The 56,846-nt window shown below is 69.2% G+C and carries 52 protein-coding genes and 1 pseudogene (1 of these 53 running past the window's edge); 40 read left to right on the forward strand and 13 right to left on the reverse strand.

Annotated features, from left to right (window positions below; all coding sequences use genetic code 11):
* Positions 1–802 (forward strand): annotated as a pseudogene (locus ACK5NO_RS11850) (IS256 family transposase); the annotation flags it as partial.
* Between the two features lie 12 nt (positions 803–814).
* On the opposite strand, the gene ACK5NO_RS11855 reads toward ACK5NO_RS11850, so the two are convergent.
* The gene (locus ACK5NO_RS11855) at positions 815–4,396 is read right to left on the reverse strand and encodes a TM0106 family RecB-like putative nuclease (RefSeq protein ID WP_416812887.1); all 3,582 of its coding nucleotides are present in this window, start codon (positions 4,394–4,396) and stop codon (positions 815–817) included.
* Positions 4,397–4,548: 152 nt separating this feature from the next.
* Between ACK5NO_RS11855 and ACK5NO_RS11860 the strand changes: the two genes are divergently transcribed.
* From ACK5NO_RS11860 to ACK5NO_RS11875, 4 genes are all read left to right on the forward strand, one after another.
* On the forward strand, positions 4,549–4,974 hold the full coding sequence (locus ACK5NO_RS11860) for an excisionase family DNA-binding protein (RefSeq protein WP_416812888.1): 426 nt from the start codon (positions 4,549–4,551) through the stop codon (positions 4,972–4,974).
* Positions 4,975–5,115: 141 nt separating this feature from the next.
* Complete coding sequence (locus ACK5NO_RS11865; protein ID WP_416812889.1) at positions 5,116–5,586, forward strand: hypothetical protein; 471 nt, start codon at positions 5,116–5,118, stop codon at positions 5,584–5,586.
* A gap of 327 nt (positions 5,587–5,913) precedes the next feature.
* Positions 5,914–6,084 (forward strand): hypothetical protein, encoded by a 171-nt coding sequence (locus tag ACK5NO_RS11870; protein ID WP_416812890.1) that lies wholly within the window; start codon positions 5,914–5,916, stop codon positions 6,082–6,084.
* Between the two features lie 69 nt (positions 6,085–6,153).
* Positions 6,154–6,294: a hypothetical protein gene (locus ACK5NO_RS11875; RefSeq protein WP_416812891.1), complete on the forward strand. Its 141-nt coding sequence runs from the start codon at positions 6,154–6,156 to the stop codon at positions 6,292–6,294.
* 117 nt (positions 6,295–6,411) lie between these two features.
* On the opposite strand, the gene ACK5NO_RS11880 is transcribed toward ACK5NO_RS11875, so the two are convergent.
* Positions 6,412–6,690 (reverse strand): hypothetical protein, encoded by a 279-nt coding sequence (locus ACK5NO_RS11880; RefSeq protein ID WP_416812892.1) that lies wholly within the window; start codon positions 6,688–6,690, stop codon positions 6,412–6,414.
* Between the two features lie 209 nt (positions 6,691–6,899).
* Between ACK5NO_RS11880 and ACK5NO_RS11885 the strand changes: the two genes are divergently transcribed.
* On the forward strand, positions 6,900–7,373 hold the full coding sequence (locus tag ACK5NO_RS11885) for a GNAT family N-acetyltransferase (protein WP_416812893.1): 474 nt from the start codon (positions 6,900–6,902) through the stop codon (positions 7,371–7,373).
* Here the strand turns inward: ACK5NO_RS11885 and ACK5NO_RS11890 are convergent.
* Both ACK5NO_RS11890 and ACK5NO_RS11895 read right to left on the reverse strand, forming a co-directional pair.
* Entirely contained in the window at positions 7,370–10,357 is a 2,988-nt protein-coding gene (locus tag ACK5NO_RS11890) for an AAA family ATPase (RefSeq protein ID WP_416812894.1), read from the reverse strand. The genes ACK5NO_RS11885 and ACK5NO_RS11890 overlap by 4 nt on opposite strands.
* Positions 10,354–11,541 (reverse strand): exonuclease SbcCD subunit D, encoded by a 1,188-nt coding sequence (locus ACK5NO_RS11895; RefSeq protein WP_416812895.1) that lies wholly within the window; start codon positions 11,539–11,541, stop codon positions 10,354–10,356. The genes ACK5NO_RS11890 and ACK5NO_RS11895 overlap by 4 nt, the downstream gene beginning before the upstream one ends.
* Positions 11,542–11,662: 121 nt before the next feature.
* On the opposite strand from ACK5NO_RS11895, the gene ACK5NO_RS11900 reads away from it, so the two are divergent.
* The 3 genes from ACK5NO_RS11900 to ACK5NO_RS11910 all read left to right on the forward strand — a co-directional run bounded on the left by ACK5NO_RS11900 (position 11,663) and on the right by ACK5NO_RS11910 (position 13,355).
* Positions 11,663–12,214, forward strand: a complete 552-nt coding sequence (locus tag ACK5NO_RS11900) for an NYN domain-containing protein (protein ID WP_416812896.1) — start codon at positions 11,663–11,665, stop codon at positions 12,212–12,214.
* A gap of 175 nt (positions 12,215–12,389) precedes the next feature.
* On the forward strand, positions 12,390–12,851 hold the full coding sequence (locus ACK5NO_RS11905) for a hypothetical protein (protein ID WP_416812897.1): 462 nt from the start codon (positions 12,390–12,392) through the stop codon (positions 12,849–12,851).
* A 9-nt stretch (positions 12,852–12,860) separates the two neighbouring features.
* On the forward strand, positions 12,861–13,355 hold the full coding sequence (locus ACK5NO_RS11910; protein WP_416812898.1) for an aminoacyl-tRNA deacylase: 495 nt from the start codon (positions 12,861–12,863) through the stop codon (positions 13,353–13,355).
* A 231-nt stretch (positions 13,356–13,586) separates the two neighbouring features.
* Here the strand turns inward: ACK5NO_RS11910 and ACK5NO_RS11915 are convergent, their stop codons facing one another.
* Positions 13,587–14,186 carry a dienelactone hydrolase family protein gene (locus ACK5NO_RS11915; protein WP_416812899.1) on the reverse strand — a complete coding sequence of 200 codons (600 nt, stop codon included), beginning with the start codon at positions 14,184–14,186 and terminating at the stop codon, positions 13,587–13,589.
* Between the two features lie 94 nt (positions 14,187–14,280).
* Between ACK5NO_RS11915 and ACK5NO_RS11920 the strand changes: the two genes are divergently transcribed.
* The 6 genes from ACK5NO_RS11920 to ACK5NO_RS11945 all read left to right on the forward strand — a co-directional run bounded on the left by ACK5NO_RS11920 (position 14,281) and on the right by ACK5NO_RS11945 (position 20,360).
* Positions 14,281–16,626: a hypothetical protein gene (locus ACK5NO_RS11920; RefSeq protein WP_416812900.1), complete on the forward strand. Its 2,346-nt coding sequence runs from the start codon at positions 14,281–14,283 to the stop codon at positions 16,624–16,626.
* A 9-nt stretch (positions 16,627–16,635) separates the two neighbouring features.
* On the forward strand, positions 16,636–17,460 hold the full coding sequence (locus ACK5NO_RS11925) for a patatin-like phospholipase family protein (protein WP_416812901.1): 825 nt from the start codon (positions 16,636–16,638) through the stop codon (positions 17,458–17,460).
* Positions 17,457–18,614 (forward strand): 1-acyl-sn-glycerol-3-phosphate acyltransferase, encoded by a 1,158-nt coding sequence (locus ACK5NO_RS11930; RefSeq protein ID WP_416812902.1) that lies wholly within the window; start codon positions 17,457–17,459, stop codon positions 18,612–18,614. The genes ACK5NO_RS11925 and ACK5NO_RS11930 overlap by 4 nt, the downstream gene beginning before the upstream one ends.
* A 4-nt stretch (positions 18,615–18,618) precedes the next feature.
* Positions 18,619–19,092 (forward strand): methyltransferase family protein, encoded by a 474-nt coding sequence (locus tag ACK5NO_RS11935; RefSeq protein ID WP_416812903.1) that lies wholly within the window; start codon positions 18,619–18,621, stop codon positions 19,090–19,092.
* 44 nt (positions 19,093–19,136) lie between these two features.
* Complete coding sequence (locus ACK5NO_RS11940; RefSeq protein ID WP_416812904.1) at positions 19,137–19,490, forward strand: hypothetical protein; 354 nt, start codon at positions 19,137–19,139, stop codon at positions 19,488–19,490.
* A gap of 231 nt (positions 19,491–19,721) precedes the next feature.
* Positions 19,722–20,360: a hypothetical protein gene (locus tag ACK5NO_RS11945; protein WP_416812905.1), complete on the forward strand. Its 639-nt coding sequence runs from the start codon at positions 19,722–19,724 to the stop codon at positions 20,358–20,360.
* On the opposite strand, the gene ACK5NO_RS11950 is transcribed toward ACK5NO_RS11945, so the two are convergent.
* The 4 genes from ACK5NO_RS11950 to ACK5NO_RS11965 all read right to left on the reverse strand — a co-directional run bounded on the left by ACK5NO_RS11950 (position 20,357) and on the right by ACK5NO_RS11965 (position 25,744).
* A complete protein-coding gene (locus ACK5NO_RS11950) occupies positions 20,357–22,231 on the reverse strand; it encodes an MFS transporter (protein WP_416812906.1) in 1,875 nt (624 codons plus the stop codon). The two genes, ACK5NO_RS11945 and ACK5NO_RS11950, sit on opposite strands and share 4 nt — an antisense overlap.
* Positions 22,232–22,390: 159 nt before the next feature.
* Entirely contained in the window at positions 22,391–23,638 is a 1,248-nt protein-coding gene (locus ACK5NO_RS11955) for a PQQ-dependent sugar dehydrogenase (RefSeq protein WP_416812907.1), read from the reverse strand.
* A complete protein-coding gene (locus ACK5NO_RS11960) occupies positions 23,631–24,017 on the reverse strand; it encodes a VOC family protein (RefSeq protein ID WP_416812908.1) in 387 nt (128 codons plus the stop codon). Before ACK5NO_RS11960 ends, ACK5NO_RS11955 begins: the two co-directional genes overlap by 8 nt.
* Positions 24,018–24,103: 86 nt before the next feature.
* A complete protein-coding gene (locus ACK5NO_RS11965; RefSeq protein ID WP_416812909.1) occupies positions 24,104–25,744 on the reverse strand; it encodes a DUF885 domain-containing protein in 1,641 nt (546 codons plus the stop codon).
* Positions 25,745–26,016: 272 nt separating this feature from the next.
* On the opposite strand from ACK5NO_RS11965, the gene ileS reads away from it, so the two are divergent.
* The 3 genes from ileS (at position 26,017) to ACK5NO_RS11980 (ending at position 31,217) form a co-directional block, all read left to right on the forward strand.
* Complete coding sequence (gene ileS, locus ACK5NO_RS11970) at positions 26,017–29,229, forward strand: isoleucine--tRNA ligase (protein ID WP_416812910.1); 3,213 nt, start codon at positions 26,017–26,019, stop codon at positions 29,227–29,229.
* A gap of 26 nt (positions 29,230–29,255) precedes the next feature.
* The gene (locus ACK5NO_RS11975; RefSeq protein ID WP_416812911.1) at positions 29,256–30,122 is read left to right on the forward strand and encodes a sulfurtransferase; all 867 of its coding nucleotides are present in this window, start codon (positions 29,256–29,258) and stop codon (positions 30,120–30,122) included.
* 228 nt (positions 30,123–30,350) lie between these two features.
* A complete protein-coding gene (locus ACK5NO_RS11980) occupies positions 30,351–31,217 on the forward strand; it encodes an alpha/beta hydrolase family protein (protein ID WP_416812912.1) in 867 nt (288 codons plus the stop codon).
* A gap of 138 nt (positions 31,218–31,355) precedes the next feature.
* Here ACK5NO_RS11980 and ACK5NO_RS11985 read toward each other — a convergent pair whose 3' ends face one another.
* Positions 31,356–32,303, reverse strand: coding sequence for a DUF559 domain-containing protein (locus tag ACK5NO_RS11985; RefSeq protein ID WP_416812913.1), 948 nt, complete (start codon positions 32,301–32,303; stop codon positions 31,356–31,358).
* 289 nt (positions 32,304–32,592) lie between these two features.
* Between ACK5NO_RS11985 and ACK5NO_RS11990 the strand changes: the two genes are divergently transcribed.
* The 4 genes from ACK5NO_RS11990 (at position 32,593) to ACK5NO_RS12005 (ending at position 36,647) form a co-directional block, all read left to right on the forward strand.
* The gene (locus ACK5NO_RS11990) at positions 32,593–34,032 is read left to right on the forward strand and encodes a bifunctional folylpolyglutamate synthase/dihydrofolate synthase (RefSeq protein WP_416812914.1); all 1,440 of its coding nucleotides are present in this window, start codon (positions 32,593–32,595) and stop codon (positions 34,030–34,032) included.
* A gap of 319 nt (positions 34,033–34,351) precedes the next feature.
* Positions 34,352–35,758, forward strand: a complete 1,407-nt coding sequence (locus ACK5NO_RS11995) for a bifunctional folylpolyglutamate synthase/dihydrofolate synthase (RefSeq protein ID WP_416812915.1) — start codon at positions 34,352–34,354, stop codon at positions 35,756–35,758.
* Positions 35,755–36,168, forward strand: coding sequence for a DUF4233 domain-containing protein (locus ACK5NO_RS12000; RefSeq protein ID WP_416812916.1), 414 nt, complete (start codon positions 35,755–35,757; stop codon positions 36,166–36,168). Before ACK5NO_RS11995 ends, ACK5NO_RS12000 begins: the two co-directional genes overlap by 4 nt.
* Positions 36,169–36,170: 2 nt before the next feature.
* Complete coding sequence (locus ACK5NO_RS12005; RefSeq protein ID WP_416812917.1) at positions 36,171–36,647, forward strand: hypothetical protein; 477 nt, start codon at positions 36,171–36,173, stop codon at positions 36,645–36,647.
* A 19-nt stretch (positions 36,648–36,666) separates the two neighbouring features.
* Here ACK5NO_RS12005 and ACK5NO_RS12010 read toward each other — a convergent pair whose 3' ends face one another.
* Positions 36,667–37,179: an adenine phosphoribosyltransferase gene (locus ACK5NO_RS12010; RefSeq protein WP_416812918.1), complete on the reverse strand. Its 513-nt coding sequence runs from the start codon at positions 37,177–37,179 to the stop codon at positions 36,667–36,669.
* 68 nt (positions 37,180–37,247) lie between these two features.
* Here ACK5NO_RS12010 and ndk point away from each other — a divergent pair, with 68 nt between their 5' ends.
* The 3 genes from ndk (at position 37,248) to smc (ending at position 41,929) form a co-directional block, all read left to right on the forward strand.
* A complete protein-coding gene (ndk, locus tag ACK5NO_RS12015) occupies positions 37,248–37,673 on the forward strand; it encodes a nucleoside-diphosphate kinase (protein ID WP_416812919.1) in 426 nt (141 codons plus the stop codon).
* Positions 37,670–38,287: a TIGR00645 family protein gene (locus tag ACK5NO_RS12020; protein ID WP_416812920.1), complete on the forward strand. Its 618-nt coding sequence runs from the start codon at positions 37,670–37,672 to the stop codon at positions 38,285–38,287. The genes ndk and ACK5NO_RS12020 overlap by 4 nt, the downstream gene beginning before the upstream one ends.
* Before the next feature lie 81 nt (positions 38,288–38,368).
* A complete protein-coding gene (gene smc / locus ACK5NO_RS12025) occupies positions 38,369–41,929 on the forward strand; it encodes a chromosome segregation protein SMC (protein ID WP_416812921.1) in 3,561 nt (1,186 codons plus the stop codon).
* Here smc and ACK5NO_RS12030 read toward each other — a convergent pair.
* A complete protein-coding gene (locus tag ACK5NO_RS12030; protein ID WP_416812922.1) occupies positions 41,919–43,178 on the reverse strand; it encodes a hypothetical protein in 1,260 nt (419 codons plus the stop codon). The two genes, smc and ACK5NO_RS12030, sit on opposite strands and share 11 nt — an antisense overlap.
* A gap of 147 nt (positions 43,179–43,325) precedes the next feature.
* Between ACK5NO_RS12030 and ACK5NO_RS12035 the strand changes: the two genes are divergently transcribed.
* The 13 genes from ACK5NO_RS12035 (at position 43,326) to ACK5NO_RS12095 (ending at position 55,601) form a co-directional block, all read left to right on the forward strand.
* The gene (locus tag ACK5NO_RS12035) at positions 43,326–43,694 is read left to right on the forward strand and encodes a hypothetical protein (protein ID WP_416812923.1); all 369 of its coding nucleotides are present in this window, start codon (positions 43,326–43,328) and stop codon (positions 43,692–43,694) included.
* A 41-nt stretch (positions 43,695–43,735) separates the two neighbouring features.
* On the forward strand, positions 43,736–44,866 hold the full coding sequence (gene ftsY / locus ACK5NO_RS12040; protein ID WP_416812924.1) for a signal recognition particle-docking protein FtsY: 1,131 nt from the start codon (positions 43,736–43,738) through the stop codon (positions 44,864–44,866).
* Positions 44,867–45,003: 137 nt separating this feature from the next.
* Complete coding sequence (locus tag ACK5NO_RS12045) at positions 45,004–46,275, forward strand: ammonium transporter (protein WP_416812925.1); 1,272 nt, start codon at positions 45,004–45,006, stop codon at positions 46,273–46,275.
* A 2-nt stretch (positions 46,276–46,277) separates the two neighbouring features.
* Positions 46,278–46,616: a P-II family nitrogen regulator gene (locus tag ACK5NO_RS12050; RefSeq protein ID WP_416812926.1), complete on the forward strand. Its 339-nt coding sequence runs from the start codon at positions 46,278–46,280 to the stop codon at positions 46,614–46,616.
* Positions 46,617–46,633: 17 nt separating this feature from the next.
* Positions 46,634–48,439, forward strand: coding sequence for an HD domain-containing protein (locus tag ACK5NO_RS12055; RefSeq protein ID WP_416812927.1), 1,806 nt, complete (start codon positions 46,634–46,636; stop codon positions 48,437–48,439).
* 129 nt (positions 48,440–48,568) lie between these two features.
* Positions 48,569–50,164: a signal recognition particle protein gene (gene ffh, locus ACK5NO_RS12060; protein ID WP_416812928.1), complete on the forward strand. Its 1,596-nt coding sequence runs from the start codon at positions 48,569–48,571 to the stop codon at positions 50,162–50,164.
* Between the two features lie 8 nt (positions 50,165–50,172).
* Positions 50,173–51,264, forward strand: coding sequence for an amidohydrolase family protein (locus ACK5NO_RS12065; RefSeq protein WP_416812929.1), 1,092 nt, complete (start codon positions 50,173–50,175; stop codon positions 51,262–51,264).
* A 108-nt stretch (positions 51,265–51,372) separates the two neighbouring features.
* The gene (locus ACK5NO_RS12070; RefSeq protein ID WP_416812930.1) at positions 51,373–52,734 is read left to right on the forward strand and encodes a ferric reductase-like transmembrane domain-containing protein; all 1,362 of its coding nucleotides are present in this window, start codon (positions 51,373–51,375) and stop codon (positions 52,732–52,734) included.
* Positions 52,735–52,738: 4 nt separating this feature from the next.
* The gene (locus ACK5NO_RS12075; protein ID WP_416812931.1) at positions 52,739–53,197 is read left to right on the forward strand and encodes an FMN-binding protein; all 459 of its coding nucleotides are present in this window, start codon (positions 52,739–52,741) and stop codon (positions 53,195–53,197) included.
* Complete coding sequence (locus ACK5NO_RS12080; protein WP_416812932.1) at positions 53,194–53,982, forward strand: FAD:protein FMN transferase; 789 nt, start codon at positions 53,194–53,196, stop codon at positions 53,980–53,982. Before ACK5NO_RS12075 ends, ACK5NO_RS12080 begins: the two co-directional genes overlap by 4 nt.
* Positions 53,983–54,083: 101 nt before the next feature.
* Positions 54,084–54,716: a hypothetical protein gene (locus tag ACK5NO_RS12085; protein ID WP_416812933.1), complete on the forward strand. Its 633-nt coding sequence runs from the start codon at positions 54,084–54,086 to the stop codon at positions 54,714–54,716.
* Positions 54,717–54,870: 154 nt separating this feature from the next.
* Entirely contained in the window at positions 54,871–55,368 is a 498-nt protein-coding gene (gene rpsP / locus ACK5NO_RS12090; protein ID WP_416812934.1) for a 30S ribosomal protein S16, read from the forward strand.
* Between the two features lie 2 nt (positions 55,369–55,370).
* Positions 55,371–55,601: a KH domain-containing protein gene (locus ACK5NO_RS12095; RefSeq protein WP_416812935.1), complete on the forward strand. Its 231-nt coding sequence runs from the start codon at positions 55,371–55,373 to the stop codon at positions 55,599–55,601.
* A gap of 61 nt (positions 55,602–55,662) precedes the next feature.
* Here the strand turns inward: ACK5NO_RS12095 and ACK5NO_RS12100 are convergent, their stop codons facing one another.
* A complete protein-coding gene (locus tag ACK5NO_RS12100; RefSeq protein WP_416812936.1) occupies positions 55,663–56,085 on the reverse strand; it encodes a hypothetical protein in 423 nt (140 codons plus the stop codon).
* A 198-nt stretch (positions 56,086–56,283) separates the two neighbouring features.
* On the opposite strand from ACK5NO_RS12100, the gene rimM reads away from it, so the two are divergent.
* Positions 56,284–56,817 (forward strand): ribosome maturation factor RimM, encoded by a 534-nt coding sequence (gene rimM / locus ACK5NO_RS12105; RefSeq protein ID WP_416812937.1) that lies wholly within the window; start codon positions 56,284–56,286, stop codon positions 56,815–56,817.
* Positions 56,814–56,846: the start of a tRNA (guanosine(37)-N1)-methyltransferase TrmD gene (trmD, locus tag ACK5NO_RS12110; protein ID WP_416812938.1), read on the forward strand. 651 nt of this gene lie beyond the right edge of the window; the window shows 33 of its 684 coding nt (coding positions 1–33); it begins with the start codon at positions 56,814–56,816; its stop codon lies beyond the right edge, outside the window. Before rimM ends, trmD begins: the two co-directional genes overlap by 4 nt.

The raw sequence follows: 56,846 nt of genomic DNA on the forward strand, positions 1-56,846 counted from the left end.
CGACGAGCATGTCGCGGCGTTCCGCCACCGGCCGCTTTCGGAGTCCGGTCCGTTCACGTTCGTCGCCGCGGACGCGCTCACGATGAAGGTCCCCGAGGGCGGCCGCGTGATAAACGCCGAGTGTCTCGTCGCCACCGGTCTCAGAGGCGACGTCCACCGCGAACTGCTCGGCCAACAGTTCTCCACCGGTGATAAGGGGCAGAATGGAAAACGGTCTTCGCCGACCTCGTCGCCCGCGGTCTGGCAGGCGTGCGCCTGGTCACCTCCGACGCTCATGCAGGGCTGGTGGAAGCGATCGCGGCGAACCTGCCTGGAGCGGCCTGGTAGCGCTGCCGCACCCACTACGCCGCCAACCTCATGAGCGCCACACGCCGGCCGTCAAGGCGATGCTGCACTCGGTCTATGACCAGCCCGACGCGGCATCCGTGCACGCCCAGTTCGACCGCCTCCTGGACTACGCCGAGGACAGGCTGCCCGACGTCTTCGCGCACCTAGAGAGCGCCCACGACGACCTGCTCGCGCTCACGACCTTCCCCAAGGACGTGTGGACTTGAGAATCTGGTCCAACAACCCCGCCGAACGATTGAACAAGGAGATCCGGCGGCGTACCGACGCCGTGGGGATCTTCCCCAATCGGGACGCCATCATCCGCCTCGTCGGCGCGGTCCTGGCCGAGCAGACCGACGAATGGGTCGAGACCAAGCGCTACATCGGACTCGAAACCCTCGCCCGCTGCCGCCTCACCGCCGTACCCAACACGGGCATCGAGGAGGTGGCCGAAACCCTCGCACTCACCGCCTGACGAAGGAAACCGCTACACCACTCCACGGGACTTGACCCCGTCGGCGGTAGGTGCTCCTTCGCGAGAGGGGCCGTCATTGCGCTTTCTGGCATCCGTGAGCCCCGCAAACCGCGCCACCTCCGACAGCCTGTCCGGCGTGTGTGGCATCGAGTCCAACAGCCCCGGCGAGTGCACCAAGTAGCCCACCCACTGGCCGCGAGAGATCGCCACGTTCAACCTGTTGCGGTTGAGCAGGAATTCGGTGCCGCGGGGGATCTCGCGCGCCGAGGATGCCGCCAACGTCACGATGCACACCGGGGCCTCCTGGCCCTGGAACTTGTCGACCGTGCCCACGCGCACTCCCGCCAGCCCCGCCGCCGCCAGCGCCGACTGCACCGCGTTGACCTGCCCGTTGTACGGCGTGATGACGATGACGTCGGCCTCGGTGAGTGGCGTCGAATCGCGCCCAGCGCCCGGGTCGGTCCACGCCCGGCCCAACACGTCGCGCGCGATCGCGACCACCGTGGCGGCCTCCTCGACAGACTCCACCGTGTTGCCCGCGTGCATTACAGGAACGGGCATCAACCCCGGCGAGACGCCCTCAAGCGACCGCGTCGACGCCACCGCGTGCGCCCTCAACGAGCGCTCATACGACAGCCGCGACACCGGCTCCGTCAGCGCCGGGTGCATGCGGCGCGTGAGCGCCAGGAAGTACCCCAGCTCGGGCGGGAGCACGTCGTGCCCCGCTGACTGCCACCCCAGCGCCGAGGCGTCCACATCCTCCTGATGCCGGGCCTGCGTCACCTGCGGCAACTGCTGCGGGTCGCCCAACAGCAGCAACCGCATGGCCGCCTGCGCCGCGGCGATGGTGCTGGGCAGGGCGAACTGGCCGGCCTCGTCGATCACCAGCAGGTCCAGCGGGCGGTCGAGCTTGTCGACCAGCCCCGCGAAGGTCCACGCCGTGCCGCCGACTACGCAGCCTCCAGATGTGCCCGTCACGAAGGAGGCCGCGCCACCGCTCGGCAGCACCGTGAACTGCGCACGCGCCGCCAGCTCCGTGTCGCCGCCCTTCCTTGACTTGCCCACCAACGACGCGTCGAGCCCGGCCTTCCCCACCACGGCATCGAGGAAGTTCTCGACCACCCGGTGCGACTGGCCCACGACGCCCACGCGCCAGCCGTGGTCGCGCACCAACGCCGCGATGGCGTGCGAGCCCACGTGGGTCTTGCCAGTCCCAGGCGGGCCCTGGACGGCCACATACGACTGCTTGAGCCGCAGCAGCGAGTCGACGATTGCTGGCGTCGCGTCCTCTGGATCAGCCGCCGACAACCCCTCCTCACCGAGCGCGCCTGCACCCACCACCCGCGGCGGCCGCCGCAACAACAAGTCCACACATGGATCGGCCACGGCGGCGGCAGGCACCGCAGTCACCCGCTGCGCCCACGCCTGAATCTGCTCCACGAGCGCTCCGGTCGCCGGGGGAGTGGACGGCGTGAGCGCCACGGGCGCCTCGGAATACGGCGCAGCATCACCGGGGAGCGACTCCAACAGTTCGATCCAGTCCGGCCCCGAGTCCAGCACCGCCGTGCGATTGTGCGCCGCCCTCGCACCCGGCTCGGCGTTGGCGACAGCAAACGGCGCGGGCTGGGCGTAGACGGCAAACGGCGAGTCTCCCTCGGCCCACCGCGACCCCGGCGCGGCGCGGCCATGCAGTCGCACCCGGCGCTTCAAAGTCCGCGCGCGCGGCGGACGCTCCCATTCCGAAAGCACCTCACACCGCTCGACCACGAACACATCCCGCTCATCCGCCCAGTCGTCAACCGGCTGCACCAACCGCGAGTAGTGGCTCTGCCAGAAGACCTTGTCCTCGTTCGGATGAAAGACCGCCGCCGCGCGCGCCATGCGAGCCACCAGTGCCGAGTCCTCATCCCCCCGCCCAGCCGCCGCATCGGCCGCCTTCAGCAAACCAGCCGCAACCGCATCGGCCGTCTGTCGAGCCGCCACCGCCTTGTCGGAAGGCGCTGCGGCCTGCGCGGGCGCCGCATACGCGACCCCCGCCGAGCGCTGAAAACCCAGCAGCCAGTCGCGCAGCTGCACCGTGGAGGCGACGTCGTCGTCGTTATACCGCGCGATGTCGCCCAGCCGCGCCTCCCAGCCCGCCACATCCCCCGCGTCGCGCAGCGCGCACGCCTGCGCGTAGGCGTCCACCGAGTCGCCCGCGTTGTCCACGCCCTCGCGCGTGCGGTCAAAGTAGAGGGGCTCGAGCTTCTTGATGGAGTACGAGGCCGATCCCACCCGCATGGCGCGCCTCACGATCGGGTAGAGGTCCACGAGCACGTGCTGGCGAAGCAGGTCGTCCACCTCGTCAGCGCCGAACCCGTGCCGCACCGCCGCGGCCAGCAGGTGCGTCTTCTCGTAGGCGGCGTAGTGGTACACGTGCATGTTGGGATGGCGCTCGCGGCGCTCGCTCACCGTGTCGAGGAAGGCGCGCAGTGCGACCGCCTCCTGCTCGAGGCTGTGCGCCCAGATGGGCGTGAAACGCTCGGCCGCGTCGCACCAGCCCCACAGGTAGTCCAGCCCCCACGTCCCGCGCTCCTCATGCAGCGGGTCGCCCTCGAAGTCGAAGAACATGTCGCCCTCGCTCGGCGGCGGGAGGGCGCTGAGGGCCGATGCGTCCGTCACCTGGACAGGCGGAGGCTCGCCTTCGCGCCGGGTGGCTTGCAGGCTCGCTTGGGTACGGAGGTTCTCGAGGGTCGTCGCGCCGATGCCGGGGATGGGGTCCGTACTCGTGGCCAGTTGCGCTGTGGTGTCGATGGCGTGGGCGCGCAGCTTGACGCGTTGGGCCACGCTGAGACCGGCGACTTGGAGGACGTCGTTGTTGTTGTCGATTTCGAGGGCGCACCAGTCGCAGCGGCCGCAGATGGCGTAGCGGTCGTCTCCCCACTCCACGGGTTGGTGGCTCGCGGTGCCCTCGTCTTGGCGCTGCATGATGAGCGCCAGCAGGCGCTCGCGGCGCAGGCGGAAGACGGGGGCGACGTCGTCGAGGTGGTGGTCCGAGCGCCTGCCGTCGCCCAAGATCAGGGTGATGGTGGTGTCGACTGGCACGCCCGTGCGCTCGAGCTGCTCCGCGTAGGCGGCCATCTGCAGCAGCGCGGTGACCTTGGCGCGGCGGGCAAGCTTGGTGTCCTCGACGCGGTAGCTGCCGTCGGGTTGGCGTGTGATGAAGTCGGCGTAGCCGATGAAGCTTGTGGTGCGCTCGGGGTCCGGTGCGCTGAACGCGGCCTGGAAGACCACCTGTGCGCCTGACTGGAAGGCGGCCGCGGTGGCGGCCACCGCATCGGCTATCCCTTGTGGCGTGTGGGCGGGGCGGGGGATCTCGACAACCCCGTCGCCGAACTGGGCGCGGTAGGCGTCGAGGATGCGCCGCTCATGGACGTCGCCCAGGGCGGCCGCGCGCTCGAGCATGGCGTCGCGCTCGAACCTTGGGTCTGGGATGCGGCCGGCCTTGACGTCGAGCCTGCGCAGGAAGCCAAACTCGCAGTCGCTCGCGACAGCCAAGTCGCTCGCCGACCATGTGACCGTGGTGTGTCCTGCGCTGTCGCTGTGCAACTGCATGCGTGCATCCCCTCTGATGGTTCTAGGGGTGAGCGTAGGGGAGGGGGCTGACGTGGGTGTGGGGCTCGGAGGCCGTGTCTCGCGCCCGTTCCTAGTTGCAGTTATAAGCGAAAGGACTTACAGTTGCAGTCGAAGTTCTCTGGAGGAATCTCATGCCGATCACCCTGCGTGCTGGCGCCGGTCGTACCGAACTAGCTGCGTCCAGCACCGAAATCAGCGCTGCTCAGAGGCTCACCCGCCTGAATTCTGCGGCGACCGTGAGCGCTGAACCACTGATGGTGCCCGCTGAACTCCACGGTATGGTCCAAGCAGTGATCGCTGCGGTCGCACGTGGCGAGACTGTGACAGTGGGAACACTTCCCGATGAGCTTTCGACGTCCGTCGCGGCCGAGCAGCTGGGAGTCTCGAGGCCCACCTTGATGAAACTCATCGCCGAGGGGTCGCTCAAGGCGCACAAAGTTGGAACTCACACACGAGTGAAGACTGAAGACGTGACCCAGTTCCGCAGGGAACGACTCGAGCGGCAGCGCGACGCGTTCGAGAGCCTCCGTGCATTGGAGGACGAACTCGGCATCTAGCCTGGTGCGGGTGGCCCCGCACTTGTACGGTGCTTTGGCATGGCAACTAGGGTGTTCGTCGACGCTAACGTGCTGTTCTCCCGGCGCCAGAGGGACTGGCTGTTCTTGCTACGCCACCACTCTGGTGGGCGAATGTAGACCGTGGGCGCCTCAGAGGACGTGCTCGCGGAGACGATCGCGCGCTATCGGGACACGCATCCACAACAGTCCGGTGGTCACATCGCACGGCTGAGACAGCATCTCGAGACTCAACTGGACGAGGTCATCGACGACTACCCCGTGGAGCAATGGATGCTTGTTCAAGACCCGGGTGACGCTCATGTGCGTGCCGCGACCACCGCGGGTCAGTTCGACAAACTGCTGACGGGCGATCACGGCCTTCTCCAAGACCGAGACCGCGAGCCGCCCGTGCCATACGAGCCGATCAGCCCTGACGACTTCTTCATGGTCGTGTACGACTCCTCGCAGGAGCTGGTCGACGAGGTCCTCGTCTCCCAGGTTTCGTATTTCCTCAAGCGTGACGGCGAGGCGGACGTGCCGAGGCACGCTAAGGCCGCTGGTTGCCCCCGGTTTGCCAAGGTGCTCGGGGAACTGATGCGCCGGCGCATGTAGTGGTCTGCGGTCGCGACCAGCGCAACGCGCGGGTCAGTCCTCAAACTGACGACTCAGATGTACTCAAGCTGACGACTGGAGCGTACGGGTCGCGTGAGAATGCGGCCGGGGCACGGGGGGCGACTATGCGGCACCGCGATAGAGTCAAGGCCTACGTGAGGTTCCACGTGGGGGCGGGCATCCTGGGCGAGTGGCCGTGGACGGAGGCCGTCGATCCCAGCAGTGGCGGAGGGACACTCCGGCTGGAGAACTTCCCGGGGTTTACTCCGCTCGTGCGGGGCGACCCCGGGTGCTGCGAGCTCACCCCGTGATTCGAGCTCTCGGGTGGTGGAGCTTGAAGCCCTCATGCCCGGGCTGCTGCTTGAGATCACGCACCCGCGCGAAAGTGAGTCGACGTTGGTGGGTCGTTGCGGGCTCGTGGACCGCCTACGCCAGGTCGACAGCGACGTCGACGTGAGGTCGCTGGTGGTGGGGCAGGTTGGCGACGGGACGTGCTGATTGTCACCTGGCGATGTCTCGTGGAGTCGAGTGCTGTGACGCCAAGCGTGGGCAGGCTCCCACCGTTGAGTGAGCGCAGAGCCCGGTTTCTTCGTTGCGTTAGGGCGCCTGGTCGAAGGCGCCGGGCGTGATGCCGGCGAGGTGAGCCTGATCGCGCCAGCCAGCCGCCGCATCGGCCACCTGGGCGCGGACCTCGCGAGCGTGGTCTGAAGTGAGCCGGAAATCGCGGGCGACGTTGAGGGCTCGTGCGACAGTGGACTGCGCGTCGGAGGCACCGCGCCCCGGTGTCTCCCACCGGTGGCGGCTACACAAGCTCCCGGAGAGTCGTCAGGTGCGGTCGTCGACCCACGGGTCGAACGGCTTGGCGTCGACCTGCAGGCTACGTGGGCGTGACCGCTCGTTGGTGGCCAGCAGTTCTTCCGTCTGTATCTCGACGAGCGCCGTGAGTCGCACCAGTTCCTTGCGCATCTTGGACAGGTCGTTGGCCATCGAGAAGTAGGCCACGATCACACAGACCCAGAAGACGATGAACACGACGACGATGGCGAGTGCAAGCACGCCTCCGGTCGCGGGTAAGGCGGGCATGTATGTGGCGTGAACGGTCATCGGAGGCCCCTCAGTCTCGATGCGCGCATGGTGCGCTGGTGTGAACCCGCTCGCACTCTAGCGGGTGGCCTCTCCGCAGTGCGGACGTGAGCGCCTTGCAGGATGCACGGGGGGTGCGAAAAGCGACCATCACGTCCTTGTGGGGCGCTCAGGCGGGGAATGGGGGCGGGGCCGTGCGCGCCAGGCGCCGGAGGGGCTAGATTCGGCACGTGAGCACCTGGCTTCCCGGCGACTTTGTCCACCCGCTGCGCGTGCAGGTCACCGAGGGCGTGCACCTGCGCCCCATCAGCGCAGACGACCTCGAGATCGACATGCCCGCGGTCATGGGCAACCAGCCGATGCTGTGGGCCAAGTACGGTGCTCAGTGGGGCTGGCCTCCTGCCGACATGTCCGCCGAGGCCGACCGCGAGGACCTCGCCCGTCACGCCGACGAGATGGTCACCCACGAGTCTTTCAATTACGCGATCCTGCCCGCCGACGAGGGCGCGCTGTACGGCTGCATCTACATCGACCCGCCGGAAGACGCCGGTGGGGCCACCGCACCTACCGCTGAGGTGTCGTGGTGGACGGTTGCCGATGCGCCCGCAGGCCTCGCCGACGTTCTCCACACGTTTGTGCCCGCCTGGCTCGCGCGCGAGTGGCCGTTCGCTGACGTCGTCTACCCGTTCGGCGAGTTCGACTAAAGCACAGTCTGCGCCACCACCCGGCTGGACCCGTCGGGCCCCTTCACGACCTCGAGCTTGGCGGGGATCTGCTCCTTCATCGCCTCGACGTGCGAGATGAGACCGATGGTCCGCCCGCCCGAACGCAGCTCGTCGAGCGTTGCCATCGCGACCTCGAGCGTGTCTCCATCGAGCGAGCCGAAGCCCTCGTCGATGAACAGCGTCGACAGGCGAATTCCGCCCGCCTCGGCGGTGACGGTTTCGGCCAGTCCCAGCGCGAGGGCGAGCGAGGCGAGGAAGGTCTCGCCGCCCGACAGTGACCGCGTGGACCTCGACTGACCTGTGTGGGCGTCGGCGATCCGCAGTCCCAGCCCGGTTTGCTTGTTGCGGTACTGCTTGTCGTCGTCGTGTTCGAGCAGGTACTGGCCGCTCGACATGATCTGCAGGCGCGCGTTCGCGGCCGCGACAATGCGCTCCAGCTTGGCGGCCAGCACGAACGACTCCAAGCGAATCTTGCGCTCGTTCGGTGGTCTTCCCTCGAGCGAATCCGCGAGCGTGAGCGCTACGTCGCGCGCCTCACGAGCCGACTGCGAGGCCCCCGCTTGCTGCGCATAGTCGGCCTGCGCCGCCGCAAAGCGGTCTCTTGCTCCCGCCGCAGAGGTCTCCGCGGCGATCGCCTCATCCCGAGCGTGCGCAAGCGCCGATGCGCGGTCACCAAGAGCCTCCAGGTCACCCGGATCATCGGGGAGGTCCTCGGATCCCAGGCTCGCGACCACTGCTCGCGCCCCAGCAAGGTCGGCGGCGTAGGTGGCCACGGACGTCTCAAGCGCCGCCAACGCGTCTACGTCGAGCTCAGCGGTCAGGGCCGAGTCGGCATCCGTGAAACCCGAGCCGTCGAGCGCCTCGGCGAGGGCGAGGTTCGCACTGGCCACGGCGGCTCCCGCGTCCTCCTCTGTCGCAGCCGCGTTGACCAGGGAGGATAGCAGCGACTTTGCCTCGCTGAGTGCATCGGCGTATGCGCCGACGCTGCCGTAGCCCTCGGGCGCGTGAGCGGCGAGAGCCTCAGCCTCCACGACCGCCTGAGTCGCGGTGGCCAGCGCGCCGCGCGCGACATCGACCTTGGCACGACGCTCGCGCAGCGCCTCACCAAGTGCGGCCTCGGATTCCTGCAGGGCGGCGAGGTCCGCGCGAGCCTGATCACGCAGCGCGACCGCGTCGAGCGCCAGTTCGTGACCCTGACGTGCCTCCACGACCGCCGCCTGCGCCTGTTCTACGTCGCCCTCGCCAGCCTGGGCATGCGCGGCCGCGAGCCTCTCCTTGACGGCCGCGACCACTGCGGAGGCCTCGTCGAGCGTCGCCTTCGCGGGAGCCAGCCGATCCTGAGCTGCCTCGACCTCCTCGTCGGTGACGTGCTCGTCCGTGGGGCGCGCGGGGGAGGGGTGATCGGCCGAGCCGCACACGGGACACGGGTCGCCATCGACCAAGTCCTTGGCCAGGTGCGCCGACTGCGACGCGAGCCTGCGCGCCACCAGACCCGCGTGCGCGCTCGCGGCGGCGGCGTTGGCGCCCGAGGCTTCGACCTCGGCGAGTAGCGCCACACGGAGCTCTTCCTCGATCTGCGCCACCCGACCGTGAGCCTCAAGTGCAGACTCGGCGCGTGCGAGGGTCGACGCAGCATCATCCACGCGTGCCGCGCGCTCCGTCGCCTGCGCAAGCACGCCGTCGAGCCGCGCGCGCTCAGCCGGCACCGCAGCCAGCTCCGCCTCGACCTCCTCCAGCGCCTCGCGCGCGGTCGCGACAGCGCCCTCCGCATCCGTTACCGCCTCGCGCTTGGCGGGCAACGACCGCTCCGCCTCGAGCGGCGACGTGAGCCCCCCGATCAGCCCTGCCACCTCGGACTGCCGGGCCCGCAACGCCCCCTCGTCGGCCTCGCCAAGTCCACCCAAGTCAGCGGGCCACGCGAGGTCTGCCACGGCAGAAGCCGCGGCCATCTCACCCTCGCGCTCACGCGCCGTGCGCGCATCGGCGAGTGCTGACTGTGCACGAGCCTGGGCACGGGCCGGCCCCGCCACAGGCGCGGCGCGCCGCGCCGCTGCGAGCCGGTCCGTCTCGGCCTGATGGTCGGCCGCTCCCGCCTCAAGCGACGCCACGGTCTCCCGCGCGGCCGACAACCGGGCGAGCTTGTCTGCGACGGCCTTCGCCTTTGCCAAGGCGCCAGCCGCGGCATCGGCCAACCGCGCACCTTCGACTCGGGCCTCGCCCGCCGTCACCGCAACGTCGGACAGTCCGGTAAGCGTCGCCGCGAACCACTCTTCCCGTTCGGTGAGCCGCGGCGCCTCAACCTTGGCCTCAGCGGCGGCCCGGGCGACAATCTCACCCAAGTGAGCATCGGCCGTCTCGACGGCGCGTGAGCGCTCGCGCGCGACCTCGCGAATGTGCGCCTCGAGGTCCTTGAACCGCGAGGTCCCGAACAGGGAACGCAGCACCGCGAGGCGCTCGTCGGTGTCGGCCTGCAAGAACTCGGCGAACCGCCCCTGTGCCAGGAGGATCACCTGCAGGAACTGGTCGGGGGTGAGGCGCATGATGTCGCGGATGCGCGCGTTCGCGTCCCGCAGCGCCACCTCGAGCGCCTCCCACTGGCCCGCGCGCTCGACCCACAGCATCGCCGTGGCCTTCTCTTTGGTCAGGCCGTCCCCGCGCTGCTTGGGGCGCAGGTACTCGGGCGTGCGGGTCACGCGGTAGCGCTCGCCGCCGGACTCGAAGGTCAGCGTCACCGAGGTGGGGTCGTCGGGTCCGCAAAAGTGGCTGCGCACGGCCTTGTCAGCGCCCTCGTAGCGCGGCACGGCGTCGTACAGCGCGTACGCGATGGCGTCGAGGATGGTCGACTTGCCCGCGCCGGTCTTGCCGGTGATGACGAAGATGTCGTCGTCGAACGCCGTGAAGTCCACCTCTTGGCGCTCCCGGTACGGCCCGAATCCCTCCATCGCGAGGCTCAGCACCTTCATCGCGTGGCCTCCTCGGCGTCGGCCGCGTCGAGCGCCGCGTGGAGCAGTTCGGTCTCAGCGGCCGATGCGCCCGCTCCGTTGCGTACGAACGCCAAGAACTCCTCGACCAGCTCGGCATCCGACTTGCCCTCCACCCGCGCGGCGTAGTCATGCTCGCCGTGCTCGTGTCGGTGCGCGGGCGCGTGCGACAGCGTCACCGCATGGGGGTAGACCTCTTGCAGCGTGCGCATCGCTTCGCGGGGCAGTTGGTCGTCGGTGAGCACCACCTCAACCCAGGCCTCTTGCGCCGCCGGGTCGGGGTTGGCGAGCAACTGGGCGAGCGTCCCCTCGAGCCGGACCGCAGCGCGCGGCGTGGGCAGCTCGAGCCACTCGACCGCGTCGACACCGGACGCACCCACATCCACGAGCCACGCACCCTTGACACTGGAGCGTTCTCCAAAACTGAAGCGCAGCGGAGCCCCGCTATAGCGCACGGTCTCCGCGAGGGTCTGGCGCGAATGAATGTGCCCGAGCGCCACGTACGCCGCCCCGTCGAACACGCTAGCGTCGACGATGTTCAGCCCGCCGCGGGTGATGTCGCGCTCCTCGGCGCGACCGCTGGCCTCGGTGGTTTCGGGCGGCGCGGTTCCTCCGACGGCCGCGAAGCAGTGCGAGGCGACCACGTACCGGGGTGAACCCTCAGCGGCGCGAGAGAGCGCATCGGCCCTGATGAGGTCCATGGCGAACGCGAGAGCGTCCTCGTGAGAGGACCCCGTGAAGTCCGCATAGGCGGCCCGCATGAACTCGGGATGCAGGTAGGGGATGCCGTAGATCAGCACCTCGCCGTGCTCGTCGGCGAGGGTGACGGGGGACAGGTCCGTGATGTCGGCCTCGATGTGGACGCCGCCCGCCGACGCGAACGCCGCGTTGTGGGCGAGCCGCGCCGGCCCGTCGTGATTGCCCGAGGTGAGCACTACCTGGGCGCCGTGCGCGCGGATGGCGCGCAGCGCATCGGCTAGCAGGGTGAACGCGTCCGACTTGGGCGTCGACGAATCGAACACGTCCCCCGCGACCACCACGACGTCGACGCCGTAATCCGCGACGGCTTGGGCGATCGCGGACAGCACCTGACGCAGGTGTTCATCGGTCGAATGCCCGTGAAACGTGCGCCCGATGTGCCAGTCGGAGGTGTGCAAAATCCGCATGCATGCACCGTAGCGGTGGGGTGTGACACGGACGTGCCGAGCGCCAGGCCGAGCCGGGCAATGTCAGACCCCCTCCCTAGCGTGTGAGGTGTCCAGCACACCGTCGCTGAGGGGAGCGAACATGACCACCGAAGAGAGCCGTACCAGACACACTGCCACCGCCACGCCGCGTCGTGTCCGCAGCCGGCGCGCCATGCGTCACGATGGCCGCCGTCTGATCCTCATTGATGTCGAGAATCTGCTCGGCTGCGAGCCGCGCGACGCCGACGCAGCGCTGTTCGAAGTCGCCATTGAGGGTGTGCTCGCTCGGGTGGCGTTCCGCGCGGGGACGGATCAGGTGGTCATTGGTGCGTGCCCGCAGTCAGCCGTGAAGGTGTTCGGAGTGCGCGCGCCGCACCGTCTGGTCGTGCGTGAAGGCGCATCGGGGGCCGACCGTGCGCTCGTCGCCGCTGCCGCCGATCACGACCACACCGCCGCTCGCTTCGACGAGGTTGTCATCGCCAGCGGCGACCGCGAGTTCCTCGAGACGGCGGTCCAACTCCGCGCGAGGGGAGTGCGCACCACGGTCGCCTCGAGGGCCGATGCGCTCAATGGGTCCGTACGCATCGTCGCCGACGAGGTAGTCGCCTTGGACAGCGCGCGAGAGCTCGGGGGGCTAGCGCTGGCGGCCTGAGGCTGGCGGCTCCTGGGCGGCCTCGCTCGTTGCCGAAAATGGGGTCGAAGTCCACCAGGTGAGAATCGGACAAACCGTGCATAACGGTTCGGTATCGCACCCGGCGGAATAGCGGTTCGCGCAGGTAGGTTCAGGAAGTAGATGGCACGCCAACCCCAGCATCCTCGGAGGAAACGTGACAATCGCACATCCGCTCGTGGCGACCCCACGTAAGCCTGCGCGAGACCGTAACTCGGCCCTATCGCCCAAGGCGGCCATTGCCGCTGAACGCGACTTCCGCATCGGCTCGTTGCTGCGCCCGTTGCCCCGCCCGGTCGCCGCACCGCAGGTACAGCCGCGACCCATCGCCGCGAGCCCCGCGACGACGGCGTGGCATGCCGACTACGCCCGTCTGGGCATCTCGATCCTCGCCTTCTCGCTGCGCTTGGCCGTGCTGGCGGCGCTGCTGGTGGGCGGCTACCTGCTGATCGTCAAGGGCATCGTTCCGATGACCACGAGTGTGTTCGTCGACTGGTACGCCGGGTCGATCGCGCCGCTCACAGAGATGACCGGCTTCGTCACGCATCCGGGAGTGAGCCCGGCCGTCGAGATGGGGCTGCTGCCGGGCACCCCCGCGGCGCTCCTTCCCGTCGGCTAGCCTCCAGTGGTGACCGACGCTCCTGACACGCCCGCTACTCGCGCGCTCGCGCAGACGGGTATCGAATACGAGGTCACCGTGCACGGCCCCGTGCGTTCGCTTGAAGAGGCCGCACAGGCGCGCGGCGTCGAACCGCGCCAGATCCTCAAGACCCTGGTGGTGCGCCGTGGCGAGGCCGACTTCTTGTTGGTCCTGGTTCCCGGCGACCGGCAGATCTCCTGGCCCAAGCTGCGCGAGTACCTGGGCGTGTGCCGCCTGTCGATGCCCGATGCTGAGGGTGCGCGCGAGGCGACCGGCTACGAGCGCGGCACCATTACGCCGTTCGGTGCTTTACCTGCGCCTTCAGGTACGCCGTGGCCGGTCATCGCCGACCGGCTGATCGTCTCGCGCGAGGGGCCGGTGTCGATCGGGGCCGGTGCGCATGGTGTCGCAGCGAGCGTGCACCCGGCACAACTGGTGGAAGTGCTCGACGCGGCCATCGCGGACGTGACCGACCCGCTGTAGCGCGGCCTGCGCGGTCCTGCTCACGCGCCGTACCCTTCCCGTTTCTTAGCGTCCCAGCAGGCAACGGTGGTCGGTTTTCGAGGGTCGCGTGCTTCCTGTGAGGCACTCATGCCCGCCGCTCCCTCGGCGGCTGCCCCGCCGCACGAACGGGTATCCAGCGCGCCCGGACCGCGCAGATCCTGCCGTGACGGGTATCAACCGGGGGAGGTACGGAGTCCAGCGGCCCGCGCGCTACATCGCCGCAGGCGTTGGCCCCGCGCGGCCCGCATCGAGGCGTAGCAGCCAGTCGTCGAGCCGCTCTTCGAACAGGTCGGCGGCGTCGGCGTCGTAGTCACGCACCGCAGGGTCGGCGAACATGTGGCGCTTGTGGCGGTAGCGGTGCACCTCGGCGTGGGGAACGGCGCGCTCAAGCACGTGCAGGTCGTCGGGCAGACACCAGTCGTCGGGGTCGGCGACGTGCACCTGAAGGGGAACGTGGGGCCGCCACGACCTGCCGAGCATCTCGGGCGCCGTGACTCCGCCCATCAGCACACAGCCACGCACTCGACGTAGGTGTTGTGCCAGGTATTGAGCCTGAACCGCACCCATAGAGAACCCCACGACAACATCCGCGCCCGGATGGAGTCGCGCCGCGCGGCCAGCGACCTCGAGCACGGCGTCGTGCCCGATCCGCTCGGCATGCGCGATGCCGTCGTCGAGGCTGCGGAAGGTGCGCCCGGTGTAGCAGTCGGGGGTGTGGACCGTGTGTCCTTGCGCGCGCAGGCGGTCTGCCAGCGCGCTCAGCCCGTCGGTGAGACCGTGCGCGTGATGGAAGAGAAGAATCTCGGCCATCTCCCCAGTCTGCCCCTCGCGGCCTGGCCTCGCACAGTGACCGAGGTCCCGGACGCCCGGCGCCGTGTCACAGTCCGGGTATAAGTTCGCTCGCATGGAGGCCGTTGAGGAACTGGTGCATGTGCGGGTGCCGGACCGCACCATCGAGGTGCGGGTGCACGGCGTCTCCGGCACGCCACCCGAGGCCCTGTTGGGCGGCTTCCCCGTGCGCGTCGCTGGTGATGCGGATGCCGGCTTCTACCGTGTGCACGACGCGGGCTCGGCTGGCGGCATCCTCGAGGCGTTCAGTTGGGGAGGCCTCACCTCACGCACCCGCGTGACGGCGTTGTGGCTGCTCCTGGCACCCCTCGCGATGATCAATGTCGCAGGCTGGATGAGCCCCACCCACTCCGCGCGCAACGCCACCGGACTTGCGGAGAAAACCAGGGCGGTCGCGGTGCGACTCGTGGCCGTCGTGGCGACCGCACTCGTCGTCACGATCGCTGTGCAAGCCGCCGCTTCCGTCATGGGGCTCATGACGGCCGATGCGCTCGCTCCCGGCCGCGCCGCAGGCACCATCGCGCTCGCGGCCCTGGTGCCGCCGGGTTTGCACGTGCTCACCCGGCTCGGCGGTGCACCAGACGACCGTGATCAACACGACGACCCGTGGGGGCGCGTCAAGTCGCTGCGCTCGCTCGCGCTCGCCCACCTCGGCATCGCGTTGAGCGGCGTGGCGGCACTCGGTTGGGCTGTCACGGGAGGGACCTGGAGCGCCGATGCGCCCGGCATTCTTGGTGCGATCATGCTCGCTTTCGCGGCGCTGGGGATGGTCATGGGGCTGTCCGCGTCCCTCACGATTCGTGCCAGGGGCAAGGACGTCGCCAAACGTGCAGGAGACCGTGCGCCGTGGGTGGGTGCGGTGGCGGTGGCGCTCGCGATCGCCTCTGCGGGGCTCGCCGACCAGGCGTCCCGGGCCGCCGCGGGGCTCACGCAGGCGCACTTTGTGCTGGCAGCATCGGCCGCCATCTTGTTGGCTATCGCTTTTTTCGCGGAGTCGCGCATGCCGGTCCGGGCCTCGGCGGGGTTCTCGACGGCCTTCGCGGTGGTGGGCTTCTTCATGGCGATGTCGGCCTTTGGTGCGCTGTCGTACGCGCTGATGGGGCTCGCGTCGCGCCGATCGTTCCAGTCCTTCATCGAGGACCCGCAGCCCGCGGCGCTGTTCCGCCTGATCGACTTCGCCGCCGTGGTGATGACCTGCGGTGTGCTGTTTGTTGCGGCGCGCATCGTCGGGCGTATGCAGCCACTCGCACCCGGTGGCGAGCAGGGAGTAGACGGCGCACGCCGGTTCAGGGCCGCCATTCAGCATGCACCCGTCGAACTGAGGCGCGCAGGTGTCGGCATGCTCATTGCCGCACTCGCGCTCGTCGCCACGGAGCTGACGCGGCGGGCACTCCCGGCGGAGGAGTGGGCGCGCAGGCTGAGCCAGTCGGTGTCCGACCCACGAATGTTGTTGGGCGCGGTCGGCTGGCTGTTTGTCGCCTATCTGGTGGTGCGGCTGTGTGCACGCAGGTGGGCGCTCCTCGCAGGGACGGTGGCCATCGGTGCGGCTGCCGTGGGGCTCGGCTGGCTGCTGGGCCAGGGTGGGATCGATGTGCTCGCTTGGGCGCGGCTCGACACCGACCTGCCTGGTACCGCGGGGATCGACCATGCGTGGATCGCGGCCACGACGTTCACCATCATCGCGGTGGTGGCGGCATTGTTCCTGCCGGCGGTGGCCGTGCTGTGGTTCATTCTCTCCGCCTCGGGCGATCGTGAGTCTCGCAGGGGAGTGGGAGTGCTGTGGGACCTGACCAACTATTGGCCGCGCATTCACCACCCCTGGGCACCGCCGCCGTACACCGAGACCGCGATCCCCGCACTGGAGCGGCGCCTCGCGCACGTGCACGAGGATCATCCCGATCACGCCATCGTTCTGAGCTGCCACAGCCAAGGCGCGGTGCTCGGCTTCCCGGTGATGCGCCGAGTGCTGGCGAGCGGCGAGGTCCCCGCGACACATCTGCGTTTCCTCACCTACGGCAACCTGCTCGCGGAGCACTACCAGAGGCTCTTCCCGCACCTGTTTGACGACTCGCGCCTAGGGTCGTTGAACCACGACAGCGGCGACCGCTGGATTCAACTGTTCCGCGAGACGGACCCGCTCGGCCACCCCATCGGCGTCCTCGGAGCACACAGCAGGCAGGCCTCACATGCCCCGCCGCGGGGCGTCGCACACGTGCTGACCCACTCGAACTACACCTACAGCCCCGAGTATCAGGCCGCGCTCGACGAGCTCGGCGGCACGCGAATGCCGCCGGGCAGAGATCGTGGTGCGGCGGGCCAGCAGGAGCCCGACGATGGCTCGGCGCCCCACGGGTGGCGACGGTGGTGGCTTCGCCGCCGCGACGGTACGACCCACCGATAGCCTGGCGTCATGACCGTCGCATTCGTTCTTGGAGGAGGCGGTGTTCGCGGCGCTGTCGAGGTGGGCATGCTGCGGGCGCTGCTCGAAGCAGGAGTCAAACCAGACATGGTGGTCGGCACCAGCATCGGCGCCATTAACGGCACCGCCGTCGCGGCCAACCCTGACTTGTCGGTCGTGGAGCAACTCGAACAGGCATGGGCTTCGCCAGAGGCGGGCACCATTTACGGCGAGTGGTGGCCACGCCAACTGCGTCGCCTGGCGCGCTCGCGCACGCACCTGAACGATCCCGCCCCGTTGAGGGACATGATCGCGGACATGGTGGGCGCCGACGCCACTTTCGAGGACCTGGAGGTTCCGCTCGCGGTGTGCGCGGCGAGCATCGAGCGTGCCGCCGAGACCTGGTTCGATTCCGGCCCGCTGATCGACGCAGTCGTGGCGTCGTGCTCGGTCCCCGCGGCGCTGCCTCCAGTGAAGATCGGCGACGAGCACTACATCGACGGCGGTGTGGTCAACTCCATCCCGCTATCCGAGGCGATCGCTCGCGGCGCCACTACCGTCTACGTCCTCCAGGTGGGGCGCATCGAGGAGCCGCTGAGCGTGCCGCAGAAGCCTTCCGACGTGGCCAAGGTGGCCTTCGAGATTGCGCGGAGACACCGGTTCTTCCGCGACATGGCGGCGGTTCCCGACCACGTCGACCTTCACGTGCTGCCTTACGGCGGCGGTCACCCCGACGATGCGAGACTCACGTCGTACCGCAACCTCGACCGCACCCAAGCGCGCATCGAGCGCGCCTACCAGGCGACCGCGAACTACCTGGTCGAGGCGCACGCGTGAGCGGCGCGCCTGCGGAGGAACTGCGCGAGCGCCGCAAGGCTCGTCGAGTCTCGTGGGGGCTGCCTCCGGTGTGGGTGCGCCGATGCGTCCTCGCCCCTGGAATCGTGCTGCTGGCGCTTGTGTGGATGCCACTGGCGGTATGGGTGGGGCTCGTGGTGGCGGGCGTCGTGGCGTGGGCACTGCCCGGGCGCGTGCGCGTGCTGCGGGTGTTGTTCATGGCGGGGCTTTACCTGCTGTGGGATGCGCTTGCGTTGGTGTGGATGGCGGTGTTGTGGATCGCCTCTGGCTTTGGCTGGAAGATCCGCTCGCCGTTCTTCGCACTTCAGCACTACCGGCTCGCGGGTCTCATGCTCAAGTCGCTTTTCTCCGCCGCGCGGCGAATCCTGCGCCTCGAGATCGAGATGCGCGACGCCAACCTCGACGACATCACGCCTGGCAAGCCACTGATTGTGGTGAGTCGTCACGCGGGGCCAGGAGACTCCTTCGTCATCGTGCACGCGCTCATCAACCGGTTCGACCGCGAGCCCGCGATCGTGCTCAAGGACACGCTCCAGTGGGACCCAGCGATCGACGTGCTACTCAATCGCTTGCCCACCCGATTTGTGTCCGCGCGCAGCCGTCGCAAGCCGGGCGAGCCAGGTGGCGCCGCCTCGGTGGCGGAACTCGCAACCACGCTGGATCGCGACGATGCGCTCCTCATCTTCCCCGAGGGCGGTAACGCCACCCCCAAGCGTCGCCAGCGGCGCATCGACCAGTTGCGAGCGGCCGGCCACGAGGAACTCGCTTCACGCGCGGAAGCGATGCCCCACGTGATGCCGCCGCACGCGGGCGGAGTGCTGTCAGCGATGCAGGCCTGCCCCGACGCGACCGTGGTGATGATCGCGCACACCGGACTCGAACGCCTGTCGACGGTCGCCGACATTTGGCGAGACCTCCCCGTCGACAAGCGCATCATCATCAAGGGCTGGGTCGCTGACGACGTACCCGAGCGGGTCGAGGACCGCGAACTGTGGCTCTACGACTGGTGGGAACGCATCGACACCTGGATCGACGGGCATCAGGATGACACCCAGGACACTGCCGCGGTTGAGGCCGCACGTCAGCGCCGCGAGAAGCTCGCGCAGGCCGCCAACCGTCAGCCGGACAAGGACTGAGAGCATGCCGGTGAAGGCGTCACAGTTGCGGGCGTGGGGGACCGTCGCCGCGCAAGGCCTGCTGTTCGCGGCCGTGGCGGTGACGGCGCTCGTGGACGCTCCTCCTCGCCTCCCCACTGTCCTGTGGCTTGCCTTGGTGCTCATCCTCGTGGGCGCGGCGGGCGTCATCGCGACTGGCACATCTCTGGGGGCGTCGCTCACCCCCTCGCCCGTGCCCAACGAGGCGGGACTGGTGGGCAGCGGGCTCTACCGCTGGGCACGCCACCCGATGTACTCCGCCTTGGTGGTCATCTGCCTGGGGGTCGCGGTGGGCTCCGGGAGCGCGTGGTGCTACGCCGCAGTGGGCGTGCTGTGCGTGTTCTTCGCGTTCAAGGCGCGCTTGGAAGAGCGGTATCTGCTAACCGCCTATGACGGCTATCGCGACTACGCGGCGGTCACTGGTCGCTTCGTGCCAAAGATCGGTCGCCTGCGCTCCTGATTCATCCCCCTGACAGACCTGCGTCGCGGTGCCAGACTGAAGCGGTGGAGCGCGTGGAGCTCGCCATCGAGGTCGGCCCCGTCTTGGCCGACGCACGCGCGCGCCTGGAAACCGCCGGCCACCGCGTGCGATGCCTGCCCAGCGGCTGGCGCGTGATCGTGACCATGAGGGTGCTGGGCGCGAACTCGGTGCGGGCTCAGGCGCATGTGTACGCCCACGACGTCATTCACGACTTTGGGCTGACGGCCCTGACCGTTCCGCCCGCGGTGGGAATCCGCGACCCCGACGCGCGGTACGACGTCGCGGACACGTTGCTGATGCTCGATGACGTGCGCCGCGCCTACGACCCGGCGCCCATGCGCGGGCAGGACCAGTGGTGGCGCGTGAGCGTAGTCTGACGCGCCACCCACCCACCCCAGCAGCGCCGCGCCCCAGCCCCCACCCCCACCCCGGTTGATACCCGTCTTGGCGTCATCTGCGCGGTGGCGGCGTCCCTGATACCCGCCTCGACACAAGAGGAGCCGCGGCGACTCCTATCGTGCTCGGTGGCGTGCAGTCCCCGGATGCCCCGTGCCGGAAATGCCACAATCGCCCGGCTAGGGGAGGCTTGTCCCCATAGACTGGCCGCCATGTCTTACGAGCGAGCCCGGTTGCTCTTGCATCCGGTGCGCATGCGTGTGGTCATCGCCTTGAGCGCGAACGACCTCACCACGCGCCACATGGGGGAGCTCCTCCACGACGTACCGCAAGCTTCTTTGTACCGTGCCATCTCGCAATTGCATGAGGCCGGGATCATCGAGGTAGTGAAGGAAGAACGTCGTGGCGGAGCAATGGAACGTACGTACCGCCGCGCGCCCGATGCGGCGCGCATGTCTCCGGACGACATCACGTCGGGCACTGAAGAGGAGTTTCTCGCTTCAGTGCAGACCTTCGCGAACGTGATCGTCAGCACGACAGCGCGTCACGTCGCGAAGGCGGGTGAGTCCTGGCGTGACGACCGCTACGGCCTTCGTCACTCGTCGGTGTGGCTCACGCCTGACGAACGAGCGGAACTTTCGGCGGACCTTCAAGCCGTGTACGACAAGTACCAGGGGCGTCCGCGCCCCGAGGGGTCGCGTATGTGGTCGCTGATGTCCGTGGTCATCCCTGAGCACGTGCCCGACGACGATCCGGATTTCTGCCCCGCAGATGCGGCCGAGCAGGACGCAGAGCAGGACGCAGAGCAGGACGCAGAGCAGGGCGCAGAGCAGGGCGCCGCGCAGGCTTAAGTGCCGCTGCTGGGCCCCGTGCCCCTCTTGCGTTGACGAGGGTCCTGGGGGCGGCGCTGGCCGGAGCTCTTGGCGCGCCTCGCGGCCTTGGCGTCGCGCGCTGCCTGCGACCCTGACGCAGGGCCGGGGCTGTCGACGCCCAGTCGTGCGCTCGGCACGCGGGCCTTGCGGGCACGCGCTGCGGCACGCGAGCGGGCGCGTCGCTGAGCGTTGTGTTCGATCCGGCGTTCCCATTCGGCGCGTTGTTGGCGCAGCGACTCGGGGTCCAGCGCCTTGACGCGGCGTGCAGGCAGCGGCGGGGCGACCCTGCGGGGGGTGCGTGCCTTGCGCGCCGCGGCGCGCATGCGCGTGGCGCGCGGCACCGCGAGCTTGCGGACGGTGGGGCGGGGCACCGTGGCGATGACGATGGCAGCGACGACGTTGAGCGCGATCGAGACGAGCGGCAGGAACGCGATGCCGAACTGGGCCACGATCGCGGCCCCCAGCATCGGTCCTATGGCGGCGCCCGCGTTCATGGTGACGGTGTAAACGCCTACGCCCATCTCGGTGCGCCACGGTGAGTGGCGCATGGCCCAGTTCAGCAGTCCGGCCGCGATGATCGCCCAGCCCACGGACTGCAGCGCCTGTCCGGCGATGGCGGACCATCCCAGTCCCAGCGCGTACAGCGACCACGATCCGACCAGCAGTGCGGTGCCGACGGCGACGGTGCGGACGGCGTGGCGGGCGAGAAAGCGCCCCACGGCGAGCGTGGTCGCCACGGCCAGGGTGCCGCCGAGCGCGAACAGCAGCGGCACCATCGACGAGGGCAGCCCTGCCACTCGCGTGTAAAACGGCACCACGTACGTCCACGTGACGGTCATGCCAACCGTGACGAGAAAGGCGACGGCGAGCACCCGCGCGAACGCCGGACCAGAGGGGAGGTCGCCTCGCACGCCGCTCGACGAGCCGTGCGCGCGCACTGCGGGAAGGGTGAGCGCGGTCGCCACGGTGAGCATCACGCCCAGTCCCGCGAGAATCCAGTACGGCGCCTGCCAGGTGACGGCGCCACTGAGGAAGGTCACGGTCGGAGTGCCGAGCACGCCGGCAGCCGACGCCCCGATCATGATCGAGGTGACCGTGCGTGCGCGCAGGTGCGGCGCGAACAGGCTCGCCGCCGTCGGCGCGACGATCGCCCAGAACAGGGCGTGGGCTCCGGCGGAGATGACACGGCCCGTGACGAGCATGGGTAGGGCCGATGCGCTCGCGGCTACCGCGACACCTGCCGTCCAGGTCGCGGCGGCGCCCGTAAGGGCGGTACGGCGGCTCCAGCGCTGTGTCAGGTGGGCGAGCGGAATCGTGGCGATGACGACGGTGATGGCGAAGGCGGTGGCGAGCACGCCGATGCTCGCGACGGGCACGTCGAGCCCCTCGGCGATGGCCGCACTCATGGCCACCACGGACGCCTCGTTCACGCCGAACGCGAAGGCGCAGACGGACAGCACCGTGAGGGCGAGCTTGGCTCGCCGTGGCGACAGCAGGAGCGACTCGATCGAGCGCGTGGCAGCTTCTGCCTCGTCGAGCACCACCGGTTGGGCCGCCGTCGCGGCGGGGATCGCGAGGGTGGTGGCGTCGATCTCGTCGATGACGTCGGCGACCACCTCGGGGGCGAGCGCGACGGACTCGTCCACCAGGCCGGGAATGTCGGCGCCAGGCGGTACCACCACGACGGGAGGGACTTCGATGACAGGCAGCACTGCGGTGGTGGCCGCGTCGAGTGTTTCGGTGCCGTCGGGGAAGGCCTCGACCACGTCGAGGGCGAGGTCGTCGGTGGGAGCGTCGGAGGGGTCGATCGCGGGCCGCTCGAGTTCGGCGGTGGCGGCGCTGTCGCGCACGGTGTGACTCCTTCCGCTGATCGACGGCGGGCGGGGATGGGGGATTGCACTGCTGAGTGCCCGGCGTGATCAACGGATCGTTCGCCTATGTCCACAACGGTACGCGACCGTGAGTTGTTCCGAGGACGCGTGAGGGTGTATTCGCGCGTGAGGTTCGTCTCAGTGTGTGACGTCCAGGACGAGTCGCAACAGCCGGTCGTCGTCGTCCGCTGGTGACCCACGGCCGTCGGTGTTGTTGGTCAACACCAGCACCTGTCCAGAGCCGTCCGTGACGGCCGCGCGCAGACGCCCCTCGCCCTCGAGCACCGCGACCGGCTCGGCGAATTGTCCGCCCTGGTATCCCACCCAATACAGCGTCTCCCCGCGCAGGGTGGCCACGAAGATCCCCGCGTCCGTGGCGGCGATCCCGCTCGGTGAGGCGACGGCGGTGGGCTGCCACTGAGCCACGGGATAGGTCAGGCCGTCGACCGTCTCGCCCAGGGCTGCCGCATCGGGAGCGCCGTGTAGCCCCTCGACGAGCGGCCAGCCGTAGTTGGCGCCGGGCACGATGGCGTTCAGCTCGTCCGCATCGGACTGCCCAAACTCGGAGGCGACCATGGTGCCGTCGGGCAGCCAGGCCAGCCCCTGCACGTTGCGATGACCGTAGCTCCACACGATCGTGCGGAACGGATTGCCGGGCGCGGGCGATCCGTCGTCGTCGCCGCCCTCGGCCACGACCCGCAGAATCTTGCCCGCGAGCGAGTCGAGGTCCTGGGCGAGGTCCCCTTGTGCCGCATCGCCGGTGGCCACATAGAGGTACCCGTCGGGCCCAAAGGCGATGCGCCCGCCGTCGTGGTTGACCTCCTTGGGGATCCCCGTGACCACATCGGTCGGTGCAGACAGGGTGTCGCCATCGAGGTTCATGCGCACCACCGCGTTGCCGTCGCCGCGCGTGAGGTACGCGTAAACGACGCTCGGGTCGTCTGGCAGGGTCGCGATGCCCAGCAAGCCCGCCTCTTGGACGGCGTCAACTTCTGCCGCCAGATAGTCAGCGCCGGGACCCGCCAACGGGGTGCTCTCGCCGTCGACAACGCGTAGCACCCGGCCCGCGTCACGCTCGGTCACGAGCCACGAGCCGTCCGCGAGTGCCAACGCATCCCACGGCGCGTCGAGCCCCGTGGCGATGGCCTCGGTGGCGGTCACCTCGACGCCGGTGACGTTCTCCGTCACCGTGGGTGGCGAGTCGGAAGGCTCGGCCGTCGCTGTCCCCGTCTCTGACCCCGCCGTCACCGGACCCACAGGCGAGGCGTCGGAAGGCGAGGGGGATGCGGACGCCACCCCCGCATCGGCCGTACAGCCGGTGAGAGCCAAGGCACCGAGCGCGGCGGCAACCGCGAACGCGACCGTCAGCCTGGTGCGGTCAATCATCGAGTTCGAGGATCGCGATCCAATTGCCTGCGGGGTCCTTGATCCATGCCATGCGTGGGCCACCGCCTTCGCCGCCCTGCGCCACGCCATTGTCGTCAGTCCATTCCAGCCGCTCGAGCTGCACGCCGCCGTCGGCGAGCTGACGCCTGGCTTTGTCGAGGTCGATGACCGGCAGGTTCAGCACCGTGTGAGTGGCGGGAACATGGTCGGCCTTCTCGTAGACCATGAACCTCGCCCCGTTGGGGAAAGTCAAGGTGAGCAGGGGTCCCATCTCGTTGTCCACGGTGGCATCGATGCCCAGCACTTCGCCGTAGAACTCGGCGGCGCGGGCGACGGAGTCGGTGGAGAAGGACCCGAAGGCTGGAGAACTGGCGAACATGATGTGCTCCTCGTCGCGCATCGGTGTCAGTGGCCCTTCCCAGTGTGCGACGGGATGGGCGAGGATGCGCGACGAGGAGGATCAGGTCAGTCGGCGAGTACCTGCTGGCGCGCCGTCGACAGCGGCACCGAGCCGTAGCGCAGGAACCGGTCGTGGAAGTCGCGGATGTCGAAGCCCTCGCGCTGCTGCGCCTCGCGACGCATGTCGAGAATCTCGAGGCGGCCGATCATGTACGACAGCGCCTGGCCGGGCAGGCCGATGTACCGGTCAATCTCCTGCTCGATGTGACCACGGTCCATGGGGGAGTGGTCGAGCATGTACTGGATGGCCTGCTCGCGCGACCATCCCAGGCCGTGCATGCCCGTGTCCACCACCAGGCGGCACGCGCGCAGCGAGTCGGCGCTCAGCATGCCCACCCGCGACAACTGCGAGCTGTACAGGCCCATCTCGTCGGCCAGGCGCTCGGTGTACAGGCCCCAGCCCTCGGCGTACGCGGTCGAGTGGAACTCGCGCTGGACCTTGTGAATCGCGGTGTTCTCCGCGTTCAGGGCCAAGTGCAGGTGGTGGCCCGGAATGCCCTCGTGGTAGACGATCGCCTCGAGCTCGTACGTGGACCACGCCTCGGGGTGCGAGGTCTTGAAGAAGAACTTGCCGGGCTTTCCCGTCTCCGGGTCCGGCGAGGAGTAGTACGCCATGGCACCAAAGTCCGTGGCTTCCGCCAGGCAGGGCGAGACGGGCACGGTCGCGAACCACTCGGGGGCAGCGGCCTCGGCCTTCGCCAGCGCAACCTTGGCGTCGGCGATCAGCGTGTCCGCGTCGGTGTACTTCAGGCTCGCGTCCTCGCGCAGGCGGGTGTAGATCTCAGAAATGTCGTCGGTGCCGAGCAGCGGTCCGGCGATCTCGCGGTACTCGTCCTCCAGCGTCGCGATGGTGTCGAGGCCGATCTGGTGGATCTCCTCGGCGGTGCGTTCGAGCAACAGGTGCGAGAAGATCCGGTCGCGGTAGACCTCGGCGCCGCCGGGCAGGTGCACCAGGCCGGGCTGGTCGTCGCTCATGCCGCGCTCGGCGAGGGCGCGCAGGGCCTGCTCAAACTCGGCGAACCCAGGACGGACCACGTCAGCGATGATCCGCGCCCGCTCGGCACGCCAGGCGTCTTGGGCCTCGGCGCTGAGTTCGGTGGGAGCGGCCTGTGCGGCGAGGCGGTCACCCTCACCCTCGGGGGTCGCGAGGTAGGCGGCGACGGAGTCGGCAGTCGCGGTGAGGTGGCTCGCGGGGGCGACAACGCCGCGCTCGGCCTCCTCGGTCGCCACCTGAGCGATCTGCGCGAACGCGCCCGGCATGCCGCGCAACTTCTCGAGGTAGTCCTCGCCGTGCTGGGCGCTCGCGAGCGGGAAGTTGTCGATGAACGACATCACCATCTCGAAGGCACCCATCTTGGGGTTGAGGTGCTCGAGCGCCGTCTTCCACTGCTCCCTGCGCACGGCCGATGCGGCGGTCGCCTGGATCGTGTCGCGCAGGGCAGTCGCCTGCGGGTCGCCTTCCGTATGGATCGCGGCGGCGCGATCGGCGAAGGAACGGCAGCGCTCCAGTTGCGCCGCAGTGCCTTCTGCGGAGAAGTCATCCCAGGTGGCGAGGCCCTCGAGCTTGCCTCCCCACATGAGAGACATCGGGCTCGAGGTGAGGGCGAAGTCGTAGTACTCGTCTGCCAAGTCAGTCAGTTGCGTCATGGGGTTGACCCTAAGCCCGGCTTGGGGCGCTCATGGGTATCGGAGGTCCTCGCGTACACTGGCACGAGCAGCGTCGACCCGGCCATCACCGGCGAGCTTGCGGAAGAACGGCGGGACCGTCAGGTCCTGCTCAGTAGAACCGCACGGGCAGCCCGTCATAGCGAGCAAGAGCGGCACCTGAGGGTGCAAGCGAGGTGGTACCGCGCATCGGCCGTACACAGTACGGAAGGGGCGTCCTCGCAAGAGTTGACGCCAGGACCACCGAAGGAATCATGAGCACGTACCCCCAGCATCGGCCGTCTGCCGAGGTGCCCGCATCCCCGAACTTCCCTGCGCTCGAGGAGGACGTCCTCGCGTACTGGAAGGCCGACGGAACGTTCCAGGCGTCGATTGACAACCGCGAGGACGCCGAGGAGTTCGTGTTCTACGACGGCCCTCCGTTCGCCAACGGCCTGCCGCACTACGGCCACCTGCTGACGGGTTACGCCAAGGACGTGGTGCCGCGCTTCGAGACCATGCGCGGCAAGAAGGTCGAGCGCCGCTTTGGCTGGGACACCCACGGCCTGCCCGCCGAGCTCGAGGCCGAGCGGATCCTCGGCATCACCGACAAGTCGCAGATCGAGCAGATGGGTATCGCGGCCTTCAACAAGGCCTGCCGTGACTCCGTGCTGCGCTACACCGACGAGTGGCAGGACTACGTCACCCGTCAGGCACGGTGGGTCGACTTCGACAACGACTACAAGACGCTCGACCCCACCTTCATGGAGTCGGTGATCTGGGCGTTCAAGACCCTGTACGACAAGGGCCTGGCCTACGAGGGTCACCGCGTGCTGCCGTACTGCTGGCGCGACGAGACCCCGTTGTCCAACCACGAGCTGCGCATGGACGACGACGTGTACGCGTCGCGCCAGGACCCCGCGCTCACCGTGGCCTTCCCCCTCGTGGACGCGCCCGGCGACCTCGCTGGCGCGGAGATCCTGATCTGGACCACGACGCCGTGGACCCTGCCCTCGAACCTCGCCGTCGCGGTGGGGCCCGAGATCGAGTACTCCGTCGTGGCGCCGGGGGCAGAGTCCGCCTTCGCCGGGCGGCGGTTCGTGGTGGGCTCCGCTCGCGTGGCCGCCTACGCCCGCGAGCTCGGTGAGGACCTGTCCGTTGTGGCGACCCTGCCCGGTTCCGCACTGGGTGGGCTGGCGTATGTGCCGCCGTTCGCCTACTTCGCCGGCATGGAGGGCGCTCACCGCGTGCTCGTCGCCGACTTCGTGTCGGTCGAGGACGGCACCGGTGTGGTCCACATGGCGCCCGGCTTCGGTGAGGACGACGCGGCGGTGTGTGCCGAGAACGGCATCGGCACCGTTGTGCCCGTCGACTCCAAGGGCCGCTTCACCGCCGAGATCACCGACTACGTGGGCCAGCAGGTGTTCGACGCCAACGCGCCCATCATCCGCGACCTCAAGGAGCGCGCCCTCGTGGTGCGCCACGAGACCTACGACCACAGCTACCCGCACTGCTGGCGCTGCCGCAATCCCCTGATCTACCGCGCGATCTCGTCGTGGTTCATCAAGGTCACCGACTTCCGCGATCGCATGGTGGAGCTCAACGAGGACATCACCTGGGTCCCCGAGCACATCAAGGAAGGCCAGTTTGGCAAGTGGCTCGAGGGTGCGCGCGACTGGTCCATCAGCCGCAACCGGTACTTTGGCACGCCCATCCCGGTGTGGGTGTCGGACAACCCCGCGTACCCGCGCACCGACGTCTACGGCTCCTTCGAGGAACTCGAGCGCGACTTTGGCCGCCTGCCGCTGAACGAGGACGGCGAGCCCGACCTTCACCGCCCCTACATCGACGACCTCACCCGGCCCAACCCCGACGACCCGACCGGGCAGTCGACCATGCGCCGCATCACGGACGTGTTCGACGTGTGGTTCGACTCTGGCTCCATGCCGTTCGCGCAGGTGCACTACCCGTTCGACAACCAGGAGTGGTTCGACACCCACAACCCGTCGGACTTCATCGTCGAGTACATCGGGCAGACCCGCGGCTGGTTCTACGTGATGCACGTGCTCGCCACGGCGCTGTTTGATCGCCCCGCCTTCCGCACCTGCATCTCGCACGGCATCGTGCTGGGCTCCGACGGGCGCAAGATGTCCAAGTCGCTGCGCAACTACCCGGACGTCAACGAGGTGTTCCACCGCGACGGCTCCGACGCGATGCGCTGGTTCCTCATGTCCTCGCCCATCCTGCGCGGCGGCAACCTCATCGTCACCGAGGAGGGCATCCGCGAGGGCGTGCGCGAGGTCATGCTGCCGCTGTGGAGTTCCTACTACTTCTTCACGCTTTACGCCGGCGCGGCCGGCTCGGGGGCGGGGTATGTCGCCTCGCCCGTGAGGGACGATGCGGTGGCTGGCTTGCCGGTCATGGACCGCTACGTGCTCGCCAAGACCGCAGAACTCGTGGCCGTGATGGGCGAGCAGCTTGAGGCGTACGACGTGCCCGGTGCCTCGGACTCGCTCACGGCCTTCATGGACCTGCTGACCAACTGGTACATCCGCACCCAGCGGGACCGGTTCTGGGACGAGGAGACGTACGCGTTCGACACCCTGTACACGGTGCTGACCACGGTGGCCCGCCTCGCGGCGCCCCTGCTGCCGCTCGAGACCGAGGAGATCTACCGCGGCCTGACCGGCGAGCGCTCGGTGCACCTCACCGACTACCCGGTGGCACCTGAGGCGTGGGTCGATTCCTCGCTGGGCGAGGTCATGGACCAGGTGCGCGAGGTGGTCTCGTCCGCCCACGCGCTGCGCAAGAGCGCGAAGGTGCGCGTGCGCCAGCCGCTGTCGCTGCTCAAGGTGGCCGTGGATGCGCCCGAGCTGCTCTCGCCTTACGCGGGCCTGATCGCCTCTGAGCTCAACGTCAAGGCCGTCGCCGTGGTGACGGTCGACGACTTCACGGCCGACCACCCCGTCGAGCAGCGCCTGAGCGTCAATGCCCGCGCGGCCGGCCCGCGCATCGGCAAGGACGTGCAGGCGGCCATCAAGGGCGCGAAGTCCGGTCAGTGGTCCGTGTCCGAGTCCGGCGAGGTCGTTGCCGGTGGCATCGCGCTCGTCGAGGGCGAGTATGAGCTGACCACCGTGATTGGCGGAGCGGGCGAGTCGGAGGGCTCTGGCGCCGGCGAGGTCGCGGCGGTGCTGCCGTCGGGCGGCTTTGTGCTGCTCGACACGGCGCTCACCGCCGAGCTCGAGGCCGAGGGGTACGCGCGTGACGTGATCCGCCTGGTGCAGGACACCCGCAAGGCCGCAGGCCTCAACGTGTCCGACCGCGTGGTGTTGACGCTCACCGTTCCGGCCGCGCGGCTCGAGGCCGTCACGACCTGGACGTCCTTGATCGCGAGCGAGACCCTTGCGGTCGAGCCCGCCACGGGCGAGCCGCGCCTGACCGCGGTCGAGGGCGACGAACTCGCGGCGTCGGTCGAGGTCGCGAACTAGCCCTGCAGCGTCTCGAGGGAGGCCCCATGTCCGTGCTCGTCTCTGTTGCTGAGGTGCAGGAGGCGCTGGGCGCTGCCGTCGGGGTGGGTGGAGGCGTTCCTGCCGGTGCCGGCGTTTCACGCGTGCGGTTGCTTGACGTGCGGTGGTCGCTCGCGGCTCCCGACGGCCGCGCGGCGTACCTCGGCGGGCACCTGCCTGGCGCAGTGTACGTAGACCTCGAGACCGAGTTGTCCCAGCACGGCGAGCCCACGGACGGCCGGCACCCGCTGCCCACGCGCGAGGCGCTCGAGGCGGCAGCCCGGTCGTGGGGACTGTGCGAGGGGGACGCTGTCGTCGTCTACGACGACTGGTCCTCGCTCGCCGCCGCGCGCGCATGGTGGTTGTTGCGTCACGCGGGCGTGGACGTGCGGATTCTCGACGGCGGGCTTGCGGCGTGGGTCGCGGCGGGCGTTGACGTCGAGACCGGCGAGGTCGCTGTTGCGCCGGGCGACGTGACGCTCGATTGGGGTCACATGCCGACGATCGACATGGTCGCGGCGGGCCGGTTCCCGTCGCGGGGCGTGCTGATCGACGCCCGTGCGCCGGAGCGGTATCGCGGCGAGGTCGAGCCCATCGATCCGCGTGCGGGGCATATCCCGGGCGCGATCAACATGCCGACGGCTGGCAACGTCGACGCCGCGGGTGTGTTCTTTGGCGTTGAGGCGCTCGCGGAGCGGTTCGCGGCCGGGGGAGTGCCGCGTGATGGCGACGTCGCGGTGTATTGCGGGTCGGGCGTGACCGCGGCGCATGAAATTGCGGCGCTGGAGATGGTGGGCGTGACGGCCGCGCTGTACCCAGGGTCGTGGTCGCAATGGTCGACCACGCCAGACGCCCCGGTCGCCACGGGCCCCTGACCCGCATCCTCGCCCCACCCCCGTCGCCCCACCCCCGGTTGATACCCGTCTCGACGGGATTTCGTGGGTCGCTGCGCGCTTGATATCCGTCTCGACGGGATTTGGCGGGTCTGCGCACGCTTGGTGCCCGGTCTTGCCCCAGGAGAAGGCGATGCGGACTAGAGCGTCCTGTCACGCGGTGTCGGCCCAAGCCCCTAGGGTGTTGCCACACCACTCGGGGGAGTGCCTATGACCACGCAGGGAAACGCCACGGTTCATGCCGTGGTTCTAGAAGACGGCACGCGTGGATCGTGGACCGTCCCCCAGGCTCCCAGGCCCGTGAGGCTCACGGTGTGGAGTCCTCCCGAATACGTCGATAGTCCTCGGCCCCTGACGCTCTTGTCCCACGGAACGGGAGGCTCGGCGCTCGACCTGACTTGGCTCGCCGAGTCCTTGGTCGCCGCCGGGCACCTCGTCATTGGCGTCAATCACCACGGCAACTCGCGTGCGGAGCCCTACCTGCCCGAGGGGTTCGCGTGCGTGTGGGAGCGGCCGCGGGACGTCTCGTTCACGATCGACTGGGCGTTGAGCCGCTTTGACGTCGAGTCTGACGCGATCACTGCCGCGGGCTTCTCGCTGGGGGGCTACACCTGTGCTGCGCTCGCGGGCGCCCGGCTCCATGGACCGACGATTTCCGCCCTTTTCGCAGGCCAGGTACCGATGCCGCCGTTGCCAGAAATGCCCAACCTGCTCGAGCAGTTGCGAGACCGGTACGACGCTGAGGGCTTCTCGCGGCTCACCGCTGAGTCGGGCGCCGACTACCGCGATGCGCGGGTGAGTGCTGTGGCGCTCATCGCGCCCAGCATCGGCGCGCTCATCGATGGAGACTCACTGGCTGGCGTGATCGCGCCCACGTTGGTGCTCTGGGGCGACGCCGACCTCGAGGCAGCACCTTCGGAGAACGCCTCGCGATACCTAGGCTCCATCCCCGGCGCGCACGGCCAGTCGCTCGGCGCCGACGTCGAGCACTACTGGCTTCTCGGATCGCATCGTGCGGGCCAGGAGGCCCGCGCGACGGCGGCAGAAGCGGTCGTCACCCACCTGGCCCGGCGCTAGCGGGGCGGCAGGTGCGACAGGCTCACGGTCGAGCGGCCGGTGCCCGTGCATCGGCCCTACAAGACGGCGCCCAGCCCACCCGCCTGGAGCCCGCGTCCTTGGGCCCGCCTCCCCGGTTGATACCCGTCTCGGCGGCCTTCACGCGGCCTGTGCCTTCCTGATACCCGCCGCTGCGGCCCGCTCGCGCAGGATGGTGCGCACCACGAGCCTGCACCAGTCGGGTGCATGAACGACGTCGTTGTAGGAGAAGCGCACGGTCGCGATGCCAAGCATCAGCAGAGCCGCGTCGCGTGCGATGTCGTGCTCGCGCTGCTTGAGCGAGCCATGCGTGGAGCCGTCGAGTTCGATGCAGGTGCGGGTGCGAGCGTCGAACGTGTCGAGCCGGTACTCGGTGCCATGGGCCCACACCCGGTGCTGTCGAATGAGGTGCGCGAACTCGCGGGTGTTGAGCACTCGTCGCAGGCTCACGGATTCGAGGAAGCTCTCGGCGCCCCGCGCGACGTCGCTGATGAGTGACGCGAGCTTGCGCCTGCCCCGGAGGCGGGCGATGGCGTGGAACGCGGCGCCCAGCGACTCGCCATCGGCCAGGCCCAACTGCACCGCGCGGTAGATGGGTCCGGAGCCAAGCGCGGGGCCCAGTTGGTGCCAGGCGGTCAGCGCGGCGTACGTGGGCGCCGCGACGCGTGCGAATCCGCCGGGGATGGGTTCGAGCACCTCGAACGGCATGGGTCGGGAGAGGCGGCACAGGCGTAGCCAGTCGGTATCGGGCTGGTTGCAACCGCGGGGCGCGGTCAGGCGCATCTCGGGAGGTGCGTCGTCGAGCAAGCCCCACAACTGTGCCGCGCTCGCCCCGATCACCACTCCGTCGTGCGCGCTCCAGGTGGAGGCCGCGATCGCGCGGGTGCCAACGGCGTGGCTTTGGACGGTGGCCGCGTACATCCCGGGCAGCAGGCGGGTGATGAGGCCGGCGCCGGCAGCGGACCGGACGGCGGCCGAACCCCACTGAGAGGTGAGCTCGCGGGCCGTCTGCGGCAGAGCGGTATCGGTGAGGTGGCGAGCAAGGTCGAGAGCGCGCGGTGTGGTCATGGGAACCGTCCTAACGGCGGGTCCTGCCTGGGGCGAATGGGGGTCGCGAGAACGGGGGATGGTGCGCCCTTGAAGGGTGCTTGGGGATGCGCTGAGAGTGCGCCCGGGCGGCGCACGAGACCCTCTCGAACGGCGTGACGGGTATCAGGGGTGCAGCGACACGCTCAGAGGTGTCGAGACGGGTATCAAACGGGCACGGGAGGCCAGTAAAAGGCCTGGCAGATCGCGTGTGATAGAGATCTCAGTGATTTGGTCTTGCGCACCCCTTTCGAGGGCGCAGAATATCCACGTGAACCTCCCTTCCATGGTCGGCTTGAGCCTTGCCGACGCCGAGCGTCAGATCGACGCACTGATCTTCTCCCGCCCCACTCACGGCGACCACGATGCAAAGATGCTGAGGGTCGCTAGTGCGCTCGAGATGCTCGGAAATCCGCAGCATCAGTTGCGTGCCGTGCACGTCACCGGCACCAATGGGAAGACCTCGACCAGTCGCATGATTGAGTCGCTGCTGCGCTCGCATGGACTGACCACCGGACTGTTCACCTCGCCCCACCTCACGACCTTCCGCGAGCGCATCCAGCTCGACGGCCAGCCGCTGCCCCAAGAAATGCTGGTGCGCCTGTGGGAGCGCGTCATCCCGGTCATCGATGCGGTGGACGCGCGCTCGGAGGCCCAGGACGGGCCGCCCATGAGCTTCTTTGAGATCCTCACCGTGCTGGGCATGTGCGCGTACGCGGAGGCCCAGGTCGACGTCGCCGTGATCGAGGTCGGCATCGGCGGCTCGCGCGACGCCACCAATGTGGTGCGCGGCGAGGTCGCGGTTCTCACGCCCATGGCCGAGGACCACTCGAACTACTTCGTCGGCGGCATCACCGGTGTCGCGACTGAGAAGTCGGGGATCATCAAGCCCGGCGCGGTCGTGGTCTCCGCGACGCAGCCCATGGTCGCCGAGGAGATCATCCGCGGCGTGGCCGGCCTGCGCGACGCCGCCTTGCGCTGGGAAGGCCTGCATCACGACGTGCTCGCTCGTGAGGCCAGCCCCGCCGGCCAGGTCGTGACGCTGCGCACCCTGTCGGGCACGCGCGAGGACATCCTCGTCCCGCTGCACGGCGACTTCCAGGCGCAAAACGCCCTGGTCGCGCTCGCGGCCACCGAGGCAGCGCTCGAACTGCGCGGCTTGAGCCTGGACGATGCGTCGGTTGCCAGGGGCTTTGCCGGCGCCACCTCGCCCGGTCGCCTTGAGGTGATCGCCGCAGAGCCCACCATCGTGGTGGACGCCGCTCACAACCCGCACGGCGTGACCGCGCTCGCGGGAGCCCTGGGTGAGACGTTCGGGTTCTCGTCCGTCGTCGGCGTCGTTGCGGTGCTGTCCGACAAGGACGGTGACGGCATCCTCGCGGGTCTCGAGCCCGTGATCGACCATGTGGTGGTGACCCAGACGTCGTCGCCGCGCGCGACCCCCGTCGAGGAACTTGCCGCGGCAGCGATCGAGGTGTGGGGTCCCGACCGCGTGACCGTCGCGCCGACCGTCGCCGAGGCTCTCGATCGCGCCACGGCGCTCGCGCAGGGCCGTGACGGTGACGCCGGCGTCCTCGTCGCTGGGTCGATCACGCTCGTTGCGGAGACTCGCAGGCTCGTGCAGCGCGTCCACGAGGCCGAGGTGGTGGCCGATGCGCCCGCAAGCCTGGCCGATGCGGGGGAGTCCTCGACGGAGACCGTCCCCGCATAGGACGGTTGAGCCCAGATTCAAGGGGCGCGGCGCCAGGAGGCGCCGCGCCCCTGCGCTTTTTGGTGCAGCCGGGTATCAGGCGTGCGCCGACCGCGCTGGGGACGTCGAGACGGGTATCAACCGGGTGGGGCGGGACGGGGACCGGGGCAGAAGCGGGACGGGGCGGGGGCGGGGCGGGGACCGGGGCAGAAGGGTGGGGCGGGGCGGGGGCGGGACGGGGAGAGAAGGCGGGACCGGGTGGAAAGCAGGGTTGTCCCTGGTGGCGCGCTCGTCCCTGCGGGTGAGGCCCTCGCGCACGGGCGCGTGGGAGACTTGGCCCATGTCTGACCGCAGCGACCTTACGCTCGGCGGCCTCACACCTGATGAGGCAGAGCGCGAGATCTACAGCCACATCCTCAGCCGCAACCCCGAACACGACTTCGAGCCCACACTCGACCGCGTGCAAGAGGTCACGGAACTGCTGGGCCGCCCCCAGGACTCCTTCAAGGTGGTGCACCTCACGGGCACCAACGGCAAGACCTCCACGGCCCGCATGACGGAAGCCCTCGTGCGCGAGCACGGCCTGCGCACCGGGCTGTTCACCTCCCCGCACCTGAGCACGGTGCGCGAACGCATCCAGATCGACGGCGAGCCCATCTCGCAAGACGCCTTCATTCGCCTGTGGCAGGACGTCGCGCCGCTGATCCACCTGGTGGATGCGCGCTCGCAAGAGGCCGGCGGCCCGCGCCTGAGCTTCTTCGAGGTGCTCGTCGTGCTCGCCTACGCGGCCTTCGCGGATGCCCCCGTGGACGTCGCCGTGATCGAGGTCGGCATGGGCGGCGTGTGGGACGCGACCAACGTCGCGGACGGCGACGTCGCTGTCATCACGACCGTGGCGATGGACCACCAGCAGTGGCTCGGCGATGACCTCGCGGGGATCGCGCAGGAAAAGGCGGGGATCATCAAGGACGGCGCCACTGCCGTGATCGCGCATCAGAACGAGCGCGTCACCCCCGTGCTCGTCGACGCCATCGCCGAGCGCGGCGCCACCGGGCTGTGGGAGGGCGACGACCTCGAGGTCATCGACCGCCAGCCCGGCGTGGGCGGCCAGCTCGTCACGCTGCGCACGCCCGCGGCGACCTATGCCGAGATCTTTGTCCCCCTGTACGGCGAGTACCAGGCCTCCAACGCTTTGCTCGCGCTCGCGGCCGTCGAGGCGCTCATGGCCGACGGGGGAGAGCCCACTGCTCTTGCGGCCGATGTGGTGGAGGCCGGGTTCGGTTCCGTCACCTCTCCCGGCCGCCTCGAGGTGGTGCGCACCTCGCCCATGGTGCTGGTGGACGTCGCCCACAACCCTGCGGGCATCGACGCGCTCGTGGGTGCGCTCGAGGAGTCGTTCGCCTTCCAGGCCCTGGTGGGCGTCGTGGGAGTGCTGGGAGACAAGGACGCCGAGGGCATCCTCGCCGGACTTGAACCCGTGCTTGACCACGTGGTGGTCACGGCCTCCACCTCGCCCCGCGCCATCCCTGCCGACGAGCTCGGAGCCATCGCGGTCGACGTGTTCGGCGAAGACCGCGTCACCATCGCGATCGACCTCCCCGATGCCATCGACCGCGCGGTGCAGACCGCGGAACGAGACCACGACATGGGCGCAGGAGTGCTCGTCGTCGGCTCCGTCACGGTGGTCTCCGAGGCCCGCATCCTCATGGACGCCGACAAGCGCAAGGGTGCGGGGCGAGCCAGGTGACGGACATCGCTCAGCCGACCCCCGCATCGGCCCCGCGTAAGCCCCAGCGTCCCGCGACGCTGGTGTTTACCCAGGCAGTGCTGCTGTGCCAGGCCTTTGTCGCGCTGTTCGCCACCCTCGTGACCTGGTCGTTCGCGCGCAACGACATCATCGACGCGCCCCCTGGCGTGATGCTCGGTGGCGGGCTGGCGCTCATGGTCGCTCTCGGGTACGCGTCGGGGCAGCAGCCCAAGCGCTGGGGTCGGATCCTCGGGTGGATCCTGCAGCTTCCGCTGCTGCTGGGCGGACTGCTCGTGCCGATGATCGCCGTGCTCGGCGCCGTGTTCCTGGTGCTGTGGATCATGGCGCTGCGCCTGGGCGGCAAGATCGACCGCGAGCGCAAGGAACGCGAACAGGCGGTGGCCTCCTGATGGTGACCAAGACGATCTTCCGCCAGGTGATGGGCATGCTGCTCGTGGGCCTGGTGGGCCTCACCATGCTCTTCTACGGCCTGGAGCGCACCAGCCTGGTGATGTTCGCCGAGGGCCCCGGGGTCAAGCCGCCGATGCGCGTGTACGTCACGCTCTTTGTGGGCCTGGCGATCGTGAACCTGTGCATCTTCTTCGCGCTGCGGCAATGGTCGCTCTATTTGCGCACCAACCGGGACGCGCGCCAGCTTCCCGTGTGGGCGCTACTGGGGCTCATCCTGTGCGGCGGCGCCGCGCTCGTCGCGGCCATCGCGACGCACGCCGGCTATGTGCGCACTCTCGAGACCGTGCCGCTTGAGCCCAACATGGGCTACGTGGGCTTCCAGGTGATCACGAGCGCGCTCGTGATCATTCCGCTGGTGCTGCTGGGGGCCCGCTGGGCACCCGGCTACCGCATGGTGCCGGCCGCCGTCGTCGACTAACCGGGCCGCCCGCCAGCCGTTAGGCCTCGACGGGAACCTTCACCACGGACGTGACCGTGTAGTCGGCCAGCGCCTCGCGGCCACCCAGGCCGTCGAGCTCGAGCAGGAAGCTGAACTCGACGTTGGTGACGCCCGCGCGCGTGAGCATCTCCGCGACGGCTCCGGCGGTGCCGCCGGTGGCGAGCACGTCGTCGATGACGACCACACGCTTGCCCGCCAGGCCGTTGGGGCTGAGGACCAAGTCGGAGGCGCCGTACTCGATGGTCGCGTTGGACTCGAGCAGTTCGCCGGGCATCTTGCCCTTCTTGCGCACCATCGACATGCCCACACCCAGGCGCTGGGCGACGACGGGAGCGAAGATGAAGCCGCGCGCGTCGACACCGACCACGATGTCGACGTGCTCGGCGGGCATCAACGCAGCGCACGCCATGGCGAACCGTGAGGGGTCGGCCAGGATGGGGCTGATGTCGTAAAAGAGCACCCCGGGGACGGGGAAGTCAGGGAAGGTCGCGAAGTCGTCGAGCGTGATCACGTACTCCAGTTTCCCATTGATGGCGCATGTTCACCGACACGATGCCCGTGGCCGTTATTCTTTCCGCCATGACGGAACGCACCCTCATCCTGGTCAAGCCCGATGGCGTCCAGCGCGCACTGTCCGGGGAGATTCTTAGCCGTGTCGAGGCCAAGGGCTACCGGCTGGTCGCCGTGGAACTGCTGCATGCCTCTCGCGAGGTGCTCTCGCGCCACTACGCGGAGCACGAGGGCAAGCCGTTCTACGAGCCGCTGGTCGAGTTCATGGAGTCCGGTCCCACGCTCGCGATTGTCGCCGAGGGTGAGCGCGTCATCGAGGGCTTCCGCTCGCTTGCGGGTGCGACCGACCCGACCACCGCTGCGCCCGGCACCATCCGTGGTGACCTTGGCCGTCACTGGCCCACGGCCGTCATCCAGAACCTCGTGCACGGCTCCGACTCTCCCGAGTCGGCCGCCCGCGAGATCGCGATCTGGTTCCCGGAGCTGTCCGCGTGAGCGCACGCGCCGCCCTCGAGACGGGTCTCGAGAAGACCATCTTCGCGACCCGCTGGCTGCTGGCCCCCATGTATCTGGGTCTCGTGGTGGGCATCGTCATGGTCGCCATCAAGTTCTTTGGCGAGCTGTGGTACCTCGTCAGTTCCTTCAAGATGACGGGCGAGGACGCCACCAAGGCCGACGAACTCACCGTGCAGATCCTGTCGCTCATCGACATCGCGCTGCTGGGGAATTTGATTCTGATCGTCATCTTCGCGGGCTACGAGAACTTCGTGTCGAAGATCTCGGCTGCAGACGAGTCGGAGGACCGTCCGTCGTGGATGGGCCACGTCGACTTCTCTGGCCTGAAGATGAAGCTCATCGGCTCGCTCGTGGCGATCTCCGTCATCCTGTTGCTCAAGGATTTCGTTGCCGCCAACGACCCCGACAAGACCATGGATTACGAGGCTGTGGCGTGGCGTATCGGCCTGCATTTCACCTTCGTGGTCTCCGGCGTGCTGTTCGCGATCATGGACTACTGGGGCGCCAAGCGCCTCAAGCTCATGCACGACATGCACGTTCAGGACGGTGTGGGCGGGCACGACTTGGAGCCGTACGATCCCCACGCTCAGTAGGGCCGATGCGCGGGTGGCTAGCGCTGGCAGGGCCGCCTTGCCTGCGGCTCATCACGGCATCACTGCCCTAGGCTGAGGGCCGTGCATCTCAAGACGCTGACGCTCCGCGGCTTCAAGTCGTTCGCGTCCGCCACCACCCTGGACTTCGAGCCTGGCGTGACCTGTGTGGTCGGGCCCAATGGCTCGGGCAAGTCCAACGTGGTCGATGCGCTTGCCTGGGTGATGGGTGAGCAGGGCGCGAAGACGCTGCGCGGCGGCAAGATGGACGACGTCATCTTTGCTGGTACGTCCGGCCGCGCGCCGCTGGGCCGCGCCGAGGTGTCCCTCACGATCGACAACACCGACGGTGCCCTGCCGATCGACTACACCGAGGTCACCATCACCCGCACGCTGTTCCGGTCGGGCGGCTCGGAATACGCGATCAACGGCTCGAGTTGCCGACTGCTCGACATTCAGGAACTGCTGAGCGACTCGGGCCTGGGCCGCGAGATGCACGTAATCGTGGGCCAGGGCCAGCTCGACGCGGTGCTGCGCGCCACGCCCGAGGAGCGCCGGCACTTCATCGAGGAGGCCGCCGGCATCCTCAAGCACCGTAGGCGCAAAGAGAAGGCCCTGCGCAAGCTCGACGCGATGCAGGGCAACCTCACGCGCGTGCAGGACCTCACCGCCGAGATTCGCCGCCAGTTGGGCCCGCTGGGTAAGCAGGCCGAGGTTGCCAGGGCGGCGCAGCGCATCCAGATCGACCTGCGTGACGCTCGCGCGCGCCTGCTGGCCGACGACCTTGCGCAGTTGCAGGCACAGCTCGAGCAGGAGCACGCCGACGAGACCGCGCTGAACGAGCGCAAGGCCCAGGTCGAGAAGGCGCTTGCGGAGGCCCGCGGTCGGCTAGCCGAACTCGAGCGCGTGGCCGCCGACGCCACCCCCGCCCTCACCAAGGCCAACGACACCTACTACCGCTTGAGTGCCATCCGCGAGCGGCTGCGCAACCTCTCGGGGCTCGCGGAAGAGCGCCTGCGGCTGCTGGGCAACGCGACGCAAGAGGCGCCGCCCACCGATCTGGTGGACCTCGACGAGCAGCTCGAACGTGCCCGCGCCGCCAAGGTGGAGCTCGATGCCGAGGTGACCCAAGCATCGGCCGGGCTCGAAGCCGCCGAACAGGCCAGGCGCGACGCCGAGGACGTCGCGTACGAGTCGGAAAAGCACCTGGCCAATCTGCTGCGCTCGGTGGCCGATCGCCGCGAAGGCGTCGCGCGCCTGGCCGGAGACGTGGCCGCTCGCCGTTCGCGGGTCGAGGCAGCCGAGGCGGAGATTGGCCGCCTGCGGGAGGCGCTGACCGACGCCGAGCGCCGGGCCCACCAGGCGACGACCGAGTTCCAGCACCTCGAGACCCAGGTCGCGACCGTGGAGGCGGGCGAGGAAGACCTCGACGACGCCCACGAAGCCGCCACCGAGGAGTGGGACAGCGCCAAGGCGGCGCTCGAAGTACTCAAGGACGCCCTCAACACGGCGATGCGCGAGCGCGACACGTGGGCCGCGCGCGTCGAGGCGCTCGACATGTCCCTTACCCGCAAGGACGGGGCGGGCGCGCTGCTGGCGTCTGGCTCGCGGTCCGTGCGCGGCACCGTTGCCGCCCTGATCGAGGTGTCCGGCGACGCCGAAGACGCGATCGCCGCCGCGCTCGGAGGACTCGCGGATGCGCTCGCGGTGGACTCCGTCGAGGACGCGGTCGACGCGATCCGCTGGCTGCGCGACGAGGACGCAGGGCGCTCCTGGTTCCTGGTGGCGGACCCCACGGCGACGGTGAACAACCCGCAGGTGGCGCTGCCGGCGGGGGCCGAGTGGGCCTCCGACCTGGTGACCGGGCCTACGGGCATCATCGACACCGTGCGGTCGTTCTTGTCCGGCGTCGCGGTGGTCGACGACCTCGCCGCTGCGCGCACCGTGGTGGCCTCGCACCGGGAGGTCGTGGCGGTCACGCGCCGTGGAGACCTGCTGGGCGTCCAGAACGCCTCCGGTGGCGCAGGCGACGCTCCCAGCGTGCTGCACATGCAGGCCGCGCACGACGAGGCGAAGGCCAAGCGCGACGCCGCGGTGACGACCGTCGAGCAGACCTCCTTCGAGATCCGCACCGCTCAGGAGCGCGAGGCTCAGGCCCGTGCCCGTTTTGAGCTCACGCTCGAACGCCTCAACGAGTCCGATGCCCGCATGTCCGCGGTCGCCGAGCAACTGGGACACCTGGGCGCGTCCGCGCGCGCGGCACGCGAGGACGGCGAGCGCCTCCAGAGTCAGATCGTGGCCGCCCAGGAGCGCATGGCGGCGCAGTCGGAGGAACTCGCCAACCTCGCGGAGCGCTTGAGCGCCGCCCAGGCCGAGCCTGAGCAGACCGAGTCCGACACCAAGGACGCCCAGGAGCGCCGCGACGAGGACGAGGTGAGCGCCCGCACGGCGCGCGCCAAGGAGACCGAGGCTCGCCTCGCCCTGCGCACGGTCGAGGAGCGCGCCCGTGCCCTCGCCGGCCGTGCTGAGTCACTCGAGCGTGCCGTGGCCGCCGAGCGCGACGCCAGGGCCCGCGCCGAGCAGGCCGCCAAGCGCCGCGAGCGCCAGGCTCAGGCCGCGCGCGAGGTCATCGCGGGAGCGGCCGATGCGCTCGCCGCCATCGACGTCTCCGTCGCCAAGGCCGACGACGCGAGGGCCGCGGCGGAGGCCTCTCGCGCCGAGCGCACCTCCGAACTGTCCGACGTGCGCCAACTGGTCGAGCAGCACGCCGACGAGCACCGCCGCCTGACCGACGACGCGCATCGCGACGAGGTGGCGCGCGCGCAGCAGAAGGTGCGCTTGGAGCAACTCGAACAGCGCGCCGTCGACGAGCTGTCGATGGACCCCACGCAGCTGGTCGACGAGTATGGACCGCACCTGTTCGTGCCGCTCACGGCGGCGGAGCCCGACCCCGAGACGGGGGAGCGGCCCACCGAGCCCTACGTGCGCGAGCGCCAGGAGAAGCGCCTGCGCACCGCTGAGCGCGAGATGCGTCAACTCGGCCAGGTCAACCCCCTCGCGCTCGAGGAGTTCGCCGCGCTCGAGGAGCGCCACACCTTCCTCCAGACGCAGCTGAGCGACATCAAGAAGTCGCGCGAGGACCTCATGGCGATCGTCAAGGAGATCGACGAGCGCGTCGAGGTGATCTTCGCGGAGGCCTTTGAGGACACCAAGCGGGAGTTCGACCGCATCTTCCCGCGCCTGTTCCCTGGGGGCGAAGGGGCCCTGGTGCTCACGGACCCCAAGAACATGCTCGAAACCGGCATCGAGGTCGAGGCGCGCCCCGCGGGCAAGAAGGTCAAGCGCTTGTCGCTGCTGTCGGGCGGCGAGCGCTCACTGACCGCGGTCGCGATGCTCGTCGCGATCTTCAAGGCCCGGCCCAGCCCGTTCTACGTCATGGACGAGGTCGAGGCGGCGCTCGACGACGCCAACCTTGGGCGCCTGCTCGAGATCTTCACCGAGCTTCAAGAAGACAGCCAGCTCATCGTCATCACCCACCAAAAGCGCACCATGGAGATCGCCGATGCGCTCTACGGCGTGACGATGCGCGGCGACGGCGTCACCACGGTGATCAGTCAGCGCCTGCGCGATGAGGTCAGCGCGTAAGGGTGCTGACCTGCACGTCGTAGTCGGCCGCCACCGATCCGTCGTAGCCCGCCACCGCGAGCAGCCACGTTCCCGCGGGGATCACCTGGTCGATATGCGGATCGAAGTTCGCCAGCGCGGTGACGTCGGGGTTGCCGTCGGCCCAGGTCAGGCGGAACGGCGCTGACCCGCCGTCGAAGCCGATGACCTCGATCGAGAGGTGCTGGTCGGTCAGGCTCGCGGCGTCCATCACCAGGCGTGCCGTCTCGGGGACCTCGACGCACAGGTAGGTGCCCTCGCCGGTCACTGTCATGGCCTCGTTGACCGCGAGCTGGGGCGCGTCGGAGCAGGTGTCGGGGGTGAGGCCCGCGTGGACCGCGGTGACCTCGCCGTGGCGGAACAGGTCGCCGTCGGTGTCGACGTAGAACTCGAAGGTGCCTGGGGACGAGGCATACCAGGCGCTGGCCTCGAGCATGTAGGTGCCGGGCTCGAGAGTGAGGGACATTTCAGGGTCGAACCCGATCACGTCGTCGGCGCTGCGCACGAGCGTGGCCTCGCGGTCGTCGTCCGCCGGTTGATACAGCCCGAGTTGGAGGTCGGGCGACTCGGGGTCGGACGGGTCGGCCGACTCGAGCCCCACCTTGGCGAAGACCTTTTCGGTGACGATCAGGCACGCATGCGCGGTGGCGCTGTCGCTGTCGACGCGCACGGGGGAGCCGTCCGTGACCTCTGGCACGTCTGCGCCGCAGGCGCTGGCCTGGGGGAGGTCGGCGGTGGCCGACGCGGTCGGCTCTACGTCGGGCTCGTCGCCTGCCGGGAAGGTGGCGGTGTAAATCAGGAAGGGAAGCTCGTCGCCGTCAGGGCCGCGCACATCGACCTGGTAACTGCCCGGCTCGAGGGTGAGGTTCACCTGCGGGTCCCAGGCCTCGTCGGAGGTAGCGGTGCCGAGCGGCTCGCCGTCGGCATCGAGCACCGTGAGGACAATCACGGAGTCTGGTTCGAGTGCGGCGGCGCCGACGGACACCTGCGCGCGCTCGTCGAGTTCGAAGCACGTGAGCGCGGCCGGTTCGACCACTTGGGAGTCGAGTTCGATGCGCTCCGCTTCGATTCCCGCGCAGCCGCCGACGTCGCTCGGGGACACGCTTGGGTCGGGCGTGGGGTCGTCGTTCGGGCCCATCAGCAGCGAGGCTGCGACCCCAATAGCGCCCGCCGCGATGATGGCCGTGACGATCCAGACCCAACCCCGCGGGCGGCTTCGTGCGTTGTCCATTCAGGGAGGGTAACCGTTCGATACGGTCCCACCGCCGCGACTCCCGGGTGCGGCGCCCGATGGGGTGGTGTCATGCCGTCTGAGTGGAATCTGAGGTCCTTGCCGGGAGACAATGCGTCCGTAATGTCCGTTTCTTGAAGGAGTGTTGTGTTCTCTTCGATGGTGGGTCCGCTGTCAGGCATCGTCGTCCTCGCCGTGCTGGTGATGGTCGTCGCGCTGCTCGCCGAGGGCCGTGGTCGACACCTTGCGCGGCTCGTCCTTGGCCTGCGGCCCCGACGCACCGCCGACGAGATCCTCGACGACGTTCCTCGCCAAGAGGTGGACTGGTCGCTCGTGTCCCAGGTGGCCTCGGTGCCCGACCGCCCCGCGCCGGGAACCCGCGCCGTCACGTGGGCGGCCGATGCGACGGTGCACGCCATCGACGCCGTGCAGGCCAAGGCGAACGAACTCAAGGAACAGCGCGAGCAGGTCTCCGAGAGCCCGCGCACAGGAGAGTTGGGACTCGTCCGCCAGTAGCGGCACACGGTCGCCTCCGACTCACCTGACACACTGGACCCATGGACGTCTCCTGGATCCCCGGCTCTGCCGATCTCGTCGTCGTCATCGTCGCCTCGCTCACCGTGCTCGGCGGCGTGGGGGCGACAATTGCCTCGCGCTCCAAGCGCGGTGCGCCTCCCCGTCCCCAGGGCGAGCCATCGCCCACGGTGACGGCCGATGCGCCCTCAGCACCCGCATCGGCCCCTAGTGCCGTACGCGGTGCCGAGGCGCCCGAGGCGCCCCAGTCCCGCCTGGCCCGGCTGCGTAGTCGCCTGGGCGGCGGATTCGGTGCGAGCCTGCTCGCCCTGCTGTCGAAGGGCAAGCTCAGCGACGACGACTGGGATGAGCTCGAGGAGACGCTGCTGCTCGCCGATGTCGGCTCGAGCGCGACCGATCAGATTTTGGTGTCGCTCAAGGAGCGCCTGCGCGCCAACCCCGACGCCGACCCGCGCGCGGTGCTGCGCGAGGTGCTCATCGAGGCCATCGATCCCGACCTCGACCGCTCGCTCGCGCTGGGGGCGCCCGGCACGGGGGCTCACGAGCCCGTCGTCGTCGTGGGTGTCAATGGCGTGGGCAAGACCACGACCGTCGGCAAGGTCGCGCGCGTGCTCGTCGCCGAGCAGTACTCGGTCGTGATGGCCGCCGCGGACACCTTCCGTGCGGCCGCTGCCGACCAGCTCGAGACCTGGGGTGCCCGCGTGGGCGTCCCCGTGGTGCGTTCCGACCGCGAGGGTGCGGATCCCGCATCGGTGGCTTTCGAGGCGGCCGGACGTGCCCGTGACGAGGGCAAGGACGTGCTGCTCGTCGACACCGCCGGACGCCTCCAGAACAAGGCGGGCCTGATGGACGAGTTGGGCAAGATCGTGCGCGTGGTCTCCAAGGTCAAGGAGCCCGTCGAGGTGTTGCTCGTGCTCGACGCGACCACCGGGCAGAACGGACTGACTCAGGCGCGCGTGTTCGCCGAGGTCGCGAACGTCACCGGCATTGTGCTCACCAAGCTCGACGGCACCGCCAAGGGCGGCATCGTCGTGGCGGTGCAGCGTGAGCTGGGTGTGCCCGTGAAACTCATCGGGCTCGGAGAAGGCGCCGACGACCTCGCGCCGTTCGACGTGGAGCAGTTCGTCGACGGGTTACTGGGCTCCGCTTCGTAGCCTCGCAACACACCTTTTACTCTGACGCCTTTGTTGTAACCGTCGCGAAACACGAGGGCATTTCAGGGGCAACACTTCTGCGGAATGGTGACTGATGACTCGCCGAGGGGGCGAGGAATCAACCAAGGAGAAGCAGAATGGATAGCGGCAACATTGCCTGGCTTCTGATCTCTGCGTCGCTCGTGCTCCTGATGACGCCAGGTCTGGCGTTCTTCTACGGTGGCATGTCGCGGGGCAAGTCAGTGCTCAACATGATGATGATGAGCTTCGGCGCCCTGGCGGTCGGAACCTTCGCCTGGGTGCTCTTCGGGTACTCCATCGCTAGCGGCGGGGACTCGATCGGGAACATCATCGGCAACCCGTTCGGTGACTTCGCGATGATGAGCGTTGCCACCTCCGGCGAGGCCATGGACATCATCTCGGCGGCCTTCGGTGCCACCTTCGCGATCATTACCGTGGCCCTGATCTCGGGCTCGATCGCCGACCGCGCGAAGTTCAGCTCCTGGCTGGTCTTCGCCTTCCTGTGGGTCGTGCTCGTCTACTCGCCCGTCGCGCACTGGGTCTGGGGCACCGGCACCGCCGAGCAGGACCCCAACGGCGACGGCTTCAGCGCGTTGCTCGGCCCCAACGGCCCGCTGTTCTCGGGGCTGCCCGGACCTTACGACTTCGCGGGCGGCACCGTCGTCCACATCAACGCCGGTGTGGCCGGCCTGGTGCTGGCGCTCCTGCTGGGCGTGCGCAAGGGCTTTGGCAAGGAGCCGATGCGCCCGCACAACCTGCCGTTCGTCATGCTGGGTGCCGCCCTGCTGTGGTTCGGTTGGTTCGGCTTCAACGCCGGCTCCGCCTTCGCCGCTGACAACTTCGCCGCGACCGCGTGGCTCAACACCACCGTCGCGACCGCCCTGGGCATCCTGGGCTGGCTGCTCGTCGAGAAGATCCGCGACGGCAAGGCCACCTCGCTCGGCGCCGCTTCCGGTGTGGTTGCCGGTCTGGTCGCCATCACTCCGGCCTGTGCCTCGGTGGACCCGCTGGGCGCGATGATCATCGGCCTCGTGGCGGGCGTGCTGTCCTCGCTCGCCGTGGGCCTCAAGTACAAGTTCGGCTACGACGACTCGCTCGACGTCGTGGGCGTTCACCTGGTCTCGGGCCTGTGGGGAACGCTGGCCATCGGCCTCGTCGCCTCCGGCAAGATCCAGGACGACGCTGGCCTGTTCTACGGCGGCGACATCGCCCTGCTGGGCACCCAGGCCGCCGCTGCTGCCATCACGATCGTGTACTCCGCTGTGGCTACGCTGATCATTGGACTGGCCATCAAGTACACCATCGGTTTCCGCGTGACCGAGGAGGTCGAAGTCTCCGGCATCGACCTCGCCGAGCACGGTGAGACTGCCTACGAGGAGGCGAAGTAGCCATGAAGCTCGTCACTGCCATCATCCAGCCGCACCGTGTGGACGAGGTCCGCGCCGCGCTCGAGGCCGCAGGCGTCAAGGGCGTCACGGTCTCCGAGGCCGCCGGTTACGGCCGCCAGAAGGGCCACACCGAGGTCTACCGCGGTGCCGAATACACCGTCGACCTGGTGCCCAAGACCCGACTCGAGGTCCTGGTGGACGACGCGGACGCCGCGACGGTCACCGAGGCAATCGTCTCGGCCGCTCAGACCGGCAAGATCGGCGACGGCAAGGTTTGGACGGTCCCCGTGGACGACGTCGCTCGTGTTCGCACCGGCGAACACGGCGCGGACGCCCTCTAACCGGGAGTCGCATATCCATGGAGGGACCTCAGGGCGCCAACCCTGACGGCCCCCGCGCAGAGGTCCCGCACCCCCACGGGGTGCGGGACCTCAAGCGTGAGAGGGCCGCGCTGGCGGCGCATCTCACCGCATCGGGGGCGAGCGGCAGCCAGCGCCGCGCCGCCACCACCGCACTGATTCTTACCCGGCTGCGCGAGCACTGGGAGGCCTCGGAGCCGCCCGCCGAGGGCGTGGCGCTCGGCGCCGTCGGATCGCTCGGCCGTGGCGACGCTGGGCCGTGCTCCGACCTTGACCTCGTGCTCATTCACGACGGGGTGACGCACACGACCCAGCAGGTCGCCGACCTCGCTCAGCGGCTCTGGTACCCCATCTGGGACGCCAAGCTCGAGCTCGACTACTCGATGCGCTCGATCACCGAGTGCAGGCAGGTCGCGTCGAAGGACCTGGCCGCCGCAGCCGGGTTGCTCGACCTTCACCCCGTCGCAGGGGACGCGGCGCTCGCCCAGCAGGCGCGCGCGGCGATCTATCAAGACTGGCGCGGTGCGGCCCGCAAGCGCCTGCCCGAACTGCTGGCCGCTTCTCGAGTACGTGCGGAGCGGCATGGCGAGTTGGCCTACCTCATCGAGCCGCACCTGAAGGAGTCCCGCGGAGGGCTGCGTGACCACATGAGCCTGTCAGCGCTGTCGGCGACGTGGCTCACCGACCGCCCTCACGGCGCCGTGGACGTCGCAGGCGATCACCTCAAGGACGTGCGCGATGCGATCCACCTGGTCACCGGTCGGTCGGTCAACGTCCTGGGTCGCCACATCGCTGACGAGGTCGCGGCGATGCTCGGCTTCGACCACCCCGACGAGCTGCTCGCTTCGCTCGCCGAGGCGGGGCGCACGGTCGCCTACGCCCTCGACACCACCGAGCGTGGGGCGCGTCGCTCGCTCGAGCGAGCGGGCATCGGCTCCCGAGCCTGGAAGGCCCGCCGGCTTCGTGCGGCGCCACGCCACGTCAACGTCGCCGACGGTCTCATCGACGTGGACGGCGAACTCGCGCTCGCCACGGCCGGCGACCCCCAAGCTGACCCGCTGTTGCCGTTGCGGGCGGCAGCGACGGCGGCCACGACCGGGCTGGCCTTCACCCCCGAACTGCTGGTGGCGATGCAAGCCGCCCCCGCGCTGCCAGAGCCGTGGCCCGCGCAAGCGCGCGCCCACTTGCGGGACCTGCTGCGCGGCAGCCAGCACCTGATCCCGGTGTGGGAGGCCGTGGACCTGCACGGGCTCGCAGTGGCGTGGGTGCCCGAGTGGGAGGGGGTGCGCAACCGCCCCCAGCGCAGCCCCGTCCATCGGTTCACCGTGGACCGTCACATGCTCGAGGCGGTGGTGCTCGCGGGCAAGCATCGGCGGCATGTGCCCGATGGCGACCTGCTGCTCATGGCCGCGTGGCTGCACGACATCGGCAAGCGACCAGGCGCGACCGACCACTCGGTCGACGGTGCGCGGCTGACCCCCGCGATCGGTGCGCGGCTGGGTCTCGAGGACGCCGTCACCGCGGACCTCACGCTGTTGGTGCGCGAGCACCTCACCCTTGCGGGCCTCGCCACCACCGAGGATCCGAACGACCCGCGTACGGTGACGGCACTGCTCGAGGCCGTCGAGCATCGGCGCGATCTGTTGGAGACGCTCCGGGCGCTCACCGAGGCCGATGCCCGCGCGGCCGGGCCCAAGGCGTGGACCACGTGGCGCGCGACGCTCATCGACACCCTGACGACCAACGCTCGCCGCTCCCTCCCCTCCGACCCCGATGTCCCGTCGCCCCGCCCCCTCTCCCCGTGAAAATGGATCCATTTGCTCGGTTGGCGGGCCGCCCCCCCCACCCGTCAAATGGATCCATTTGACGCGAAGGGGGAGGGGTGGGGAGCGCGCCGGTAGGCTAGAGCCCACGTTTCACCCGAAGGGACACCTGTGTTCGCGAACCTTTCCGACCGTCTGACAGAGACCTTCCGCAACCTGCGCGGCAAGGGCCGTCTCACCGAGGCGGACATCGACGGCACCATCCGCGAGATCCGTCGCGCGTTGCTCGACGCTGACGTCGCCGTGCCGGTGGTGCGCACCTTCACGGGCAACATTCGTGAACGCGCGCTCGGCGCGGAGGTCTCGGGTGCGCTGAACCCCGGCCAGCAGGTCGTCAAGATCGTCAACGAGGAACTCGTCAGTATCCTCGGCGGCGAGGCTCGCAGCCTCAAGCACGCGAAGACCGGCCCCACGGTCATCATGCTGGCCGGTCTGCAGGGTGCCGGTAAGACCACCCTCGCTGGCAAGCTCGCGCACCACCTGAAGGGTCAGGGCCACACCCCGCTGCTGGTGGCCGCTGACCTCCAGCGCCCCAACGCCGTCAACCAGCTCCAGGTGGTCGGTGAGCGCGCGGGCGTCCCCGTGTTCGCCCCCGAACCCGGAGTCACTCGCGAGGGCGAGCGCGTCAAGGGCAACCCCGTCAAGGTCGCCAAGAAGGGCCTCAAGGAGGCCGAGCAGCGCCAGCACTCGGTGGTCATCGTCGACACCGCCGGCCGCCTGGGTGTTGACCAGGAGCTCATGAAGCAGGCCGCGGACATCCGCAAGGCCATCGAGCCCGACGAGGTCCTGTTCGTCATCGACGCGATGATCGGTCAGGACGCGGTCGCGACGGCTCAGGCCTTCGACCAGGGCGTCAACATCACCGGCGTGGTGCTCACCAAGCTCGACGGCGACACGCGTGGTGGCGCGGCGCTGTCCGTGCGCGAGGTCACCGGCAAGCCCATCCTGTTCGCGTCCACCGGTGAAAAGCTCGACGAGTTCGAGGTGTTCCACCCGGACCGCATGGCCAGCCGCATCCTCGACATGGGCGACATCCTCACCCTGATCGAGCAGGCCGAGCGCAGCTTTGACCAGGCCGAGGCCGCTCGCATGGCGGAGAAGGTCTCCAAGGGCGAGGACTTCACGCTCGCCGACTTCCTGGTCCAGATGCAGCAGCTCAAGAACATGGGTTCGATGAAGAAGATGCTGGGCATGCTGCCCGGCATGGGTCAGATGCGCGAGCAACTGGACAACTTCGACGAGCGTGAGCTGGTGCGCATCGAGGCGATCGTCCAGTCGATGACGCCCGCCGAGCGCGACAACCCCAAGATCCTCAACGGCTCGCGCCGCTCGCGCATTGCCGCCGGTTCCGGCACCCAGGTGTCCGACGTCAACTCCCTGGTCAAGCGGTTCGAGGACGCACAGAAGATGATGCGCGCCATGACCCGCGGCGGCGGCATGCCGCAGATGCCTGGCGCGGGTGGCGGCCCCGGTGCGTGGGGCGGATTGCCGGGCGGCAAGAAGTCGCGCGGCAAGCAGGCTGCTCCCAAGAAGGTCAAGGGCAAGTCCGGCAACCCCGCCAAGCGTGCGCAGCAGGAGGCAGCCGCCCGGGATCGCACGGCCGCCCCGCAGCAGGGAGCTCCCGGCAGCGCATTTGGCCTGGGCCAGCCCCAGCCCGACTTCGACCCGAGCGCCGTCGACGCCGACCTGTCCAAGTACTTCAAGTAAGGGGCACCATGGCCGTCGTTCACCTCACCGGCCCCGTCCTGGTGGACGATGCGCTGGTCGCCAGCGAGGCCTGGATCCTGGGCGGGCGGGTCACGTTTGAGCGCCCCCGCCACAGCGGTGACGTCACCACGCTCAGCGGAACGGTGGTGCCCGGGCTGGTCGATGTCCACTGTCACGTGGGTCTCGACTCTGGCGGAGCCGTCGATGAGTCGCTCGCGCTCAAGCAGGCGGCCGTCGATAGGGACGCTGGCACGCTGCTGATTCGCGACGCGGGTTCGCCGCTCGATACCTCCTTCGTGCAGCAGCGCGAGGATATGCCGCGGCTCATCCGCTCGGCGCGCTTCATCGCCCGTCCCAAGCGTTACCTCCGGTACTTCGCGCGCGAGATCGAGCCGCAGGAGCTGCCAGAGGTCGCCGCCGACGAGGCCCGCAAGGGCGACGGCTGGATCAAGATCATCGCCGACTGGATTGACCGTGACGCGGGCGACCTCGCGCCGCTGTGGGAGCCGCACCAGCTCGCTGATGCCCTCGCGGAGGTCCACGCACTCGGAGCGCGCGCGACGGCACACACCTTCCTTGAGGAGGCAGTGACGCCGCTGCTCGACGCGGGCATCGACTCCATTGAGCACGGCACGGGCATGACCGAGCAGCACATGCGGATCGCGGCCGAGCGTGGCATCCCCGTGGTGCCCACCCTGCTGCAGGTCGACAACTTCGTGGCTTACGCCGACGCGGGTCAGAAGTTCCCCACCTACGCGGCACGCATGCGGCGCTTGCACGCTCGCCGCTACGAGCAGGTGCGCGCCTTCCACGAGCTGGGCGTCCCCCTCTTGGTGGGGACCGATGCGGGTGGCACCTTGGGCCACGGACTGTTGCCGCGCGAGGCCGCTGAGATGGTCGCAGCAGGCGTCCCGGCACCCGATGTGGTCGCCGCTGCCTCATGGCGTGCCCGCGCCTTCCTGGGTGCTCAGACACTCACCGAGGGAGCGAGCGCGGACCTCGTGGTCTACGACCAGGACCCTCGCGAGGACATCCGCGCACTCACCGACCCCGCTCATGTGGTGTTGCGCGGTCAGCGCATGGCCGGCCGCGCCGCCTGAGAGTTTCCTGCGGATTGCCCCGGCGGCGGTGACAGGCACCGGCGAACCGGGGGATACTGACACCGCTCGAGCCGAGCCCCCGATCAGCACGAGACACCTGGGAGACCCGTGACCCTGACCCCGTCGCCGCGCGTGGACCGCGCCCGCGCCGCCGCGCGCCGCAGTTGGTGGGCCGACGGCCTCGAGGCGGCGATGTGGCTCGCGTGCGCGTGCGGCATTGCGTTGATGATCGCCTCGGGAGGGTTGCAATCCGTCAGCGCCGCCGACTGGACCTCGACGCTTGCCCGCGCGCTCGGAATCGTCGCAGCCGTGCTGATGATGACGCAGGTGCTGCTGGCCTCCCGTGCACCGTGGGTCGAGCGGGCCATCGGCCATGATCGCGCCATCGCGACGCACACCCGGATCGGCAAGGTCGCGATCATCCTCATGCTCGTGCACGCCGTACTCATCACCGTCGCCAATGCTGCGTTCGACGGCCGCGACCCCATCGGCCAGTTCCTGGCGTGGCCGCAATACGGCTGGTTCATGCTGCTCGCGCAGGTGGCGGTCGTGACGTTCGCCATCGTGCTGCTCACGTCGCTGACGGCGGTGCGTCTGCGCTGGCGCTACGAGCGCTGGCACGCCGTCCACCTGCTGGTCTACGTCGGTGTGGCCGCCGCCGTTCCCCACCAGTTCCTTGAGGGCTCGACCTTCCGCTCAGGTGGGTTTGCCTGGTGGTTCTGGGCCGTGCTGTGGACGGTGTCGATCGGTTCGTTCGTGATGTTCCGCCTGGCGCGTCCCGCGGTGCTTGCCGCACGGCACCAGCTTCGCGTCGCGAGCGTCGAGATCGCGCCCGACGGTTCCACATCTGTGTTGATCGAGGGGCGCGACATCGCTCGGTTGCGCGCAAGCGCCGGCCAGTTCTTCCTGTGGCGCTTCCTTGCGCCCGGACTGCGCGGCCAGGCCCATCCGTACTCGCTGTCCGCAGCCCCCGGTGACCGCTTGCGCATCACCGTCAAGCCCTCGGGCGACGGCTCGGCACGGCTGCGCGCCCTCGCACCGGGCACCCGCGTGGTCGTGGAAGGGCCGCTCGGCGTGTTTACCCACGCGACTCGCACCCGCGAGCACCTGGTGCTCGTGTGCGCGGGCATTGGCATCACGCCCGTGCTCGCCATGCTCGAGGCGGCCGATGCGGGGGATCGCATCACCGTCATTGTCCGGGCTCGCTCGCGACAGGAGGCGCCGCTGCTGGAGGAGGTGGAGGCGGTCGCCGCCGCGAGGGGCGCCGACCTCCACGTGCTGCTGGGCTCCCGCGGTGCCGGCTGGGGCACGACCGCGCAAGGTGGTGTGCTCGCCGACTTCGTCGACGACGTCGCGCAAGCCGAGGTGTACATCTGTGGCCCGCGCCCGTGGGCGCTCGCGGTCGAGGCCGATGCGCTCGCTGCGGGCATTGCGCGTACGGCCGTGCGGCGCGAAGAGTTTGGATGGTGAGGCGATGAAGGCGACACGAGCATGGATGGTGGCGGGCGCATCGGCTGTCATTGTGGGTGCCGGCGTGTCCGCCGCACCCGACCCGGTGGTGACCCCCGGCCCTGCCGGCGCCGAGGGCGACGGGACCGTCGCTCCCACGGCGGGCCCGGAAGCGACCGACACCGCAACTGCCCAAGAGTCGGGCGATGTGAGGGTGGTCGATGGGCCCATCGTGAGCAACCCGCGGGGTGACTACCAGGTGCGACTCCACATCACGGACGGCGTCGTCACCGACGTGGAGTTTCCCGTGGCGGGCACGTCCGCAGCGGAGTCCGTCAGGGTCAATGACATGGCGCTGCCCGTCCTCGAGGAGCGCATCATCGAGGCACAATCGGGCGACATCGAGTACGTCTCTGGGGCGAGCTACACCTCGCCGGCCATCGCCGAGTCGGCCCAGGCGGCGTTCGACGACGCGGGCCTGTGACGCGCGCGCAGACGGTGCGCCGCTCCGTCACCGCGATGGCCATGGACTTCACCCTTGACGTCCATGGCGGCGTACGCGAGGACACGCTCGACGCGGTGATGGCGCAGGTGGCGAAGGACCTCGAGTGGGTCGACTCCACCTTCTCCACCTGGCGCGACGACTCGTGGATCTCGCGGCTGCGCCGCGGGCAGGCGACGGTGGCCGACGCGCCCGCCCTCGTGGTGGAGGTGCTCGACCTGTGCGAGCGCTTTCGAGACGAAACCGACGGCGCGTTCGATGCGCGTGGCCCAGACGGTCTACTGGACCCCACGGGGATCGTCAAGACCTGGGCGATGGAGCGCGTGCGCTGGCGGCTGGGGCTCCTGGGCGCAGGCGGCTGGCTCTGGGGTTGCGGGGGAGACGCGACGGCATCAGGGCGAGGGCCCGCGGAAGGCGGCTGGCGCATCGGCATTGCCGACCCGCGCGAAGAACCGGGACCCCAGGCTGCCACGATGCGCCGGATCGTGCTTGGCCGTGGGATGAGCGCGATCGCCACCTCGGGCCATGCGCACCGACAGGGGCACGTGTGGGACCCGTTCTCACGGGCTCCGGCTCAGTACTTTTCGCAGGTGAGCGTCGCCGGAGACGACCTTGTGAAGTGCGACGCGTGGGCTACCGCCGTGCTCGCGGGAGGCAAACGAACCCTGCGCAAGGCGGAAGCGGACGGCCTTGCGGTGCTCGCCATGCGGGTGGTCGACGGCTCAGTGCGTGCGAGTGCGACGGCGGCGTGGTCGGTGATCGGCTGAGTGGCTGTTGTCACAAATCGGACAGTTGGGACCTGGGACTTGTGTGCGGTCACAGGACGTGCGCTACTGTGACCGGAAACGGCATGGCCGAGGAGACCTCGATGGCATCGAAGATGGCAACTCGGCGAGCGATGGTGCTCGCTGGCGCGCTCGTGTGCGCGGGCTGCGCCACGTCCGCGGGGCCGCTCCTTCCCGATCTGGGTGGGGCAGACGCGGCCGCGCACGACACCGCCACCGTGCTCGCGGCCAGCACCGTCAGCCCCTCGCCCCAGCCGTCCGCTGCGGCGCTCAGTGAGCTCATCGCGATGGACGGCACGGCCGATGCGGATGGCACCTTGGGTGCCGGCTGTCACGCCGCCGAGGGAGAGCCTCTCACGGACGGCGACTGGTACGGCATCGTCACCGACTACTCCGTGCACGGCGTCACGGTCGACCTCGCGTGCGTCTATGCGCAAGGCACCGATCAGTACGCCGCGTTTGCGCAGGCCGAAAGCGACGACCCCAGCAGCTATGTGGTGGTCAACGACGTGATCGAAGAACGCTCCATGCGCGTGAGTGAGTCCACCCAGATCCGTCTCGAACACAAGAACTGGGAGCCCGTGGGTCCGCACGCGGCACAACGCTCACTTGACCCCGACGAGGTGGGAACTCACGTGGGTGTGTGGCTGCGGATCGTCGACGGTCAAGTGGACGAGATTGTGCAGCCAGCGACTCAGGGCGCTCAGCCCAGCTGAGCCTGCTTTGCTCTGCGGGCGTGGTCTCTGGCACAATGGGTCGCTGGTCGTCCCGGCCCTCTACCCGAGGCGGCTATTCGTCTTGTCAGCAACCGCACCTGATTTCCCCGGGTGATGCGAGCCGACTCACACCGAATACACAAGGAGTACAGCCATGGCTGTGAAGATTCGCCTGAAGCGCTTTGGTAAGAAGCGCGCCCCGTTCTACCGTGTCATCGTGATCGACAGCCGCGCCAAGCGCGACGGTCGCGCGATCGAGGAGATCGGCAAGTACCACCCGCTGTCCAACCCCTCGCTCATCGAGATCGACTCTGAGCGCGCGCAGTACTGGCTTTCCGTGGGCGCCCAGCCCACCGAGCAGGTCCAGAAGCTGCTGACCCTTACGGGCGACTGGGGCACCTACAAGGGTGACAAGGACGCGAAGAACGTCGTCGAGACCCCCGCGGGCAAGCTCTCGCCCGAGGACCAGATCAAGGCCACCGCCGACGCCGCCGAGAAACTCAAGGCGGAGAAGGCCGCTGCCGCCGAGAAGGCCAAGCAGGAGGCTGAGGAGGCCGCGAAGGCCGAGGCCGCTGCTGCGGACGAGTCCGCCGAGGCTGCTGCTGAGGAGGCCCCCGAGGCCGCCGAGGGCGAAAGCGCTGAGGAGAAGTAAGCATGGTCGTCGACGCGCTGGAGTTCCTGGTCAAGAGCATCGTCCGCAACCCGGACGACGTGACGGTCACTGAGCGCTCCGGCCGTCGTGGAGCCACCCTCAACGTGGTGGTCCACCCTGACGACCTGCCGCGCGTGATCGGCCGCCGTGGCCGCACCGCGACAGCGATCCGCACCGTGGTCGACGCGATCTCGCGTGACGACGTCCGGGTCAACATCGTCGACGTGGCCTAAGCCGCCACGACGCAGCACAGGGCCCCCACCGCTCATGGAGCGGTGGGGGCCCTGTCGCATGTCAGCGTTGCATGAAGTAAAGGCTGGCCCGGCGAGTGGTGAGCATGCCGATGATGACTCCGGCCCACAGAATCGCCACGGCGCCCTGGACCCACGGGTAGCCGTCGATCCACAGCAGCGCGAATACATCGATGCCGATGCGCAGCACCATGAGGGTCATCACCAGGAACCGCGCCAACCGCGAGCCACGTAGCAGGCCGATGCCGACGAGTACGGTCAGGACGCCTGCGGCGACCGCGGTCCAGCCGAGCGCCTGGGCTTGATCGGTGGTCATGCCTTCGCCGCCCATGTCCGTCGCGTCGGCTGACAGCCACAGCCACAGCGAGCCGATGACGAGGGTCGCGACGCCATTCAGAAGCGTGAGCATCCCGATGATGGCGACGCCCACCGGCATGTTGCCTACGCCTTGGCGTGCAGTAGTCATGGTGTCCTCCCGTCGTCGGGGTGGTGCGGGGCCCACGCTACTCGCCGCTGCCTCCTCGCGCTCACCGCCATCGCCGTGGTCCTCGGGTCCGTGATCGTGGCGGTGGACATCGACGATGCGCACCGCCGCACCGTCGCGGTGTGGGCTTCAGCCGTCACGACGGCGCGCCGCGGTGCGGCGGGCCCGTAGCCTTGAGACATGAAACTGACCGTTGCCCGCATCGGCCGCGCCCACGGACTCAAGGGTGAGGTGAGCGTCGAGCTCCGCACCGATATCCCCGAGGACCGACTGGTCCCGGGAGAGCAGTACGAAACTGAACCCGCATCGGCCGGTCCGCTGACCATCACGAACGTCCGCACTCAGGCGGGCCGCTGGTACCTGCGCTTTGACGAGATCACCCATCGTGACGCGGCCGAGGCCGCGCGCGGGGTCGAGCTGGTGCTCGACGGCGACGAGTCTGACGAGGACGACGCCTGGTACGTCCACGAGCTGGTGGGCCTGACCGCGGTGCGCCCCGACGGCGAGCACGTGGGCGAGGTGGTGGACCTGCTCAGCATGCCCGCCCAGGACCTGCTCGTGGTCAAGCAGCCCGGCGGCCACCGCGCGATGATCCCGTTCGTCGAGGAGTTCGTGCCCGAGGTCGACATCGAGGCAGGCACGGTCATCGTGACACCACCGTACGGCCTGCTGGCAGGCGAGAGCGCCGAGGAAACCGGCGAGACGCACGCATGAGAATCGACGTCATCACCATCTTCCCCGAG

Origin of the sequence: Demequina sp. (assembly GCF_047975725.1) — a bacterium.
Taxonomy (GTDB): domain Bacteria; phylum Actinomycetota; class Actinomycetes; order Actinomycetales; family Demequinaceae; genus Demequina.

Bases quoted from the DNA above. Each gene is read 5' to 3' on its own strand.
- ACK5NO_RS11855 (WP_416812887.1), bottom strand. From the start codon at position 4,396: ATGCAGTTGCACAGCGACAGCGCAGGACACACCACGGTCACATGGTCG.
- ACK5NO_RS11860 (WP_416812888.1), top strand. From the start codon at position 4,549: ATGCCGATCACCCTGCGTGCTGGCGCCGGTCGTACCGAACTAGCTGCG.
- ACK5NO_RS11880 (WP_416812892.1), bottom strand. From the start codon at position 6,690: ATGACCGTTCACGCCACATACATGCCCGCCTTACCCGCGACCGGAGGC.
- ACK5NO_RS11890 (WP_416812894.1), bottom strand. From the start codon at position 10,357: ATGAAGGTGCTGAGCCTCGCGATGGAGGGATTCGGGCCGTACCGGGAG.
- ACK5NO_RS11895 (WP_416812895.1), bottom strand. From the start codon at position 11,541: ATGCGGATTTTGCACACCTCCGACTGGCACATCGGGCGCACGTTTCAC.
- ACK5NO_RS11900 (WP_416812896.1), top strand. From the start codon at position 11,663: ATGACCACCGAAGAGAGCCGTACCAGACACACTGCCACCGCCACGCCG.
- ACK5NO_RS11915 (WP_416812899.1), bottom strand. From the start codon at position 14,186: ATGGCCGAGATTCTTCTCTTCCATCACGCGCACGGTCTCACCGACGGG.
- ACK5NO_RS11920 (WP_416812900.1), top strand. From the start codon at position 14,281: ATGGAGGCCGTTGAGGAACTGGTGCATGTGCGGGTGCCGGACCGCACC.
- ACK5NO_RS11925 (WP_416812901.1), top strand. From the start codon at position 16,636: ATGACCGTCGCATTCGTTCTTGGAGGAGGCGGTGTTCGCGGCGCTGTC.
- ACK5NO_RS11935 (WP_416812903.1), top strand. From the start codon at position 18,619: ATGCCGGTGAAGGCGTCACAGTTGCGGGCGTGGGGGACCGTCGCCGCG.
- ACK5NO_RS11945 (WP_416812905.1), top strand. From the start codon at position 19,722: ATGTCTTACGAGCGAGCCCGGTTGCTCTTGCATCCGGTGCGCATGCGT.
- ACK5NO_RS11955 (WP_416812907.1), bottom strand. From the start codon at position 23,638: ATGATTGACCGCACCAGGCTGACGGTCGCGTTCGCGGTTGCCGCCGCG.
- ACK5NO_RS11960 (WP_416812908.1), bottom strand. From the start codon at position 24,017: ATGTTCGCCAGTTCTCCAGCCTTCGGGTCCTTCTCCACCGACTCCGTC.
- ACK5NO_RS11965 (WP_416812909.1), bottom strand. From the start codon at position 25,744: ATGACGCAACTGACTGACTTGGCAGACGAGTACTACGACTTCGCCCTC.
- ileS (WP_416812910.1), top strand. From the start codon at position 26,017: ATGAGCACGTACCCCCAGCATCGGCCGTCTGCCGAGGTGCCCGCATCC.
- ACK5NO_RS11975 (WP_416812911.1), top strand. From the start codon at position 29,256: ATGTCCGTGCTCGTCTCTGTTGCTGAGGTGCAGGAGGCGCTGGGCGCT.
- ACK5NO_RS11980 (WP_416812912.1), top strand. From the start codon at position 30,351: ATGACCACGCAGGGAAACGCCACGGTTCATGCCGTGGTTCTAGAAGAC.
- ACK5NO_RS11985 (WP_416812913.1), bottom strand. From the start codon at position 32,303: ATGACCACACCGCGCGCTCTCGACCTTGCTCGCCACCTCACCGATACC.
- ACK5NO_RS11995 (WP_416812915.1), top strand. From the start codon at position 34,352: ATGTCTGACCGCAGCGACCTTACGCTCGGCGGCCTCACACCTGATGAG.
- ndk (WP_416812919.1), top strand. From the start codon at position 37,248: ATGACGGAACGCACCCTCATCCTGGTCAAGCCCGATGGCGTCCAGCGC.
- ACK5NO_RS12030 (WP_416812922.1), bottom strand. From the start codon at position 43,178: ATGGACAACGCACGAAGCCGCCCGCGGGGTTGGGTCTGGATCGTCACG.
- ftsY (WP_416812924.1), top strand. From the start codon at position 43,736: ATGGACGTCTCCTGGATCCCCGGCTCTGCCGATCTCGTCGTCGTCATC.
- ACK5NO_RS12045 (WP_416812925.1), top strand. From the start codon at position 45,004: ATGGATAGCGGCAACATTGCCTGGCTTCTGATCTCTGCGTCGCTCGTG.
- ACK5NO_RS12050 (WP_416812926.1), top strand. From the start codon at position 46,278: ATGAAGCTCGTCACTGCCATCATCCAGCCGCACCGTGTGGACGAGGTC.
- ACK5NO_RS12055 (WP_416812927.1), top strand. From the start codon at position 46,634: ATGGAGGGACCTCAGGGCGCCAACCCTGACGGCCCCCGCGCAGAGGTC.
- ACK5NO_RS12065 (WP_416812929.1), top strand. From the start codon at position 50,173: ATGGCCGTCGTTCACCTCACCGGCCCCGTCCTGGTGGACGATGCGCTG.
- ACK5NO_RS12075 (WP_416812931.1), top strand. From the start codon at position 52,739: ATGAAGGCGACACGAGCATGGATGGTGGCGGGCGCATCGGCTGTCATT.
- ACK5NO_RS12085 (WP_416812933.1), top strand. From the start codon at position 54,084: ATGGCATCGAAGATGGCAACTCGGCGAGCGATGGTGCTCGCTGGCGCG.
- rpsP (WP_416812934.1), top strand. From the start codon at position 54,871: ATGGCTGTGAAGATTCGCCTGAAGCGCTTTGGTAAGAAGCGCGCCCCG.
- ACK5NO_RS12095 (WP_416812935.1), top strand. From the start codon at position 55,371: ATGGTCGTCGACGCGCTGGAGTTCCTGGTCAAGAGCATCGTCCGCAAC.
- ACK5NO_RS12100 (WP_416812936.1), bottom strand. From the start codon at position 56,085: ATGACTACTGCACGCCAAGGCGTAGGCAACATGCCGGTGGGCGTCGCC.
- rimM (WP_416812937.1), top strand. From the start codon at position 56,284: ATGAAACTGACCGTTGCCCGCATCGGCCGCGCCCACGGACTCAAGGGT.